At 62.5% G+C, this 57,069-nt stretch carries 55 protein-coding genes, 2 tRNA genes and 1 other RNA gene (2 of these 58 cut by a window edge); 25 read left to right on the top strand and 33 right to left on the bottom strand.

Annotated elements, in window-relative coordinates; all coding sequences use genetic code 11:
- The 3 genes from AC5RW2_RS03540 to AC5RW2_RS03530 form a co-directional block, all read left to right on the top strand.
- Window positions 1–1,481, top strand: the 3' portion of a protein-coding gene (locus AC5RW2_RS03540; protein WP_493962216.1) for a Stealth CR1 domain-containing protein. Its footprint begins 199 nt before the window's first position; 1,481 of the gene's 1,680 nt are visible here — the last part of the coding sequence; its start codon lies beyond the left edge, outside the window; its stop codon occupies window positions 1,479–1,481.
- 277 nt (window positions 1,482–1,758) lie between these two features.
- Window positions 1,759–2,202 carry a hypothetical protein gene (locus AC5RW2_RS03535; RefSeq protein ID WP_493962306.1) on the top strand — a complete coding sequence of 148 codons (444 nt, stop codon included), beginning with the start codon at window positions 1,759–1,761 and terminating at the stop codon, window positions 2,200–2,202.
- Entirely contained in the window at window positions 2,112–2,453 is a 342-nt protein-coding gene (locus AC5RW2_RS03530; protein WP_494073706.1) for a GT-D fold domain-containing glycosyltransferase, read from the top strand. Before AC5RW2_RS03535 ends, AC5RW2_RS03530 begins: the two co-directional genes overlap by 91 nt.
- Before the next feature lie 112 nt (window positions 2,454–2,565).
- Here AC5RW2_RS03530 and AC5RW2_RS03525 read toward each other — a convergent pair whose 3' ends face one another.
- Together AC5RW2_RS03525 and AC5RW2_RS03520 are read right to left on the bottom strand one after the other, a co-directional pair.
- Window positions 2,566–2,715: a transposase gene (locus AC5RW2_RS03525; RefSeq protein WP_493962217.1), complete on the bottom strand. Its 150-nt coding sequence runs from the start codon at window positions 2,713–2,715 to the stop codon at window positions 2,566–2,568.
- A 445-nt stretch (window positions 2,716–3,160) separates the two neighbouring features.
- Entirely contained in the window at window positions 3,161–5,869 is a 2,709-nt protein-coding gene (locus AC5RW2_RS03520; protein WP_493962218.1) for a bifunctional glycosyltransferase/CDP-glycerol:glycerophosphate glycerophosphotransferase, read from the bottom strand.
- A gap of 401 nt (window positions 5,870–6,270) precedes the next feature.
- Between AC5RW2_RS03520 and AC5RW2_RS03515 the strand changes: the two genes are divergently transcribed.
- A complete protein-coding gene (locus AC5RW2_RS03515; protein ID WP_493962219.1) occupies window positions 6,271–6,486 on the top strand; it encodes a hypothetical protein in 216 nt (71 codons plus the stop codon).
- Window positions 6,487–6,589: 103 nt separating this feature from the next.
- Here AC5RW2_RS03515 and AC5RW2_RS03510 read toward each other — a convergent pair whose 3' ends face one another.
- The 11 genes from AC5RW2_RS03510 to mptB all read right to left on the bottom strand — a co-directional run bounded on the left by AC5RW2_RS03510 (window position 6,590) and on the right by mptB (window position 17,653).
- On the bottom strand, window positions 6,590–7,051 hold the full coding sequence (locus AC5RW2_RS03510; protein WP_493962220.1) for an adenylyltransferase/cytidyltransferase family protein: 462 nt from the start codon (window positions 7,049–7,051) through the stop codon (window positions 6,590–6,592).
- A 177-nt stretch (window positions 7,052–7,228) separates the two neighbouring features.
- Window positions 7,229–9,079 carry a glycosyltransferase family protein gene (locus AC5RW2_RS03505; RefSeq protein WP_493962221.1) on the bottom strand — a complete coding sequence of 617 codons (1,851 nt, stop codon included), beginning with the start codon at window positions 9,077–9,079 and terminating at the stop codon, window positions 7,229–7,231.
- A gap of 5 nt (window positions 9,080–9,084) precedes the next feature.
- A complete protein-coding gene (locus AC5RW2_RS03500) occupies window positions 9,085–9,510 on the bottom strand; it encodes a GtrA family protein (RefSeq protein WP_493962298.1) in 426 nt (141 codons plus the stop codon).
- Window positions 9,510–10,487, bottom strand: coding sequence for a glycosyltransferase family 2 protein (locus AC5RW2_RS03495; protein WP_493962222.1), 978 nt, complete (start codon window positions 10,485–10,487; stop codon window positions 9,510–9,512). Before AC5RW2_RS03495 ends, AC5RW2_RS03500 begins: the two co-directional genes overlap by 1 nt.
- 628 nt (window positions 10,488–11,115) lie before the next feature.
- The gene (locus AC5RW2_RS03490) at window positions 11,116–12,045 is read right to left on the bottom strand and encodes a glycosyltransferase family 2 protein (RefSeq protein WP_493962223.1); all 930 of its coding nucleotides are present in this window, start codon (window positions 12,043–12,045) and stop codon (window positions 11,116–11,118) included.
- Window positions 12,042–12,866 carry a CDP-alcohol phosphatidyltransferase family protein gene (locus tag AC5RW2_RS03485; protein ID WP_493962224.1) on the bottom strand — a complete coding sequence of 275 codons (825 nt, stop codon included), beginning with the start codon at window positions 12,864–12,866 and terminating at the stop codon, window positions 12,042–12,044. Before AC5RW2_RS03485 ends, AC5RW2_RS03490 begins: the two co-directional genes overlap by 4 nt.
- Complete coding sequence (locus AC5RW2_RS03480) at window positions 12,863–13,936, bottom strand: glycosyltransferase family 2 protein (RefSeq protein ID WP_493962225.1); 1,074 nt, start codon at window positions 13,934–13,936, stop codon at window positions 12,863–12,865. The genes AC5RW2_RS03485 and AC5RW2_RS03480 overlap by 4 nt, the downstream gene beginning before the upstream one ends.
- On the bottom strand, window positions 13,936–14,727 hold the full coding sequence (locus AC5RW2_RS03475) for an ABC transporter ATP-binding protein (RefSeq protein ID WP_493962226.1): 792 nt from the start codon (window positions 14,725–14,727) through the stop codon (window positions 13,936–13,938). Before AC5RW2_RS03475 ends, AC5RW2_RS03480 begins: the two co-directional genes overlap by 1 nt.
- Complete coding sequence (locus AC5RW2_RS03470) at window positions 14,711–15,559, bottom strand: ABC transporter permease (protein ID WP_493962227.1); 849 nt, start codon at window positions 15,557–15,559, stop codon at window positions 14,711–14,713. Before AC5RW2_RS03470 ends, AC5RW2_RS03475 begins: the two co-directional genes overlap by 17 nt.
- 85 nt (window positions 15,560–15,644) lie before the next feature.
- Window positions 15,645–16,076, bottom strand: a complete 432-nt coding sequence (locus AC5RW2_RS03465) for a DUF3224 domain-containing protein (protein WP_493962228.1) — start codon at window positions 16,074–16,076, stop codon at window positions 15,645–15,647.
- A 44-nt stretch (window positions 16,077–16,120) separates the two neighbouring features.
- Complete coding sequence (gene mptB / locus AC5RW2_RS03460; RefSeq protein WP_493962299.1) at window positions 16,121–17,653, bottom strand: polyprenol phosphomannose-dependent alpha 1,6 mannosyltransferase MptB; 1,533 nt, start codon at window positions 17,651–17,653, stop codon at window positions 16,121–16,123.
- A gap of 211 nt (window positions 17,654–17,864) precedes the next feature.
- Here mptB and orn point away from each other — a divergent pair, with 211 nt between their 5' ends.
- The 3 genes from orn (at window position 17,865) to def (ending at window position 19,407) form a co-directional block, all read left to right on the top strand.
- A complete protein-coding gene (gene orn, locus AC5RW2_RS03455) occupies window positions 17,865–18,479 on the top strand; it encodes an oligoribonuclease (RefSeq protein ID WP_493962229.1) in 615 nt (204 codons plus the stop codon).
- Window positions 18,480–18,630: 151 nt separating this feature from the next.
- Window positions 18,631–18,703: transfer RNA gene (locus AC5RW2_RS03450), tRNA-His, on the top strand.
- A 131-nt stretch (window positions 18,704–18,834) separates the two neighbouring features.
- Entirely contained in the window at window positions 18,835–19,407 is a 573-nt protein-coding gene (gene def / locus AC5RW2_RS03445) for a peptide deformylase (protein ID WP_493962230.1), read from the top strand.
- A 29-nt stretch (window positions 19,408–19,436) separates the two neighbouring features.
- Here def and AC5RW2_RS03440 read toward each other — a convergent pair whose 3' ends face one another.
- From AC5RW2_RS03440 to rnpB, 5 genes are all read right to left on the bottom strand, one after another.
- On the bottom strand, window positions 19,437–19,637 hold the full coding sequence (locus tag AC5RW2_RS03440) for a hypothetical protein (protein ID WP_493952617.1): 201 nt from the start codon (window positions 19,635–19,637) through the stop codon (window positions 19,437–19,439).
- Between the two features lie 99 nt (window positions 19,638–19,736).
- On the bottom strand, window positions 19,737–21,197 hold the full coding sequence (locus AC5RW2_RS03435) for a glyceraldehyde-3-phosphate dehydrogenase (RefSeq protein WP_493962300.1): 1,461 nt from the start codon (window positions 21,195–21,197) through the stop codon (window positions 19,737–19,739).
- 265 nt (window positions 21,198–21,462) lie between these two features.
- Complete coding sequence (locus AC5RW2_RS03430; protein WP_493962231.1) at window positions 21,463–22,491, bottom strand: acyltransferase family protein; 1,029 nt, start codon at window positions 22,489–22,491, stop codon at window positions 21,463–21,465.
- A gap of 107 nt (window positions 22,492–22,598) precedes the next feature.
- Window positions 22,599–24,497 (bottom strand): L,D-transpeptidase family protein, encoded by a 1,899-nt coding sequence (locus AC5RW2_RS03425; protein WP_494073692.1) that lies wholly within the window; start codon window positions 24,495–24,497, stop codon window positions 22,599–22,601.
- A 348-nt stretch (window positions 24,498–24,845) separates the two neighbouring features.
- Window positions 24,846–25,238, bottom strand: an RNA gene (rnpB, locus tag AC5RW2_RS03420) — RNase P RNA component class A.
- 129 nt (window positions 25,239–25,367) lie between these two features.
- Between rnpB and AC5RW2_RS03415 the strand changes: the two genes are divergently transcribed.
- A complete protein-coding gene (locus tag AC5RW2_RS03415) occupies window positions 25,368–26,132 on the top strand; it encodes a YaaA family protein (RefSeq protein WP_493962233.1) in 765 nt (254 codons plus the stop codon).
- 90 nt (window positions 26,133–26,222) lie between these two features.
- Here AC5RW2_RS03415 and AC5RW2_RS03410 read toward each other — a convergent pair whose 3' ends face one another.
- Window positions 26,223–27,818 (bottom strand): LicD family protein, encoded by a 1,596-nt coding sequence (locus AC5RW2_RS03410; protein WP_493962234.1) that lies wholly within the window; start codon window positions 27,816–27,818, stop codon window positions 26,223–26,225.
- Window positions 27,819–28,092: 274 nt separating this feature from the next.
- Here AC5RW2_RS03410 and AC5RW2_RS03405 point away from each other — a divergent pair, with 274 nt between their 5' ends.
- A complete protein-coding gene (locus AC5RW2_RS03405) occupies window positions 28,093–29,862 on the top strand; it encodes a hypothetical protein (protein ID WP_493962235.1) in 1,770 nt (589 codons plus the stop codon).
- A 31-nt stretch (window positions 29,863–29,893) separates the two neighbouring features.
- Window positions 29,894–30,034: a hypothetical protein gene (locus tag AC5RW2_RS03400; protein ID WP_493962236.1), complete on the top strand. Its 141-nt coding sequence runs from the start codon at window positions 29,894–29,896 to the stop codon at window positions 30,032–30,034.
- Between the two features lie 44 nt (window positions 30,035–30,078).
- Here AC5RW2_RS03400 and AC5RW2_RS03395 read toward each other — a convergent pair whose 3' ends face one another.
- Complete coding sequence (locus AC5RW2_RS03395) at window positions 30,079–30,819, bottom strand: zinc ribbon domain-containing protein (protein ID WP_493962237.1); 741 nt, start codon at window positions 30,817–30,819, stop codon at window positions 30,079–30,081.
- 74 nt (window positions 30,820–30,893) lie between these two features.
- Window positions 30,894–31,904, bottom strand: coding sequence for a Nif3-like dinuclear metal center hexameric protein (locus AC5RW2_RS03390; protein WP_493962238.1), 1,011 nt, complete (start codon window positions 31,902–31,904; stop codon window positions 30,894–30,896).
- Window positions 31,905–32,006: 102 nt separating this feature from the next.
- On the opposite strand from AC5RW2_RS03390, the gene msrA reads away from it, so the two are divergent.
- From msrA to AC5RW2_RS03355, 7 genes are all read left to right on the top strand, one after another.
- Window positions 32,007–32,531 (top strand): peptide-methionine (S)-S-oxide reductase MsrA, encoded by a 525-nt coding sequence (msrA, locus tag AC5RW2_RS03385; RefSeq protein WP_493962239.1) that lies wholly within the window; start codon window positions 32,007–32,009, stop codon window positions 32,529–32,531.
- Between the two features lie 88 nt (window positions 32,532–32,619).
- The gene (cysK, locus tag AC5RW2_RS03380) at window positions 32,620–33,555 is read left to right on the top strand and encodes a cysteine synthase A (protein WP_493962240.1); all 936 of its coding nucleotides are present in this window, start codon (window positions 32,620–32,622) and stop codon (window positions 33,553–33,555) included.
- A gap of 84 nt (window positions 33,556–33,639) precedes the next feature.
- Complete coding sequence (gene epsC, locus AC5RW2_RS03375) at window positions 33,640–34,227, top strand: serine O-acetyltransferase EpsC (RefSeq protein WP_493950110.1); 588 nt, start codon at window positions 33,640–33,642, stop codon at window positions 34,225–34,227.
- 45 nt (window positions 34,228–34,272) lie between these two features.
- A complete protein-coding gene (locus AC5RW2_RS03370) occupies window positions 34,273–35,259 on the top strand; it encodes a diaminopimelate dehydrogenase (RefSeq protein WP_493962241.1) in 987 nt (328 codons plus the stop codon).
- A gap of 299 nt (window positions 35,260–35,558) precedes the next feature.
- Window positions 35,559–35,972 (top strand): DUF1360 domain-containing protein, encoded by a 414-nt coding sequence (locus tag AC5RW2_RS03365; RefSeq protein ID WP_493962242.1) that lies wholly within the window; start codon window positions 35,559–35,561, stop codon window positions 35,970–35,972.
- A 389-nt stretch (window positions 35,973–36,361) separates the two neighbouring features.
- Window positions 36,362–36,967: a DUF1326 domain-containing protein gene (locus tag AC5RW2_RS03360; RefSeq protein WP_493962243.1), complete on the top strand. Its 606-nt coding sequence runs from the start codon at window positions 36,362–36,364 to the stop codon at window positions 36,965–36,967.
- 1 nt (window position 36,968) lies between these two features.
- On the top strand, window positions 36,969–37,742 hold the full coding sequence (locus AC5RW2_RS03355) for a DUF2182 domain-containing protein (protein WP_493962244.1): 774 nt from the start codon (window positions 36,969–36,971) through the stop codon (window positions 37,740–37,742).
- A 167-nt stretch (window positions 37,743–37,909) separates the two neighbouring features.
- On the opposite strand, the gene gnd is transcribed toward AC5RW2_RS03355, so the two are convergent.
- Window positions 37,910–39,346 (bottom strand): NADP-dependent phosphogluconate dehydrogenase, encoded by a 1,437-nt coding sequence (gene gnd, locus AC5RW2_RS03350; RefSeq protein ID WP_493962245.1) that lies wholly within the window; start codon window positions 39,344–39,346, stop codon window positions 37,910–37,912.
- Window positions 39,347–39,474: 128 nt separating this feature from the next.
- A complete protein-coding gene (locus AC5RW2_RS03345; protein ID WP_493962246.1) occupies window positions 39,475–39,714 on the bottom strand; it encodes a hypothetical protein in 240 nt (79 codons plus the stop codon).
- 743 nt (window positions 39,715–40,457) lie between these two features.
- Here AC5RW2_RS03345 and AC5RW2_RS03340 point away from each other — a divergent pair.
- Complete coding sequence (locus AC5RW2_RS03340) at window positions 40,458–40,700, top strand: hypothetical protein (RefSeq protein ID WP_493962247.1); 243 nt, start codon at window positions 40,458–40,460, stop codon at window positions 40,698–40,700.
- Window positions 40,701–41,212: 512 nt separating this feature from the next.
- On the opposite strand, the gene AC5RW2_RS03335 is transcribed toward AC5RW2_RS03340, so the two are convergent.
- The 6 genes from AC5RW2_RS03335 to AC5RW2_RS03310 form a co-directional block, all read right to left on the bottom strand.
- Window positions 41,213–42,328: a tyrosine-type recombinase/integrase gene (locus AC5RW2_RS03335; RefSeq protein ID WP_493962248.1), complete on the bottom strand. Its 1,116-nt coding sequence runs from the start codon at window positions 42,326–42,328 to the stop codon at window positions 41,213–41,215.
- Window positions 42,315–42,779, bottom strand: coding sequence for a hypothetical protein (locus AC5RW2_RS03330; protein WP_493962249.1), 465 nt, complete (start codon window positions 42,777–42,779; stop codon window positions 42,315–42,317). The genes AC5RW2_RS03335 and AC5RW2_RS03330 overlap by 14 nt, the downstream gene beginning before the upstream one ends.
- A gap of 131 nt (window positions 42,780–42,910) precedes the next feature.
- Window positions 42,911–43,111: a hypothetical protein gene (locus tag AC5RW2_RS03325; RefSeq protein WP_493962250.1), complete on the bottom strand. Its 201-nt coding sequence runs from the start codon at window positions 43,109–43,111 to the stop codon at window positions 42,911–42,913.
- A gap of 84 nt (window positions 43,112–43,195) precedes the next feature.
- On the bottom strand, window positions 43,196–43,342 hold the full coding sequence (locus tag AC5RW2_RS03320) for a hypothetical protein (RefSeq protein WP_493962251.1): 147 nt from the start codon (window positions 43,340–43,342) through the stop codon (window positions 43,196–43,198).
- Window positions 43,339–44,013, bottom strand: coding sequence for a hypothetical protein (locus AC5RW2_RS03315; RefSeq protein WP_493962252.1), 675 nt, complete (start codon window positions 44,011–44,013; stop codon window positions 43,339–43,341). Before AC5RW2_RS03315 ends, AC5RW2_RS03320 begins: the two co-directional genes overlap by 4 nt.
- 173 nt (window positions 44,014–44,186) lie before the next feature.
- A complete protein-coding gene (locus AC5RW2_RS03310; RefSeq protein ID WP_493962253.1) occupies window positions 44,187–45,188 on the bottom strand; it encodes a DUF6602 domain-containing protein in 1,002 nt (333 codons plus the stop codon).
- A gap of 376 nt (window positions 45,189–45,564) precedes the next feature.
- Between AC5RW2_RS03310 and AC5RW2_RS03305 the strand changes: the two genes are divergently transcribed.
- Entirely contained in the window at window positions 45,565–46,440 is an 876-nt protein-coding gene (locus AC5RW2_RS03305) for a hypothetical protein (RefSeq protein ID WP_493962254.1), read from the top strand.
- A gap of 311 nt (window positions 46,441–46,751) precedes the next feature.
- On the opposite strand, the gene AC5RW2_RS03300 is transcribed toward AC5RW2_RS03305, so the two are convergent.
- The 4 genes from AC5RW2_RS03300 to AC5RW2_RS03285 all read right to left on the bottom strand — a co-directional run bounded on the left by AC5RW2_RS03300 (window position 46,752) and on the right by AC5RW2_RS03285 (window position 48,813).
- A tRNA-Val gene (locus AC5RW2_RS03300) sits at window positions 46,752–46,827 on the bottom strand.
- Window positions 46,828–47,090: 263 nt separating this feature from the next.
- Window positions 47,091–47,924, bottom strand: a complete 834-nt coding sequence (locus tag AC5RW2_RS03295; RefSeq protein ID WP_493962255.1) for an NAD-dependent protein deacetylase — start codon at window positions 47,922–47,924, stop codon at window positions 47,091–47,093.
- 5 nt (window positions 47,925–47,929) lie between these two features.
- Entirely contained in the window at window positions 47,930–48,394 is a 465-nt protein-coding gene (locus AC5RW2_RS03290) for a peroxiredoxin (protein WP_364650577.1), read from the bottom strand.
- Entirely contained in the window at window positions 48,391–48,813 is a 423-nt protein-coding gene (locus tag AC5RW2_RS03285) for a DUF3052 domain-containing protein (protein WP_364650574.1), read from the bottom strand. The genes AC5RW2_RS03290 and AC5RW2_RS03285 overlap by 4 nt, the downstream gene beginning before the upstream one ends.
- A gap of 417 nt (window positions 48,814–49,230) precedes the next feature.
- Here AC5RW2_RS03285 and aceE point away from each other — a divergent pair, with 417 nt between their 5' ends.
- The 6 genes from aceE to fabF form a co-directional block, all read left to right on the top strand.
- Window positions 49,231–51,972 carry a pyruvate dehydrogenase (acetyl-transferring), homodimeric type gene (aceE, locus tag AC5RW2_RS03280; protein ID WP_493962256.1) on the top strand — a complete coding sequence of 914 codons (2,742 nt, stop codon included), beginning with the start codon at window positions 49,231–49,233 and terminating at the stop codon, window positions 51,970–51,972.
- A gap of 127 nt (window positions 51,973–52,099) precedes the next feature.
- Window positions 52,100–53,557: a PucR family transcriptional regulator gene (locus tag AC5RW2_RS03275; protein WP_493962257.1), complete on the top strand. Its 1,458-nt coding sequence runs from the start codon at window positions 52,100–52,102 to the stop codon at window positions 53,555–53,557.
- A 106-nt stretch (window positions 53,558–53,663) separates the two neighbouring features.
- Window positions 53,664–54,629: an ACP S-malonyltransferase gene (locus tag AC5RW2_RS03270; protein WP_493962258.1), complete on the top strand. Its 966-nt coding sequence runs from the start codon at window positions 53,664–53,666 to the stop codon at window positions 54,627–54,629.
- Window positions 54,626–55,693: a beta-ketoacyl-ACP synthase III gene (locus AC5RW2_RS03265; protein ID WP_493950039.1), complete on the top strand. Its 1,068-nt coding sequence runs from the start codon at window positions 54,626–54,628 to the stop codon at window positions 55,691–55,693. The genes AC5RW2_RS03270 and AC5RW2_RS03265 overlap by 4 nt, the downstream gene beginning before the upstream one ends.
- A 111-nt stretch (window positions 55,694–55,804) precedes the next feature.
- On the top strand, window positions 55,805–56,050 hold the full coding sequence (locus tag AC5RW2_RS03260; protein WP_493950038.1) for an acyl carrier protein: 246 nt from the start codon (window positions 55,805–55,807) through the stop codon (window positions 56,048–56,050).
- Window positions 56,051–56,158: 108 nt separating this feature from the next.
- Window positions 56,159–57,069, top strand: partial view of a beta-ketoacyl-ACP synthase II gene (gene fabF / locus AC5RW2_RS03255; RefSeq protein ID WP_493962259.1) — the 5' portion only. It continues 325 nt past the right edge of the window; 911 of the gene's 1,236 nt are visible here — the first part of the coding sequence; its start codon is at window positions 56,159–56,161; the stop codon falls past the right edge of the window.

Here is a 57,069-nt window from a genome sequence, read left to right as displayed (position 1 = left end):
TCAGGCGGCCTCTCGGTTCCAGAATGCCTGATCACGTCCGAAAGCATCACCTCGATTTGGTATCAGGTGCACTTTCCTCTGCCGGCATTGAGTGGTCCGTGGTCAGGAACGATTCCCGCTCTAGGTACACGATTGCAGTGCAGGAGTCCGACCGCGTCAAGGTCATCGGTGCGCTCAGCCGTGGGCTGCGGGACCACGCTGTTTATGTTCAGGACACCAGCGAACTAGTGACTGACAGACGACTGCACTTGGCAGGAAGTCTCAGCCAGATCGACATGTCGCAGAGCGCCAAAGTTCTTAGATTCGCTTCCTTCTTTGAAGACCGCAAGTCGAAGTTCCGGACCGCTATGGGCTATGGCTGCGACGTCGAGTTTTGGGAACGAGACAGCTTGAATCCGGCGAATATGCTCACACCGCGACGAAACTCTGCGGCTCAGCTTATTACCGTCAACGAGCTCCGTCCGGAAACCGTAACGATCGGCGGCGATGACTACCCGACGTACTCGATCTTCAACCAGCGCATGCTCGACGACATCACATTTCCCATCGACGCGGTCTACACCTGGGTCGATGGTGATGATCCCGAGTGGGTCGAATCAAAACGGCGGCTGGAGGCGAAGCTGCAAGGGGTCGAGTATCATGAGGAGGCCAATCATGCGGCCCGTTTCCGATCCCGTGACGAGTTGAAGTACTCACTACGTTCACTCGAGATGTACGCTCCGTGGTTCAGGAAGGTTTTCCTCGTCACCAATGGACAGAAGCCGTCATGGCTCAACGTAGACCACCCCAACATCGAACTGGTCACGCATGACGACATTTACGACGACAAATCATGCCTGCCTACGTTTAATAGTAACTCGATTATCTCACGCCTGCATCACATCCCGGGCCTTAGCGAACACTACGTCTATATCAACGACGACGTCTTTTTCGGCCGGCCGGTCTCACCCGATCAGTTCTTCTTGCCTAGTGGGCTGGCTAAGGTATCTCCCGCTAACAATCGTCGGCCGTTTGGCGAACCAAACGTGCTGGATGAGCCACACATCAATCTGACACGCAACATGCGCACTCTCCTACAGAATGAATTCGGAATTACTGTGTCGAGAGCCATTAAGCACACTCCGCATCCGCAATTGAGAAGCGTCCATGTCGAAATGGAGAAGCGCTTCGAGAAGCAGTTTCGCCAAACGTGGGCGAGCCATTTTCGCCATCATGACGACATCGTGGCAGATCAACTTTTTCACTACTATGCACAAATTACTGGAAAAGCAGTGCCAGCGAGTCTGCGTTATCACTATATTAATGTGCTGGACGACTCGTACACTGCAGTCCTGCGATCCACGTTGACCTATCGCGATAGAGACACTTTTTGCATGAACGATGCGCCGGTCTTCGGCGCGAGTCCAATCAGTGACCATGACATAAATAAATTTTTGGACAATTATTTTCCCATAGCTAGTTCGTTTGAAGTTGAATCATAAAATGATATCAATGCAGATTCATTGGGAGGCAACATTTGGCACACCCTAGACGTCCATAAGGAGACCCTGGGTGCTTAGATATCAATGTGCGTTAGGTGACGGCTGCTTCGCTGTGTGATGCGGCTAATTCGGCCCTTCGCATTTAGGCATGGTTAGCAGGTCCGTTCGATAGGGGCGGTCGCCGCCGGCCGAGAGCAGCATACGGGCTCTTGGTGGTTGGTGGGGAATTGAGTTCGTGTTGTCAAAGACCAAGGGGCCCGTGGCCCTGCTGGGATGAGTGTGTCTAGCATTCAACCTGGAACAGGACCACGAGCCTACCGGGGTCGCAGCCGACGGTGCCACCATCCTCTTCAACCTGCCCAACTACCATGTCATCTCCACCACCGCGATCGATGCCCGGCCGCAGGTCATCGTCGAGACTTACGAACTGCCGGGCTACCCGAGCTGTGGGGTCATTTCCGCCCGGCGGAAGAAACGCCGGCTGCAGCGACTGAGGGAAATTTCAGTCGCTGAGCCGGTGGAGGTGTTCTGGTCGAAATACCGCTGGTACTGCAAGGAGACGGCGTGCGAGAGATTGTCGTTCTTCGAATCCCGCTGCAGGTCCCGCGCCGTGCCCGCTCCACGAGCCGCGTGGCGATCCGTGTGGTCAGAACACGATGCTCTACTCATTGCCGGGGAAGGATCTCGGTTCAGTATGGTCGACGACCTATCGGCTCTCTGAACAGCATCCAGCGCGTTGACGCTCCGCCGACAGACGCCTACACAGAGGGTGACCGAATCGAGCATGAAGTTTTTGAAGCAAATCCCGACCTAGTTCTGGCCGCTCTTGGGCCTGCCGGAACCGTTTTGGCTCATCGGCTAGCTAGGCGAGGTATTCAGACGCTCGATATTGGACATATATCCGCGGTGTGGGAGCAAGTTTTCAGAGGTGCGGTGTCTCCGGAACTTCGTCCTGTGGCATCCAGCTCCTAGCTGTCCTCTCCGGTCTGGTGCCGAGTCAGTCGACTAGCCCGGAAATTTCATCCAGGTTGGGGTGCAGGAGGCTCTTCGTGGCTCGTGGGGAAATGAATTCCCGGGATGAGCGTCATTCCGCTGTCCGGACGGCACTTCTCAAGAGGATAACGGATTTGTAGTTGGCCGGATTGCGGTAGCCGCGGGCTGTGCGCTTGATGTTTTTGATCGCGGTGTTGTCGGCCTCGACCTTGCCGGTCGTGGCGCCGGTAATGATCAACACCTCGATCTCTCTCCACCGTCGGCAGCAGTGCGGAAGAGCCTGTTTGTTTCCGGCCGTCCGGCTGCCTTGACCAGTTCCTCGAGTTCAGTCTTCGCTGCCTCAGCGTCTTGCAGTGAGCCTGTGCGGAGCAGGGCCATGAGTTGTTCCTTGACCTTCCAAACCGCCTGGAGCGGCCCGCTGGGCCGTCGAGGGAGAACACTTCATCCAGCCGGCAGGCCGCACGCCCGCTGAGCGTGTCACCGCCACGCAGGAGCAGCATCCGGTGCGCCTAGGGGGTCGCACATGGTCGACCCAGCGTCGATCTCGTTCAGTCTCTGGGCCATATTGTGCTGTCTACCGAGCGGCTCGCGGGTGGCCGCCGTATGCTGGTGGAACCTGTGGAACGGGAGGGACCGCGTCCGTCGTGAGCTGTGTTCTCCGCCAAGGTGCACACCCGCTTACTGCATCAGTTCGTGATGGCTCGGATCGCCTCCACCGTGCGCTCTGCATTGTTGCGGTCAAAGTGTGAGAAGTACTTTTCTGCCCGGGCGCCATACACATCTTCACGCGCGGCACCATTCTGCAGATAACCAATTATGAAGTCCACAGCAGCTTCCTCATCGTACGCAACCGGTCCAAAGGAATCGTGCTCAAAGTCAAAGTAGGTGGGAGCACCATGGGCGCGCCAGAATTCGTTGGCATCAAATGCGTAGTGCACCGTCGGAATGCCCATATAAGCTACATCGAACATGGTTGACGAGTAATCAGTTACGAAGACACTTGCCTTCCGCAAGCATTCCTGAAAGGAAACTTTACGCTGGTCGAGAAGCTTGATAAGCGGATCTTCATCCAGCGAATCCTTGAGTGCGTCCGCCATTTCGTAATGGGGTAGGAAGTTCAACTTGTAACCGGTGTTTGAGAGCGCATCGCGCAGTCGCTTGTTATTCAATATTCCAATGATTCGCCGGTAGTATTCAGTACGCTCCAAACCATGGTTTACAGTACTCATTGATCCCGTAATGTACGACGCTTTCACCAAATACGACCGCCAAGTAGGAGCAAACAGCACATTCTTATCAGCATGAATACGTTCTAGCGAATCAAATCGCGGGAATCCTGCATTCACTACAGCATGCCCGTAATCCAAATCGTTAGCGAAGTATTCTTCCTCGCGCGATGAAACAGTCACGATCATGTCGTATCCCTGCACCAGTCGATGAAGCCCCCGGGAGACATTGCGCCAGGATACACCGTGCTGCAGGAACACACGCTTGCCTCGCATCCGAGGCAAAAGATGTTCCAGGTACTCGGACTTGTTCCAATCCTTTGGTATGGAGTAAGTGTCTACATCGAAAGCGTTCGCTATCACGCGTGCGTGAGCGACTAGGAACTTATGCTTAGGCGAACCGTGCGCAACCACACGTCCGACGCTCTTCATCCGTCGGTACGCATCCGAGTCCTTGTCAACGACATAGTAGGACTTGATCTTCGGCTCGTTGGCAGCGAGGTGCAGAAAAAGCGCTGCCCCATTGTCTTGTGCGATGTCCCAGCGTTCCCCGATGAGCCAAATCGGCGCCTTCAAAAATGGACGGGTTAGCGACCTGATAAGGATCAGCCCACTGAACGGTTCCTGTCTCCGCCAGGCAGCGAAATCTTTCTGGAGTTGTCGAAGACTGACCCTATACTTAGACTGCCTCGCCCGCTTCGCAGCAGTGATCAGCACCTCATGATTTCTATTTACTGAGAACTCAAAGCACTTGTTTGCCAGCTGGAATCTGCGTGAGTTACGGAAAAGGGCAGCAGTTCTTAAGGCCTTGGTCCTGATTCTCCCCCGCTCGCTCTCAAGGGTAAATCTCAGCCGTCTTTGCCCCAAAGCCCATCGGCGGACCGGAATGTCAGCGCAGAAGCCCGACCAGAGCCCCTCTGCTGTTTCCTTGTCGCTTCGCTTGGTCCATTGTGCTTCGAAGTCGATGCCGCCGATTTTTACACTTAGCTGAACGTTTGGCTTTTGTTCAGCCTTCAGGCCTACGAAGTTAACCCGGCCCTCGATCCTGACGGCAGGGGATCCAGTAAGAGGACGAACGGATTCAATGTAGACCCGTGCTCCCCTGCCACCTCTGCGTAGGCTGTTTGTACCCCCGCCGAAAACATATCCAACATAGGCAGAACGGCCAACAATGGAGATCGGTCCGTCCACGTAGGCCTCCGCAGGATCACCGAGTTGATACTTGTCGATTAGGTTGGCGTAGGGAAGCCGATGTCGGAGATTACTGGTACTGCGTTGAATCGCGAAGGGGTCAACGTCGACGATTACGCTATGGGCCCTTTTGTAGAACTCCTCGAGCTCTTCGCCTTCGAGCATCTCGGGCGCCCTCAACAAAAATCCTTGAAACCCCCGTGCGATGAAGTTGTCGATCAGTAGCTGGTGGCTGATGGGCTTACCTAATTTCAGGTCGGCCATGTACTCAATCAGAGTTAGATAATCCCAATAATTATCGGACCGAGTAAAAAGCGAGTCCATGATGGAGCCGCCTTCATCACGCTTGCGGTACTCGTACACGGATTCATTAATCATACCGATCAGGGGACTGTGCAGCAGCATGGGGACAACAAAATACGCGTCCTCGAAGTGCACTCCTTCACGAAAACGCAGGTTAAGCTTTCGCACGGTGTCCATGCGGAAGACCTTGTTGCAAGGCCCTCCGGCGTGGATCATGTCCGGAATCTCCATGATGCCCTGCTCGCGCCGTGTGCCCGGCTCGAAATACTTTTCCCACAGATATCTGGTGGCCTTCGGGAAGGTCTCTTGGCGGCCAATGGCGACATGAACCTCAGGATCGTCGAAGAATCTCATGAGCGATTGATAGGCCGTGGGTGGGAGTCTGTCATCAGAATCCAGAAAGCCGACAAACGGGGCTCTGACCAGGTCCAAGGCGAGGTTGCGTGCTGCACCTGGGCCTGAGTTCTCCTGCCTTAACATGGTTACATTTGAATGCGCGGCTGCAAATCCTTCCGCGATGGCGTCACTGCCGTCCGTGCTCCCATCGTCTACAAGAAGCACCTGCATGGATTCGAAGATGGTCTGCCGCTGCACTGATTCCAGGCACTCGGCCAGATAATCTTTGACATTGTAAATCGGGACAATGACCGCGATTTTAGGCGTATGGTCCGACATGTTGCATCTGTCTTTCGTGTTTCACATGCGCTACTAAGGGATCTCGCCGGGCATATTTAGATGGTTTGCAAATGACGCAGCAGCCAAGGCCCATGTAGATCCCACATGCTGATATTTTTACTTGGCTGCTCAGCCTGAGCTGTTAGTGACCCCATATCGGCACGGTCCGGTTCCAGAGATCATAATCGTCTGGTAGCACGGACGCATTCCCAAACTCGAATGGCCCCAGGTGAGCCAACGGCGCCGGAACCAACGCGTTTCACCCCTGGTGCCGCTTGGTTCTTCTCTAAAGCGGCTGCGCAATACCATTGACGGAGCTGGACTGAGGATTGCAGGACGTTCATTGTCCGCACCCTGTCCGAAGACGCGACTCCGATAGCGGAGGGCTGGTTAGTCCGGCGGTGTACCACCCAGAACGCGATACCGGCTTCCTGGAGCAGATCCTTGACCAACTCAAAAGGGCGCTGTCGCTGTCCGGCAAACGCAGGGTTGGATCGATCCGCCAGATCACCGGGACCCTGCTGTGGGTCAGGACGCGGTGGTTCTCGTCGAGTTCGAAGCGACGGGCCTGCATGACGAAGGCCCTCGCCGAGATCTGCTTGGATGCCTCGGAATGAACCCCGCGCAGCACCCTCTGCACTGACTTCTTAACCATTGATAGCCCCTAAATAACTTGTCCGGCGCAGGTTTGAGCAGCCGGTCCTGCCTGCAGCACGTTGTTCAGCCCAGTTCTCTAACGATCTGGCTAATACTGTCCAAGGTTCGCTTCAACTCATCGACATGTCGTTGGTCGAAGGCGCTTAACACCCGCTTCAATTCCGTCGTAGAGACACCGTTGGTCCTCGGAAGGTAGACAACCTCAACCTTGTCTTCCAAATCGTCGAACTTGCCGCGCCAGTCTTCGCCAATACCAAAGACATCCACTCCATACTTGTCGATATCCTGGCGTTTCTGCTCCCAGTTCTCCTCAGGGATGGCCACATCAACGTAGCGGATGGCGCGGACGATCTCGATCCGCTGGCCGAATGGAACTATGGGCTTCTTGCCCTTGACCGCATTGAATCCGTCGGTCGAGACACCCACGATCAACCGGTCCCCGAGCTCGCTCAAGCGCCTGAGCACGTTGAGATGACCAAAGTGAAACAGGTCGAACGTCCCGTACGTGAGGACTGTCTTGCCCACGCCTACACCTCAAACCCTGAGTTAAACCTTAATTTGTCTGCTAGCAGTTTAGGCTATCGATTCAGTCACTCGTGACGGATAGCGCTTTAGCGTGGCCCAAATTACCCAGCACGTGCAGCCTCGAGCTTAAGGGGCATGGTCGGCACCGATCCAATAGTTGGGAGTATCCGAGGCTGCCTAGGCACCCTCGGCACGCTTTTGCATAGCCCCACTTTCCTCCAACCCAACTTCACGAGCTCTGGATATGCGAGTGACGGCCGAGTCAAACGCAAGCGAACCCAACAGGATGAAGAACGGAACGTAGAGATAGAGGTAGCGCGACCTGGCCTCGAACAGCAGGAGGAAGGCAAACAGCGCGAGCAGGGACAGCCTCATCACAGTGGCACCGGCGATCGAGCGTTTGGAGTCCCGGAAGATCACCGATACCGAGAGGAGCAGCAGAAGACAGAACCAGAAGGACTGCCAGATTCCGACCAGAAAGTCATAGTTTCTTTGGCCGAAGCCGTAGTAGCTCTGGATCTTCTTGCTAAGTTGGTCGGCGGCGATGAACGGCTCATCGCGTGATCCGCCCTCACCCCAGGCAAAGAAACTGCCATCCCCCATGAACCAGGTGGCCTTCGCGTTCAGGAAATTTAGGTACCCCAGCGGCCCCATCTCCGAAACACGCTCCGCGTAAACCCGAATCCCACTTGCGAACCGCTGCTTCGGGTCGTCAATACCGTGAGTGGCATTGACGTCGTCAGCGGAATAACCGCCATAAGCGACGCGATCTCCCGATGGCCTGGCCTGCGCACCCATTTTTAGAAAATGGGTAAACGAAAAAGCCTTACTGTTCTCTTGGAGGTCAAATGGAATCACTGTAGAACTCACCTGAAGCTGCTTGATCCCGTATCCTCCGGCGACAAACACTCCTGCCGAAAGGACTACACACACCAATGGGAAGGCCGCGCCTTTCAAGCCATGTTTCCACAGTGCGGGGATGAGGAGAGCCAAGCAGACGGCGATCAGAGCGAATACGACAGTCGGTTTGACGTTATATCCCAAGAGCGCGACTGCTCCCATTCCTGCCCAAAGGCCAACCTTCGTCCAGACGCGGCTCGCGTCGACCGACAGGAGGAACAGATAAAGGAGCAATATCGGAAAAACTAAGCCTATGGTGTCCGAATACGGGACGGCAATCCATGGAGACAGCACTATGAAAACAACGGAAAAGATCAGCGTCAGAAAAGCCGCAGCTTCACCTGCCAAACGCCTCGCCACCAGGTAGGTCAGCAGGATCCCCGTCAACAAGATGAAGGCATTGAGTATAACGGCGGCTAGAAGGAAGTCCGCCACGCCCACGACACCGAGAATCTGAAAATACATCAGAAAAAGAAACGCCAATGTGAGGTTGTTCGGATACATCGCAAAGTAGTTGTCCCAAAACACACTCGCTGATCCATTCGCCACGCCTGCGGCACTGTCATAGATAGCTTTAACGTCCCATCCCGGAGCGACGCGGACGGCGTATGCGATGCGGATCTGAACGACCAGGAAAACGACCATGACCAGGGCAATCACCAGCGCGCGCGAGACCCTGCCCAGGGAGGACAACCAACGAGCCATGCGTTGGCAACCGCTGAAAATCGCGGGTAGTACGACCAGAATGGCCAACGCTCCGAAGACGACACTAGGCATGTCGTATTTGTTGACCCCGTACTGAGGATCCAGCAGGACGTTGGCGAAAATCCAGATGATGAATATGTAAAACCCCATATTCGCAATGCGAAGCACGATGTTCTGCTTCTCCGGCTTGCCTCGCAACGCAGCCAAGGACATACGCCCCAGCCGACGGTAGAAATCCTGTATCTGCCGGAACCCAAGCACCAAGACCAAGGCATACATAGCGGCGAGAACCTGGAACATTCTATTCGGGATCAAGAATGGCGCACATGGGAAAGCAAGACTTGCGGCGAGAATAGCGGCACAGAGTCTGAGCTGGCGCGCTTGTCGGGCCGAAACGGGAATGATCTCGATGATGTTGCGCAATAAACCTACTCTTTTCCCACGGCCCGGAACACCCAGAGCCGCATCAGGACAAACGTTGAGACCGCAACTAATCCGATTGCAAAGAACTGCACCGGAATCTGCGGCAGGCCCAGAACATCAACACATACGATCAGCATGGCTAGGTTGAGCCCGTACCCCACGAGGTTCACTACGATAAAGCGCAGCACCGAATCGAAGAAGCCGCCCTGGTGCTGGAAAGTCCAGCGCCGGTTGGCGGTGAAGCTGATGAACATGCCCACGATGTAGGTCAGGGTCATCGAGGGGATAGCGGCCATTCCCAAAAGGGACATGACAATGAAGAGCCCGTAGGTGATCGCGTTGTTTGTCAGGCCCACCACAATGAACCTGCTGGCCGAACGTCCAACTGAGACGCTCTTCGCTAAACCCCGCTCAGTGGCCTGCGTCACCATCACGCGTTAATCCGCGAGGGAACTTGGCTGTAGACCTTCTTCACCCCGTACAGCGGACGCCCCTGCACTTCCTTGTAAATCCGACCGACGTAGCCGCCAAGGATGCCAAGCATGATCAACTGCAGGCCTCCCATAAACAGGATCGAGATGACAATGAAGGCCCAACCGGACACCACCATCTGGGGAACGAAAAGCTTCATGAACAAGGCATAGAGGACACCCAGAATGCTGAGGCCAGCGGCGGCGTAGCCGAGCCGCGAAATGATAGTGAGCGGCAGGGTGGAGAAGCCGAAGATGCCGTCCGAGGCCAGCTTGAGCATCTTCTTCAGCGGGTAGCCCGTTTCCCCGGCGAAGCGCTCATGCCGATCGAACTGAACCGCGGTCTGTTTAAAGCCGACATAGGAGACCATGCCACGCAGGAAGCGGTCGTGCTCGCGGTACTTGTTGACCTCGTCCACCACCTTGCGGTCCATCAGCCGGAAGTCGCCTGTATCCCTGGGGATGTCGATGTCGGCGACCTTCTGCAGGACCTTATAGAACGCCGAGGCGCTGGCTTTCTTGAAGAAGGTGTCCTTGCGCGTGCGGCGCTGGGCGTAGACGACGTCATAACCGGCTTCCCACTTCTCAATCAGCTCCAGACTGACCGACGGCGGATCCTGCATGTCGCTGTCCATAATGATCACCGCGTCGCCAGTAGCGGCATCCAACCCGGCAGTCACCGCTATCTGATGCCCGTAATTGCGGGCGAAGTCGATAACCACCACGCGCGGATCCTGCCGCTGCAGGGCCACAAGCAATTCCAGCGAGCCATCGACGCTGCCATCATTCACGAAGAGCAGTTCGATCTCGCAGTCCAGACCGCTGACGATCTCCGACATCGTGTCATAAAGGCGCGGAATGTTTCCCGCCTCGTTATAGATGGGAAATACATACGAGATCTTCTTGCCTGAATCTGGCACGCTAAAAACACCCTTCATAATGGCCGAGCCTCCAACGTGCCGGCATGGCTAAAGCGTCCTGAGGACGAACGCCCCACGAGGGACGGGTTGAGCTGAAATCCGCCTCGGAACCACTAAAACCGCGGCGAACCGCACCCAATAATACTGGATGGCACCACCAACAACACCGCCACCTCGTGCATCCCAACCAGAACACACGAAAATCGCCGCACTAATATTGTCTAAATCACAGAGAAACAGCCCGCCCCACCCTCCAGTCCAGCCTGATTAGGAGAAACTCCGCCGGGAAGGACCCTGAGGGGTTAGGTCACGGAAGACCCTCTGTCCGAGGCCAAAACCGTTATTCCCCTCGCTGTGCTGGTCGTCGGTAGTGGAGGCGATCACACTGTATGTGCGGTCTCGTGCACGTGGGAAGCAACTGGCGGATCCGCTGCCGCTCCGGCGGAGAGGTGCTTCGGCACTGCCTCGCTTTCATCCAGACAGACTTCACCCGCCTTGTGAAAACGGGAGACGGCCGAGTCAAACGCAAGCGAACCCAACAGGACGAAGAATGAACGTAGAGATAGAGGTAGCGCGACCTGGCCTCGAACATGAACCGACTCAGTGTATCGTCTACATTCCTAGATTATCGATAGATATCCATGATCTAGATCACAGGCCATCGGCCGTAAAAACCCATTCGAATCACCGTGGACCACTTCAGTTTCTTCCGACTTTCCCCAGGGCCCCACGGGTCCTGCTGCCAGCCAGCACGCCAGCCGGCGAACCAGGGCTTGAGCTGTCCTAAATCTCCCCGCGAGCGCAGCATTTGGACCACCGTCCAAGAGCCTACATAGGCCCAACTGAAGGGCCATGGCAAGTTGCGCCGGGCAAGCCATACTCGGTTGCGGGCGTTGAGCCGAAAGAATTCCTCGTGCCTGCGAGGATCGATCACGGGGTGCCCGGCGCGAAGGTCCCCGGCATACCAGGTGCGGTAACCGGTGTCCCAAACCCGCCAGGCGAATTCGATCCCCTCGTGGGCGTACCAGAAGGTCGACGGCCAGCCGCCGGTGCGATCGAACACGTCGCGGCGCATGGCGATGGCCATCTCGACAACGGAAAACACGTTGCTGGATGCATGGGCGCTGCCCTTCCGCAGCCTGGGGATCCAGCGCTGCGGCGCATCAATGTCCTCCGGGTCCTCGATCCGAGGCTGAATCATGCCTAGGTCCGGACGGTCGCGGAACAACCGCGCGCAGGACAGCAGGAAGTCCTCGTCCGGCAGCCAGGCGTCGTCGTCCAAGAAGAAGAGGTACTCCCCTGCGACCTGTGAAACGCCCGCGTTACGCCCGGCCGGAATACCCAGGTTCTCCTCCAGATGCAGGGTCTTGAAGCCTGTGGGCACGCCTTCGGGCTTCCAGCCGTTGCCGACCACAACCACATCCAGGCTGACATCACGTTGGGATTGGAGGGAGGCGAAGCCTCGCTGCAGATCGTACGGCCGCGTGCCCTGCGTCAGGATAACGACACCAAAGGTTGGCACCGCAGCGAAGTCGCGGGGCGCCGTCGAACTTTTGTCAGGCACCGTGGCGCTCACTTCCGCAGCCTCGGGGAGGCCATGATGGCCACGAAGTGGCCGATGTTGACCAGCAGCACGGCCGGCACCATCACGTAGAGCAGCCAGCGCTCCCCCAGCACCGGCACGCCGGCAATCAGGGAAACCACCGAGGCGGCCAGGATCAGCAGGCTCATTTCCACCGAGTGCAACACCCGGTGGAAGGGCAGGAAGCGGGCCAACCGGCGCAGCCGTCCGACCAGCGTCGCGGACGGGACTGCTTTGGCAGCGGCGGTGTCCGGCAGCTTGTCCAGTCCGGCCAGCGCCCGGGAAGCGTGAACCATTTCGTTCTGGGCTTTGTTCAGCACGATCAGGAACGCCAGCACCGCACCGAGGAAGAGCAGGAAGTACGCCTGTCCCGGATCGCTGCCCAGTAAGCCAAAGTCCCCGAGGCAACGCAGACCCAGTGCGATGGGAATCAGGCCCTCAGTGGTGTAGTGGCCGATCTTATCCAGGAAGATTCCCTTGGGGCTTTGCGTTCCGCGCCAACGCGCCACTTCCCCGTCACTGCAGTCGAAATAGAGCTGGAGCTGGGAAAAAAACACTGCCAGCAGCGGGCCCCAGATGCCTGGGATGAGCAGGCAGGCGGAGATGGCCCAGCCGGACAGGATCATCAGCCCGGTCACACCGTTGGCGCTGATCGGGGTTCGCACCAGCACGCTGGTCAGGTAGATGGAGAGGTGCCGCAGGTACAGCTCGGCGGTCCAGTGCTCGGCGTTCTTGCGGCTGCGCACCTCCGGCGGCTGGGCCACGGCGCGCAGCTGCTCGAGCGTGGGACGGGCCGGGCGGGTGGTGCCGGTCATGATTTCCTCCGGCTGGTGTCAACTGTGCCAGCGGCGCCGAATAGCCGTCCGCGAAGGTAGCCCAGCCCCCAGCTGATATGAATGCTGGGCAACACGGCAAGGAGTCGCGCGCGCTCCGGCTTGCCGAGATCGCCTGCCATGCTCGCAGAAGCGTAAGCCACGCCCGCCGCGTACACGGCAGGGATGGCTGCCGCTGCACCCGCCAAAGCCCTTAGGCTTGCGGGCCATCTCGTTGCAGAACCTGAGGCCAAGATCCCGGAAGCTGCCGTGCCAACGCCTAAGCCGGCGACCAGCAGCGGCGGCAGGAAGTGCCGGACTGACTTGCCTTCCTTGTGCCGGTTGGCCAGCTCCGCCCGCCAAATGCCGGCCGCGTAGAACTGCCGGACAAGCTTGCTGAAGCTCGCGCGAGGCCAGTACGTGACCTTCAGCTCAGGGTCGAACCACACGTCGTAGCCGGCCTGACGCAGCCGAAGGCACATGTCCCAGTCCTGACCACGCCACAGGGTCTCCTCGAAGAGCCCAACTGCATCGAAGGCCTCTCGCCGGAAAACGCCAAGGTAGGCAGACTCGGCTGGTCCTTCCGGTGCGCCGCTATGGTACGCGGCGCCGCCCAGTCCCAGAGGGGAGACGTATGCCGCGGCCACGGCCCGCTGAAATGCTGTCTTGCCCTGGGCCTTCATGAGGCCCCCGACGTCGGCGGCACCAGTGCGCCGTAACGTTTCTACAGCACGGGCAGTGTAATGCGGTTCCAGTTCGGTGTGCGCATCCACCCTGACAATCACTGGATGACGCGAGGCCTGAAGAGCAAGGTTAAGTCCGGCCGGTGTCCGGCCGGTCGGGCTGATGACACTGCGCAGCCGCGGCTCCCTGGCCTGCAGTTCGGCAACGATCCGGTTGGTGCCATCCGTCGAGGGCCCCAAGGCCAGCACCACTTCTTTGGGCCCCTCGTACTCCTGGCCGAGGATGCTGAGGACCGCGTCCTCGATGTGCGCTTCCTCATTCAGGACCGGCATGATGTAGGACACGCCGGGACACTCCTCCAACGGAGGCAAGACGGATGTAGAAGACATTATTTTTTGGACTCCTTGTAGGCGTCCACTACTTCCTTAGGGTCGCCATCCATCTCCAACACGCCCTTGTTGATCCAAATGACGCGACTGCAGGTATCGAGAATGGACTTCATCGAATGGGACACCAGAAAGACAGTTCCGGCGTTCTCTCGGATTTCGCGGATCCGCGCTTCACTGCGTGCACGGAAGCGCTGGTCACCCACGGCTAGGGCTTCGTCCACGATCAGAATCTCGTGCTGTTTCGAAGCGGCTATGGCGAACTTCAACCGCGCCTGCATGCCCGACGAATACGTCCGCATGGGGAGGTCAATGAATTCCTCCAACTCGGCAAACTCGACGATTTCATCCCTGAGTTTGCTGATCTCCTGCTTTGAGAAGCCGAGAGCAAGACCGCCCAACTGGATGTTCTTTTCGCCGGAGAGGTCAGGAATTAGAGCCGCTCCTACGCCCAGCATGTTTGGACGAGAGGAGGCGTAAACGGCTCCCTGCGCGGGCGGCGTCAGCCCAACGAGGGTACGCATCAACGTGGACTTACCGGAACCGTTCGACCCGATGACCCCGATGGACTCGTTCTCGTAGGCAGTGAAGGAGATTCCCTTCAAGGCATGAACAGTCCGGACCCTGCCAGCGGCTCGCTGCAACAGTGACCGACCGGTACCTTTCACCGGCTTGCCGCCCGCGTGGACGTGGTACTTCACATGGAGGTCGTCGACAACAACCACGGGCTTGCGGCCCTCAGCTGCCGCATCTATGCCGGTCAACTCTTCTCCTGTCTTAGTCAACTCGGCCATAACGCTCCTCCGCTACCCAAAAGAACAGGACTCCGGCTAGGAAGACCACCACCGACCAGGCGGAAAAGTAGAGCCAGTAAATCGGATCGTAGTCCATCCCCGGCATGAGGATCCCTCGGGCAATGGAGAGGATTTCATGCAGTGGATGGAAGTCGAAAAACCGGACAGCCCAAGGATGGTTTTTCAGGATGCGGTCAATCGCAAAAAGTACGCCGGAGGTGTAGAACAAGATCCGCGTCACGAGCGGGAGTAGCTGGGTCAGGTCTCTGACATGGACCGTCAGCCGTGCGGCGATAAGTGCTACGCCCAAGTTGAAGACAGTGAAGATAGCAACCAACGGGATGATCAACAGCCATTCCACACTGATCGGTGCGCCTAGGATCAGGATGTAGATGAACATCACCGCGAGCATGGGCACGAGCGTCATCAAGTTCTGGATCACCGTAGAGACTGGCAGCGTAATCCGCGGGAAGGCCAGTGACTGAACCAGGGCGCCGTTTCCGGTGATCGACCTGGCGCCGTTATTCATGGAGGTGGCGAAGAACTCGAAGAGGAAAACGCCGATCACCACGTACATCGGGAAGTTCTCGGGCCTGTTGGCACCCTGCAGGATGCCGAAGATCGCACCATACATCAGTGCGTTCAGCGTTGGCTTGATGAAGATCCAGAGCATGCCAAGCCGGTTGCGCTGGTTGGAGGCCTCGATCTTGCCCCTCGCCATGGCGATGGCGAAGTCGCGACGGGCCCAAGCTTCCGAAAGGTACCGGAAAAGGGAGGGCCGGGCGCCGACTCGATGGAGGCGGTTCTCGCTCGCATATTCGGCAAGGCTCATGCCAGGTAGTTTCCCTTACTTACGCGTGGATGGCAGCGTCGCCATCCCGTAGGGGCCGGCGGTGCACCTACCGAGTTTAGTTGATTCAACTCCGAACCGTGGATTCGTCCTCGCGGAAGAACACTCGCAGTTCAAGGCTGTGCTGCCCTGCTGCATCCTGGACGTAGATGGCTTTCCCCACGATTCCTTCGAGTGCGCCCGTTCCAGAACCCGGGATGATGTGGCCGTCGCTGGCCGCGGCTTCGCCCTCGGCGAGGCCCCAGTGTTGGATCACCATGGTGCCTTCACGGCCGTCCACAGCTCCGGTGAAGACCTCGGACGCGACGTAACCGGCACCGGTTGCATTGCCAGCCATGAGCAACTCGGCCCGGCTGGTTCCTGTGAGCAAACCGTCAAAAACCTTGGTCACGAGCACGCGGCTCAGATCGGAGTTGGTCCCTTCGACTTCGTACGGTTCGGGAACCCAGTCAGTGACGTCAAAGTCTGCGGCGATGATGTGTTCGGCGTCGTTGGTCATTGGCCTACGGTCTCCTAGGTAGCTGCCACATGCAGTTCAGCACTTCAGAAAAGGCGCTGGTCGTCTGCATCGGCGTATTTCTTGCGGAAGAGTTTGCGGGTTTTCGGATCCAAGAACACCAGATACAAGGCGAAGGCGACCGCCACAATGCAGGCCAGAAGGCGGGCTGTGTCAAGGTCGAACTCGATGTACGGGAAGATGTCCAGCTGGTCCGTGATCGCGTAGATCATGAGGAACGACGTCACCGCGTAGACCGTGCGAACCTGCCAGTCATTCCGGATACCGGTGGCGGCGAAGAGCGGCAGCAGCCAGACGATGTACCACGGCTGGATCATCGGCCCGAGCAACACCACTGCGGCCAGTGCCAGCGCCAACCGCCGGACGATTCGGTCGTAGCTTCCGCGGAACATGGTGTAGAGCACTATCAGCACAGCCGCGACTTTCCCGGCCGTGTAGACGGCGGACTGCACAGCAGCGCCATCGAACCCCAGTCCGCCGGAGACCAGTCCAAGGAAGATCCCCAGCAGGCCCACCGGCGCGTACCAAATCATCAGGCCGGCGCCTTGCTGGCTGAGCGCTCCGACCCAGCCGAAGCCCAGACCGTTGATGGCGCCCAGTACCGCTAGGATTCCAAACGAAAGGCCAGCGGTCAGCGCCCAGTAGCCGAACTTGCGCGGCCAACTGGCGCCCTTGCCCGCCCACAGCAGCCCGATGAACGGCAGGAAGATCAGCGTGATCGGCTTAATGCCTATGGACAGCGTCACCAGCAGGATGCCCAGCAGCACCCGCCGGGTCGCCGCGTAGTAGAGGCCCGCCAGCGCCAACCCGAGCATCAGGGCATCATTGTGGATGCTGGCAATGAAGGTGGTCAGGAACAGCGGGTTGGCGCAGGCCAGCCAGAGCGCACGGTTCGGATTGATCCCGTGCAGTTCCGCGAGTTTGGGTCCGTAGTAGACGCACATCGCGGCGCCGGCGATGGCGAGGATCCGAAACATCACGATGGAGTATTCCGGGTGCCCGCCGCTGAGCCAGACGATGAACTCTTCCATCCACAGGAAGATCGGGCCGTAGGGAGTTGGGCTTCGTGCCCAGAGATCGTCGGCGCCGGTCTGCAGGTAATTCTGCAACTGGTCATACCCATCCACATAGGGATTGAGGTTGTTGACCATGACTTTGCCCTGGGCGATGTAGGCGTAAACATCGCGGCTGAACAGCGGGATGCTCAACGCCAACGGTGCACCCCAGGCGACGATCGCGGTCAGCGTGGCGCGGCGTGCCTCGGCACCCCAGACGGTGAACTGCTGCCCCAGCCGCAGCCACGCACGGACCAGGATCATGCCGCCCAAGGCCAGCAGGACCACCGAGAGGATAACGCCGACCAGTTCCACGCGCAGGAAGATCAGCAGCGGCCAGCGGCGCAGTTCGGACACCGAGGCCAGCCAACCGACCCCGAGGGAGCCAAGGAACATCATGAAGGAACCGACGGCACCCTCGACGATGCTCAGGGTGGACCGCTCCTTAACGTCGCTGCCGCCCCGAGGGACGGAGGGCTCGGCCGTAGGTCTTTGCGCGGTCATCGTCTCGGCGGTCCAATCACTCCGGGGTCGGTACACCTGGTCCGGTGCGGTCATCGTCTCGGCGGTGGTCCGCACGCCTCAGAACGGTCAGGCGGACGCAACGTCAGCAGGCAGCTGCTGATGGTGCTTTCTGCATGTTAGCACCGGGCCAGTCGCCGGCCCCTGCGAAACCGTCCCCCGGGGCGAGACCTGGACGCGATACATTTGACGGGTGCCAATCTCTAACGAACACATTGTCTGGATCGACTGCGAAATGACCGGGCTGGACCTCGAGGCGGATGCGCTCATCGAGGTTGCCGTGCTGGTCACCGACTCGGAACTCAACGTTTTGGGCGAGGGAGTCGATGTTGTCATCAAGCCGAGCGCTGAGGCCCTGGCCCAGATGAACGACTTCGTCCGCACCATGCACACTACGTCCAAGCTGCTGGACGAACTCCCGCACGGCATGGCCATGGCGGAAGCCGAGGACAAGGTGATGGAATACATCACGCAGTGGGTTCCGGAGCCGCGCAAGGCACAGCTGGCCGGCAACTCAGTCGGCACGGACCGGACGTTCCTGGCCCGGGACATGCCGCGCGTCATCGACCACCTGCACTACCGGATCATTGACGTCTCCACCATTAAGGAGCTGTCCCGCCGCTGGTTCACGCGCGCCTATTTCCAGTCCCCGGCCAAGAGCGGCGGACACCGCGCGCTGGGAGACATCAAAGATTCCATCAACGAACTCCGCTACTACCGCCAAGCAATCTTCGTGCCCTCCCCGGGCCCGGACTCCGCCACCGCCAAGAAGATCGCAGCCAGCATCAGTGCCACCCCGGCGGACTAGATTGTTAGGTGCGCCACTTTCCCGTCGGGAATGGTCTAAAGTGGCAAAAGCCAGATGAAAAGCATGTAAACTGGTCTGCGTTGCCTTACTGGTTGGAGACCGGCAGGAACCGCTTGAGCGGGGCCCGTCGGGAGGAACAAGTTGGCACATGGTGGGTATAGCTCAGCTGGCAGAGCGCCTGGTTGTGGTCCAGGAGGTCGCGGGTTCAATCCCCGTTACTCACCCCGAAGGTCCCGGCAGCAGCCGGCAGGTAAAGAGCCGTTCCGCACGTCGGGACGGCTCTTTGCATGTCCCGCTGTAGCGCACAGCACCGTCGAGGCCGCCGCAGAAGCTTCATCCTGAGTGAAGGAGAAAAATGACTGTCCGCCCCGTCACCGTCACCGGAGAACCGGTGCTGCACCGCCGCGCCGTCGAGGTGGAGACGTTCGACGACGAACTCCGGGCCTTAATAGCGGACATGTTCGAGACGATGGACGAAGCACACGGGGTGGGCCTGGCTGCTCCTCAAGTGGGGGTTGGCCTGCGGATCTTCACCTACGAGTTTGCCAACGACGACGACGTCCCGGCCCGGGGCGTGCTGGTCAACCCAACGCTGGTGCTCGGCAAGGTCTCCGGCGCGGAACCGGACCCCGACGAGGAAAACGAGGGCTGCTTGTCCGTACCGGGCCACAGCTACCCGCTGAAGCGGGCAGAGTGGGCGCGGGTCCGCGGTTTCGACGCGGACGGCGCTCCGGTGGACTTCGAGGCAACGGGTTGGTTCGCCCGCGTGATGCAGCATGAATACGACCATCTGGACGGCAAGCTGTACATCGACCGGCTCAACGACCGGTGGAGCAAGCGGGCCCGCAAGAACATTCGGAAAGAAGGCTGGGGTGTCCCCGGCAACACCTGGCTGCCCGGCGTCGATCCCGACCCGTTCGGCCACTGACCCCTGAGCCTGGCTGCAGGCGCGGCAGGTCAGCTGTCGGTGAGGCCGGACCTGTGGTCCTTCTCGCAGCGGTGCAAGTCCTCCAGCGCAATGTCGCGCAGCCGTTTGAGCTCGCCTACGCGCTTCTCGGGCACATCGCCGCGGGCGTAAGCATCCTGCGCCGCATTCAGCAGCCGCTGGGCCTCCTTGTGGTTGGCTTGCGCCTGTTCCCATCGCGTCATCTCTACCATGCCGCCATTGTAGGAACGCCGTCCGGCTTAAGCCATAGCGGAGGCCGGCGGCATTCGCTGCCGCCGGCCTCCGCCGTCGTTAGTGCTGAATACGCCCGGTTAGACGGTTTCCGCCACCTGCTCCATCACGGCAGGGAAGATCTTCGGGTTGACCCCGGCGATCTCCTCCAGCACGCGGACCACCTGGCAGCTGTAGCCGAACTCGTTGTCGTACCAGACATAGAGCACGGCGTTCTTGCCGTTGGCGATGGTCGCCAGGCCGTCCACCACACCGGCGCGGCGCGAGCCGACGAAGTCGGTGGAGACGATTTCCGGCGAGTTGACGTAGTCAATCTGCTTGCGCAGATCCGAGTTCAGCGACATGCCGCGCAGGTACTCGTTCAGGTCTTCCTTGGTGGCGTCCTGCTCCAGGTTCAGGTTTAGGATGGCCATCGACACGTCCGGGGTGGGGACGCGGATGGCGTTGCCGGTCAGCTTGCCTTCAAGCTCCGGCAGGGCCTTGGCCACGGCCTTGGCGGCGCCGGTCTCGGTCAGCACCATGTTCAGCGCCGCCGAACGGCCGCGCCGCGTGCCCTTGTGGAAGTTATCGATCAGGTTCTGGTCGTTCGTGTAGGAGTGGACCGTCTCCACGTGGCCATGCGCGATGCCGTACTTGTCGTTGAGGGCCTTGAGTACCGGCGTAATGGCGTTGGTGGTACAGGAAGCCGCGGAAACGATCTTGTCTTCGTCCGTGATGTCCGAGTGGTTCACGCCGTGCACGATGTTCTTCAGGCCACCCTTGCCGGGTGCGGTCAGCACCACGCGCGAGACGCCCGGGCACTGCAGGTGCTGGGACAGCCCGGCTTCATCGCGCCACTTACCGGTGTTGTCCACCACGATGGCGTCCTTGATGCCGTACTGGGTGTAGTCCACCGAGGCCGGGTCGTTGGAGTAGATGAACTGGATCAGCGTGCCATTCGCCTGAATGGTCTTGTTCTCTTCGTCCACGGAGATGGTGCCGTCGAACGGACCGTGCACCGAATCGCGGCGCAGCAGACTGGCGCGCTTGATCAGGTCGTCGTCGCTGCCCTTGCGGACCACCACGGCGCGCAGGCGCAGTCCATGGCCGCCACCCGCGTGGCCCACCAGGATGCGGGCCAGCAGGCGGCCGATGCGGCCGAAGCCGTAAAGCACCACATCGGTGCTGGTGCGCTCGTCCGCGCCGCGCTTGCCGACGATGTCCGCCAGCTCAGCACGGACAAAGTCCTTCAGATCGGCGCCAGCGGCCTCGCTCTTGAACTTCGCCAGCAGGCGGGCCAGGTCAACAGAGCCGGCGCCGAGTTCCAGCTCGCTCAGCGCCTCAACCACCGGGAAGGTTTCTTCCAGCGGCAGTTCGGCGTCGTCGATTTGGCGGGCGAAGCGGTGCGCTTTGAGGATGCCCACCACTGATTGGTTAATCAGGCTGCGCCCGTGGATGGAGGTGACCACGTTGTTCTCTCGGTACAACCGGCCGATCATCGGGATCATCGCTTCGGCAAGGGCCTGGCGGTTGCTCCATGCATCTAGGGCCGACTCTGACATCTGGTTCACAGAATTACCTTCCTACATCAGCCGGGTTCTCCCTCGAGCCCGGTTGTCAACCGCCGTGGATTTTCACGACGACGCCGCTTTCGCCAGACAATACTGTCCGTTTCGACGGCACGCCACCGCCAACTGCCGGCGGGAAGCTGAGAGGTCTGCGCAGCTTGGCCGCTTGTCCCCAAGCGGCGTCGGACACACCTACCTGCTAACCATTCTAGGGACTGCTGGCAGCATCGGCGTACGCCTACACGTGAACTGCCTCACGTTAGCGGGCATCGAGCCGTTCGCCGCTCGACTCTGCGACCGCCGCCGAGTAGCTCCTGACAATATGGCTCGAGGCACGCCGAATGCTGTTCTCGAAGACCGGCAGAGCCAACAGCAGTGTGGTGACCGCAGCCAGCGCTAGCCCCAGCGCGAGGACTCCTGCGCTCCCCCACAGCTCCTGGATGGGAGGCAACACCTCCGCCGCGGCAAGGACAACAAACCCGTGAAGGACGTAGACCGCCAGGCTGTGCCGACCGAGGTGGGCAACGAACCCCTGCCGGCTAGGTGCAATGCAGAGCAGCGCACTGATCGCTACCGCTGCAATCAGGAGCAGCGCCGCTCTAGTGCCCAGACCCAAGACATCTGGAACGTCAAGCCTGTCGAAACTGAAGGAGCCATACAGCCACTGGTGCGGAATGTCCTGGCTATAGACCAGCAGCCAGCCAGCCAATGCAGCAACAAGAGCAGTCACTTTCCACACCCATGTCGCCTCCCCCACCGCACGAACAATACGCTTCCCATAAGTGGCACCCAGCACAAAAAACGGCAGGAAAACCAAAGCCCGCGAGAGCGACAACGTATAGCCGACCGAGTCCAAGGCGCCGACGACCAGGGCGATAACTACGGACAGCGCAATAGCCGCCTTGGGAAACCTCGTAACGACCGGGAGCAGCAAGAGCCACCAAATCATCCCGAGCAGGAACCAGAGAATCCAGAACGGCCTCTCGATGGAAAAGTTCCGGTCGATGCCCAGCACGTTGACGAAGACAAAGTACAAGGTCTGAAACGCCACCAGAATCACAGCAAACGTTCCTATGCGCTGGCCCAGCCGGCTTGTCTTGGCGGTCACTCCGGCCAGGAACACAAATGCAGGCATGTGGAACATGTAAATGCCCGTGAGCGCCAGCCTAGTGCCGTCCGCCTTCCAAAAGCCGATCTCTTCGAGGAAGTGGCCAAGCACCACTGCGAAGATCAGCAGTCCCTTGGCCGTATCAAGTCGAAGGTCTCGCTGCGACGCTTGGGAAGTCATGCCAATACGTTACAAGACCATAACGGCAGGCCCGCTTTCCCATTCCTTGATGGCCGTCGGGCGGACGGCGTTCCCATCGGGGAAGCACCGCCCGCCGCCCGCAAGCGTCAAGCTATGAAGATGTCTTGGCGGACACCCATGATGATTCGGTCGCCGGGGTCCGCCGTCTTCAAGTAGCGGATGACGTTTTTCAGGTCCAGTGCGATGCAGCCGGCGGTCGGGACGGGGTTGGCATGCAGGAAGATGGCGAATCCTGCCCCCTGCTTGATCTTCTGTCCCGGTCCCCGGTTGTAGTCGATGACGGCGCCTTGCCGATAGTCCCCAGTGGGAAGCCGCATGTAGAACCACATGTTTTCGTCCGGCCAGCGCTCGTATCCGACGGAGCTGGCTTCGTAGTATTTGTTGTAGGAGGATCCGACGGTGCCGGACCACCTGGAATTCTTCTTCAGCTTTTTGTACTTGAGATCGGTACCGGGGTTGCCCTCGCCGAATGCTTCGTGAACCGTGAAATTGCCTTGCGGGGACCAACGGTACTGGGTGTGGCCGGATGCTACGCCGGGGCGTTTGAACCCCTTGAGGCCAACGGTGGCCTTGCCCGTCTTCCACTCCTGCTTGTAAACGGATCCGACCCTCAGGCAATTGATGAAGCTGGCCTTAGAAGTTTCGTACTTTTCCGCGATGGTGAACGAGATGCGGTTCGCCCACTTGTGGTCATAGCGGGTCTTGTTGGCACCGATCGCCCAGCATTCATTCTTGGGGTACATCACGGCGCCCACCCGGGCCGCAACAAGGGATCCGCCTTGGAAGACCTGTGTGGTCTTGCCGCTGCGTTTCACTGCGTCCTGCATCGGGTAACCCAGCTTGCCGTTCTGGCTGCCGCGGGCCTTCCAGCTGTAGTTCATCTGTGCCGTCAGGGTCCGCGCGCTTGTCGAGGGCGAGTAGGCAATGGTTCCTTGCTGGAACTTTTGGACACACCCCTTCGCTTTGAGGCCGCACTCCATGTCCGAGGTCGGATAGCCCATCGTCCCGCGCTCGAATCCAGTTGCCTTGAACTTCTTGTAAATCTGGTGTTGAAGGTCCATGCTGCGCGCCCCGGATTTGGCGGTCCAATAGATGGCGACGCGCTTAGCGCTCTTGGCCGACGGTGCATAGGTACGGACGCAGCCGTTACCCACCAGTCGGCAGTTGAGATCATTGACTGCAACCAGGTTCAGCCTTTTCGCCTTCGCGTCGATGGCCTTCTTGCCAGCAACAATGTGCGCAGGTGTGTAACTGATGGTCCCGCCTTGGAAGCGTTGCGTGGCGCTCTTGTCGGAGCGGACCGTCATGTCCGCGACGGGATATCCGTATTTGCCGTTTTCAAACTTTGCGTCCCGATAGGTCTTGTAGATGGAGTGATTGAGATCCACCGTGTGCGCAGCCGTGGCAGCAGTCCAGTAAATCGCGATCTTCGCCTTGCCGGCCGCATCGGTGTAGGTGCGAACGCAGCCATTGTCCTTGAGCGTGCAGCGGAAATCGTTCACGGAGGTGAGCTTCAGCGCGGTAGCCTTTTTGCTGATCGCCGCTTGTCCCGCTGCCACATGCGCAGGTTCCGGCGTCGGGCTGCTCGTCTCCGGCGAATCCTCCGTGGCACTTTTCCGCATGGAGGTAGAACCCTTTTCATCCGAAACGTCTTTTGCGGCCTCTGATGGGAAGGACGGCTCCTGCCGCACTGGGGCCGGAGGCGTTCCCGTCTCCTCTGACGCTGGGTTGGACGACTCTGCAGGAGTCGAAGGCGCAGGGCTCACATCCTCCGGCGTCGACTGAGGTCCAGGAGTTTCAGCGACAAGCGTCTCGGTGGGGACAGAGCTCTCACCGGTGATCCCAACGCTGTCCGGCATGGCATCTATCGGTGCGGGTGTTGCAGTCGGCTGGTTGCTCTGCATGGGGTGGTCGGAAGCCACTGCCGGGAGTCCAGAGGCCAGCAAGGCTGTCAGCGCAACAGACGTCAGGCCGACGCGCATCATGCGGCGCAAAGATGAGGTCGAAGGGCAATTCATTTGTTCCCCCGGGGAAAGATAGGGGCTGGTGGCGGAACCAGCGGAGACTGTACCCGCCACTGTCGTCCTCGACCTCCGCAATGTTAGATATGCCGCCGGCGCACAGCGTGCTGTGTGGCGTACCTATTTACCCGACTAACTTTGGGGATACCTACGGCTATGAAGGACTGCGAGACTGTGCAGTGGCGAGCTCCGCCGCAACCCCCCCTACATTGCCGCGGAGTTCCGCAGTCGAAGCGGTCCCGGCGGCCACCCCAACCCGGCGGGGCTGCTTCCTCGCACGGGTACGCCTCCCCCCCGAAATAAGGAAAGTGTGGGACGGGTTGGCCTATGAGCCGGGTTCTGTCACCTGCGGCAGTTGCCCGCCGCTGGGTGGCGATCATCCATCTAGGAGCACCGTTGCCGGTGCCCTCAAGCGGCCTACCCGGACACTCGGGCGAGCAGCCCTCGATCGTGCCCTGTCTGGCCTTGCTCCGGGTGGGGTTTACCTAGCCGCCCCGGTCGCCCGGCGCGCTGGTGGTCTCTTACACCGCCGTTTCACCCTTACCAGGTGCTGCACGAGGCAGCCCTGGCGGTCTATTTTCTGTGGCACTAGCCTGCGGGTTTCCCCGAGTGGGCGTTACCCACCACCCTGCCCTGCGGAGCCCGGACTTTCCTCGGCAGACGAATCTTCACAGACCCGTCCGACGCGATCGCCCAGCCAACCCGTCCCGCCTTCAGGATACGGCCTGCTCCCCCGCCATCAGTAATCTGGCGGCTTCCGTCGGTTTCCCAGCATGACGACGGCGGTGCTACCGCCTTTCGTGCGGGGATGCAGTCCGACGGTAGGCTGCTACGGTGCTGATTCTGCTTCCGCCTTCCGAAGGAAAGACCGCTGCCGCCAAGGGACATCCCTTCAGACTGCAGGACCTGCAGTTCCCGGAGCTAAATCCGGCACGGGAAGAAGTGCTGGCCGCCCTCGCCCACATCAGCCAAAGTCCGGACGCGCTGGCGCAGCTTTGCGTCGGCGCGTCGTTGGCTGCGGAGGTGGAGCGCAATACCCGGCTGCACGACGAACCGTCCGCGCCGGCACACACTGTCTACTCCGGTGTGCTGTACGACGCGCTCGGTTACCGCACCATGACGACCACGCAGAAGCGCAAGGCGGACGCCGCCGTCGTCGTCATCTCAGCGCTCTGGGGTGCCATAGGTTTCGCGGACAGCATTCCGGCCTACCGGCTGTCCATGTCCGTGGGGTTGCCGGAAACCGGGAAGCTGGCCTCGTACTGGAAGAAGCGGCTGCCGAAAGCGTTGGACGCGCACGCCGAGGGGCACCTGATGGTCGACTGCCGCTCCAGCACCTACGCCGCGGCCTGGACGCCGGAGCCGACCCGCACGGTGGTAGTCAACGTGTTCCAGGAACGCGACGGCAAGCGCACGGTCGTCTCGCACTTTGCCAAACACACCCGCGGCGAACTAGCCCGGCACCTGCTGACCCGCCGCGGCAAGGCGCCCGAGACCCCGGCCGCGCTGTTGAAGGCGGCGCTGGAAGTCTGGCAGGCCGAGCTCGTGGATGGAACGGCCCGCAAGGCGCACGCGCTGAACATCATTCTGGAGCCGTAAGCCTTCGCCTGCTCTCTTGGCCGCGGCCGAATTCCACGGAAGCTCCCGACATCCGGCGTGCGCCCAAGAACCTGACGGTGTCGGGGATTCCTAGAGCTTGCGAGCCAGGATTCTTACTACCTCCGGGTCTTCACGTTCGAACTTGGCCAGTCCTGTCCCGGACTGCTGGTCTAGTATTTCGAATCCGAGTCCTTGCAGCAGCTTCAGCGTGTCAGCCGCGGGGATGAACCGGCGGAAGGACCGGAACCGAGCCTTCTTGAGCGGGGCGTCCAGATCTGTCCGGTGTTCCAATGCGACGAAGTCTCCGGGTACCGTTGCGTCACCCAGCTCTTCAAAGAACCGCTGCTCTTCGCTATCTGTCAGGCCATTCAGCAAGAACCGTGCATAGAACAGGACGGCGCCATCCTGTACTCGGTTGCGGAGGGCAGCGAGCCTGCCGTGTTCCAGCACGTCCCCCTCGACAACGTCAATCCCCTGCCTGCCACCGACAAGGGCATGCGCTGCGGCGGCCGCATAGCTGCTGGAATCGACAGCGGTGACTGACAGGCCCCTGTCGGCAAAGTGAACGGCGTCGCGGCCGTTCCCACAGCCGAGATCGATGACGGCCGCAACGTCCGCGCCGGCCGCCGCAGTCCACTGTGCGAAGGCGGACGGTGACGTGATGGCGTCGTGGGCGTAGAAATCATCCATAGCCAGACGGGTCCTGTCCGTGTAGCTCAGGAGCGCCTGGGCATCTCGGCGCCGTCGGGCGTCCTTCCACCGGAAATCGGGGTTGGGGATGCGCCAGTCGTCACCGTACACATGGGCCACGATTCGTTCAGGGTGGCTCGGCACGTTTACCGGATAGCCGCTCAGGGTTGATTCCTGTACGGGAAGGAAGTCCTCGGCGGGAACCTCTTCCACGCCGACCGTACCAAAGGGAAAGCCGACGAATCCGTTCGGCTTCAGAAACAGATGGGCAATATCGACCATGTCCCGTGAGCCGTGCCTGTCACGAACAGCGATGCACGACGCCTTCGGAGTCACCTGGTAGCCAGCGGTGATCAGCGCTTCGCCTACCTTCACGAACTCCGCACGCGCTTCTTGTGCCGTGGCCGTCTGGCTCAGATAAGCGCAGTCCATATCCTTATCGTGCGGAATGAACCCGTTCTCGCGCACGTAGCCCAACAGGGTGCCGCTGTAAAGGAACGCTTGGCTACCAGTGACCGCTTGTATCACCTTCGCTACCTCCCCGTACAAGCTCAGCACACCGTCCTGCCAAGCCTTATCCTCATTCTTGGGGAGAGACCTGATCTTGCCTTCGTTATCGAAGGCCTGTCCCTGCGCGAACCTACGTTTCAGTGCGTCAAAGTCTTCTTTGCCGTTCCGTAGGGACGGATGAGACAGCTTGCCATTAGGCATTCGCAATGCCTGGTCGCCGTACCGAACGGAAAGGACGTCGGTCTTCTGCGCGAATCGCCAGACATCATAGACACCAAACTCGAAGTTTCCCCGACCGTTGGCTCTGGCCTGCACCGCGGCGGTCATCACAGGGAGGTCATTGATGAAGAGCGTGACTTGCTCGTCCGAAGAGGGCTCTCTTCCGGTAGGAACCTCTCCGGCGATGCCGTCGATGGCGAATTTGGTCACCTCTCCCGCGTTCGAGTTGATGACCTGCCGGTACAACTTCTTCATACGCTCAATCACCGGACGAGTATACGTTACGAAATCGTGCCCTGCGCGCTCCGAGTCGTACATCTAGGAGCCCGCTGCCGGCCCTCTCAAGGGCTCCTGCAAACCGGGAAGCTAGCCTCCTACCGGAAGAAGCGCCTGCCCACGGAATAGGACGTTCAAGCCAAGAACGAGATTTTGTCTACAGCGGCGTGTAGGTGGCGTGATGCCTGCGCCGGCTACCTAGGCTCCACGCCGCCGTCGGCGGGTGTTTCCCAAGCGTTCACCGGGGTGCCGTAGTTTCGCTCGCATGCCCCAACCCGAACAGGACTTTTTGCACAACGGCGTCCTGGTGGAATACAAAACGCGCGAAGCCAAGCAGGACCGGCGCCACTTGATCGTCGTGTTCACAGGGCTGCGCCACCGGGACACCTACGACTTCGACGGTCAGTCCACGCAGGAGAACCAAGCCAACTGGCTGTGGATCAAGGATAAGTTCGGGCCGCATCCCACCTACATGCTGTGCCGGGGCATGGACTTCGCAGTCGAGGAGGCTGTGATGGCGCTGATCGATGCGGAGCTGCTGCGGCTTGGCCTTGGCCGGAACGAATGCACGCTGGCGGGCATCTCTAAGGGCGGTTTTCCCGCGTTGTACTACGGCATCAAGTACAACTTCGGCAATATCATTGCCTGCGCTCCCCAGATCTATGTCGGGACGCATACCCGCCGGAACCGACCCAAAACCTTCGCGCACATGACCGGGGACGGCGGAGACTATGAGCACGAAGTGCTCGACGCGCTGATACCGGACGCCGTGGCCGCAGACCAGGGCACGGAAAAGAACATCTACCTTTTCAGCTCCCTGCAGGACCAGTCCCATGCTACGCAGACCGGCCCGGCGTTGCCGCTGTTCGACAGGTACCCGAACTTCAACTACATCGAGACGGACTCGGACCTGGTCTGGGACCATTCCGGGGTAATACGCTACAACCTGCCGCTAATGCTCTCCATCATGGCCGCTGTGGCCGACAATACTCCGCCGCGGTTCGGCGCGGTGCGCAACGGCAATCGGATGGACGCGCGGCTGCGTGCAGACTTGTTGTCGCGGCAGCAGAAGGACGGCGCCGCGGTCGCCAGTTTCACTGGTGTGCGTCTGAAAGGTTCCACCTTCTTCCCAGAAGGCGTGGGGTTCCTGCGCGGCCACGCCATCAAAAACCTCTCGTCGCTGGCCGTCACGCTTGTTCTGTCCGGCAATGGGATTCGACATGAGTTCGTGCTGGCCGGGGACAGCGACCCGGCCATCCCCTTCAGGTACTACGAGGAAGCCGCCTGCGACTACAAACGGGCGAAGTTTACTTCTCCAAACAAACGCGGCATCGACTTGGCCGGGTTGCCTGCGGGCACCTACGATCTGCGCCTACGGCTGGCGGTCCCGGGCCGTGACGCCGAGCTGCCACTGACCTCGGGTACACCGCTGTACACCGAATCACAGCTGGACGGACGGCTGTACCGCTTCCGCACACAACCTGGCGCCGCTGTGCTGGATGTGCGGCCGGTCCTCGGCACCGCGCCGCAGGAGGCCTACTTCCGCCTGCGCACCAGCTGGGCCCAGGGGCCACGGGTCCATCTGGACGGGGACTTCGCCGTCCGCGGCGTGGAAATCCCCGACAGCAAGGCCGCCCGCTACTACCTGGTGCTCCACGGACCCTCAGGCAGCCACGCCTTCACCCTGGCCACCGGCGGATTCCGCGGCGACCCGAACGTCTTCGGCGACACACTCAGCGACTACTCCGGCGCGCACTTCGGCACCCGCAAAGGCGCCGGCGTCGACATCTCAGCACTGCCGCCGGGTACGTACTATGCCTCCGTCAGCCTCAGCTGCGCCGGCGGGCTATACACCCTCCCCACCGGCAAAACCGTCCACATCCGCCCCCACGACGCTGACGGTGGCGTCGCGGCCACCATGCACGACACGGCACCGCTCGGGCGGCGGGGTTTGGGGTCGGTCCGGCCGAGGGAACTGCAGCGGAAAATTCGACGAAAGATCAGACGGCGACTGTCCCGCCTGGTGCTGGGGTGACCAACCTCGCCTGGCTACATCGGAGGACCTGATGGAACAGGCCAGGGGCAACAAGCCGCCCAGTCTCTCCAGCAACAGCGCGCACCTGAATGCGGCGGGATATGCGGTCCTGCGGGGCGTTATCGAGGACAAGCTCGGAAACCTGGGCTGGCTCCCGCGACCACACGAATAGTTCGGCAGAGCGGCCTCCGTGCGAGACCGGACCGAAGATGACCGCTAGCTGCCCCACTCCTCCGAGCGGATAAGGATGCAGCCGGAGTCGGGGCAAAAGACGATGTCGTCCGGGGCGGCTTTGCGGATGTCGGCCAGGTCGCCGGCGCTGAGCTGCATGCCGGAACCCTCGGACTTGCCGTGGAACAGGCGTGCGGCGCCGATGCCGCGGTGGGCCAGGGTCTTTTCGTACACGGCCAGCAGGGCAGGTTCGAAGCCGGCCGCCAGTTCCTTGCGGTCCGCCGACACCGTGCCGCGTTCGTTTTCAATCGCGGCAAGTTCATCGTCGCGGGTACGTTCCAGGCCGGACAGTTCTTCGCGCAACTGGTCGTTGGCCTGCTGGTGCTCAGTGTGCCGGGTCCGGAGCGTCTCCAGCCGCTCCATAACTTCCAGCTCCACGTCTTCCAGATCGCTGCGGCGCTTGTTCAGCGACACCAGTTCATGCTGCAGCGCGGTGAGGTCTTTGGGCGTGCCCGATCCGCTGTCCAGCCGCTTCTGGTCGCGTTCAATCCGCGACTGGACGGTCTCCACGTCCGCTTCGGCGCGCTTCAGCTCACGCTCGGTGTCCGCGATCTCGGTGTTAAGGGCGACCAGCGAGGAGTCGGCAGCGGCCAGCTTCTCCGCCAGCGCGTCGATCTCGGCGTTCTTGGCAGTGGCTGCAGCGCGGCGGCTCAGCTGGGTGAGCTTGCCATCGAGTGCCTGCAGGTCGAGCAACCTCAGTTGCTCGGAAGCCGGTGCCTTCGCCATGTACGTCCTTTCAACACGCTGCGGAACCGTTGCGGTTCAGCCTCGTCCTAGCCTACCGTCCGGACGCGGCGCTGTTAGCCCGGGGTGAGGACGAAATCCCACGGATCGGTGTTGGTATGACTGACCTTGACCTCCACGGTGTAGCCCTGGTCGGTCAGGACGTTGTCCAGCGCCGCCGACGCCGGGGTCAGCCAGAGCCATTCGCTGCCGAAATGCGAGACGTCGATCAGGTACGGCCGGCCGTCCACAGTTCCTTCGCGCGCCTCGGAAGCCGGATGGTGGCGCAGATCTGCCGTGACATAAACGTCAGCCCGGGATGCCCGGACGTGGTCGAAGAGAGAGTCGCCGGCACCTCCGCAGACGGCCACGCTGCGGATGATTCCGTTGCGGTCGCCGGCCACCTTCACTCCCCCGGCGACGGCCGGCAGGATGCTGAACACTTGCTCTGCGAACTCGCCCAGGGTCCTGGCTTCCGCCAGCTCACCGACCCGGCCAATGCCTTCCTCCGGCAGACCGTTGTCGGCCGGAGACAGCGGCCGCACGTCCTGCAGACCGAGGGCATCTGCCAGCACGTCGGAGACGCCGCCCACGGCGCTGTCCCCGTTGGTATGCACGGTGACCAAGGCGCAGCCGTTCTCGATCAGCCGGTGCACGGCGTCGCCCTTGAAGCTGGAGGTGGCCACCGAATTGACCGGCTTCAGCAGCAGCGGGTGGTGCGTGACCAGCAGGTCGGCGCCCCACTCGATGGCTTCGGTGATCACGTCTGCGGTGGGATCCACGGCGAACAGGATCTTCCGCACGTCGGCCGACGGCCGCCCGACGACGGGGCCGACTGCGTCCCACTGCTCCGCCAGCGATTCGGGCCACAGTTCCTCGATGGCCAGCAGCACGTCGCCAAGAACCGGCGTCTTCGGCTGCTCTTCGACCGGAACGCCGGCTTCAGTGCCCGCCGGGGCTTCGGTACCCGTCGGGTGTTCGGTACCCGCCGGAGTTTCAGCGCCCGCCGGAGATTCAGTTTCCGTTGGAGTTGTGGATCCCGCGGGGGCTTTGGTGTCCCCGGTGCGGAGCTGTTCGTCGTCGACCATAAGTCCTTTTCTACCCCATCCGTTGCGGGCCCGCCCACACGCCGTGAGCTTAACACTTCACGCCCCGGGAACATTCGAGGGCTCCGTGACATTGTTTAACCCATGAGAACTTTTGTGCTTGGCGGTGGCTGCTTCTGGTGCCTGGACGCGGTCTACAACATGACCCGCGGCGTCACGGAGGTGGTCTCCGGCTACACCGGCGGCTCGGTGAAGAACCCGTCCTACGAGGCGGTCTGCGCCGGAATCACCGGACATGCCGAGGTTGTCGCCGTCACTTTCGACGAGGCGGTGGTCCCCGAGCAGGTCATCCTCGGCTTGTTCTTCGCCTCGCACAACCCCACCACGCTGAACCGCCAGGGGTACGACGTCGGCACGCAGTACCGCTCCTCGATGTTCTACATCGACGACGAGCAGAAGCAGACCTTCGTTTCGGCGATTGAGCGCGCACAGGCGGACTGGCAGGACCCGATCGTCACCGAAGTGGTCCGGCTGCCGGAGTTCTACCCGGCGGAGGAATACCACCAGAACTTCTACGCCAAGCATCCGCAGGTCGGCTACTGCCAGGTGATCATCAATCCCAAGCTGGCCAAGGCCCGAAAATATTACGCCGAATGGCTCACCGCATAACAGGCGGTTCAACGCCCTGACTAGGCTTGAAGAAGTTTTGTTACTCCCATCTCTGTAGCGGCCTCCGGGCCAGAAGGCAGGAACACCCATGGCACAGATTTACGACGACGTCACCCAGGTTGTGGGACGCACTCCGCTGGTGCGCCTGAACCGGCTCACCGAAGGCCTGCCGGCCCAGGTGGCCGTGAAGCTGGAGTTCTACAACCCGGCCAACTCGGTGAAGGACCGGATCGGCGTGGCCATCGTTGACGCCGCCGAGAAGGCCGGAGCGCTGAAGCCGGGCGGCACCATCGTGGAGGGCACGTCCGGCAACACCGGCATCGCACTGGCCATGGTCGGCGCTGCCCGCGGCTACAAGGTCATCCTGACCATGCCGGAGACCATGTCCACCGAACGCCGCGTGATGCTGCGCGCCTTCGGTGCCGAGATCGTGCTGACCCCGGGCTCCGAGGGCATGCGCGGCGCGGTGGAGAAGGCCAAGGAAATCGTGGCCCACACCGAAAACTCCATCTGGGCGCAGCAGTTCGCCAACGAGGCCAACCCGCTGATCCACCGCACCACCACCGGCGAGGAAATCTGGGCCGACACCGACGGCAAGGTGGACATCCTGGTAGCCGGCATCGGCACCGGCGGCACCATCACCGGCGCCGGCGGCCTGCTCAAAGAGCGCAAGCCCGGCGTGCAGATCATCGCCGTCGAACCGGAAGACTCCGCCATCCTCACCGGCGGCAATCCCGGCCCGCACAAGATCCAGGGCCTCGGCGCGAACTTCATCCCTGAGGTGCTGGACACCAGCGTCTACGACGAAGTGCTGGATGCACCGACGTCGGCCTCGGTCGCCGTCGCCCGCGATCTGGGCATCAAGGAAGGCATCCTCGGCGGCATCTCCTCGGGTGCGGCGGTCTGGGCCGCCCTGGAAGTGGCCAAGCGCCCGGAGAACGCCGGTAAGCTGATCGTGGCCGTGGTGCCCGACTTCGGTGAGCGCTACATTTCCACGCTCCTGTACGACGACATCCGCGGCTAACCAGCTTCCCTGCGCCAAGCGGGCTGCGGCCGGGCCTAGTGTCCGGCCCGCCTGCCCGGCGCGATGTCCGATCAGAAAGAGCACATGGGTTTCCTAGCGCGACTGCGTGAAGACCTCGAGGCCGCCCGGTCGCACGACCCGGCGGCCCGGGGCCGCGTGGAGAATTTCCTGGCCTACTCCGGATTGCATGCCATCTGGATCCACCGGCTGACCCACAAGTTGTGGGCCAATCCGTCGCTGCGGCTGCCGGCCCGGCTGATTTCGCAGGCCGGCCGTTTCCTGACCGGCATCGAGATCCACCCCGGCGCGACCATCGGCCGCCGGTTCTTCATCGACCACGGCATGGGCGTGGTGATCGGCGAAACCGCCGAAATCGGCGAGGACGTGATGATCTACCACGGCGTCACCCTCGGCGGCCGCTCGCTGGCCAAGGTCAAGCGTCACCCCACCATCGGCGACCGCGTGGTGATCGGCGCCGGCGCCAAGGTGCTGGGACCCGTGGTCATCGGCGCGGACAGCGCCATCGGAGCCAACGCCGTCGTCGTGAAGGACGCCCCGCCGGAATCCATCATCACCGGCATTCCGGCCACCTTCCGGCACCGGGACCCGCAGCGCGAGACCAAGCCTGCCGTGGACCCGGCCGAATACATCGATCCGGCGATGTGGATCTAACACCCACTGCCTGACAACCGTTGAACCTGACGAGAGGACAGACCCTTGGGTGAATCGATTCGAATTGGCATTGCCGGCTACGGAAACCTGGGCCGCGGCGTGGAGGCCGCGGTAGCCAAAAACCCTGACATGAAGCTGGAGGGGGTCTTCACCCGCCGGCACCCGGCGGAGGTGGCCACGCTGCGCGCCGAGACCTCTGTGTACGTGATGGATGACCTCGCCGAGTACGAGGACCGCATCGACGTGCTGATTCTGTGCGGCGGCTCCAAGGAAGACCTGCCGCAGCAGGGGCCGGTTATGGCGGCCCGTTTTAACACGGTGGACAGCTTCGACACGCATGCCCGCATCCCGGAGTACTTCGAAACCGTCGACGCCCCGGCGCGTGCTGCTCGGAAAACCGCGCTCATTTCGGCCGGCTGGGACCCCGGCATGTTCTCGATCAACCGGGTCTACGGCGAAGCCCTGCTGCCCGACGGCGACACCTACACGTTCTGGGGCCGCGGCCTGAGCCAGGGCCACTCCGACGCCATCCGCCGGGTTCCCGGTGTAGCCGCCGGCGTCCAGTACACGCTGCCGTCGGAGCCTGCCATCGAGCAGGTCCGCAACGGCAGCCGCCCGCAACTGGAAACCCGGCAGAAGCACGCCCGCGAATGCTTCGTGGTGCTGGCCGACGGCGCCGACCCCGCGTCGATCCGCGAAGCCATCGTGACCATGCCGCACTACTTTGACCAGTACGACACCGAAGTCCACTTCATCACCGCCGAGGAACTGGCCCGCGACCACAGCGCCATGCCGCACGGCGGCATGACCATCCGCAGCGGCAACACCAGCGGCGACCACGCGCAGGTCATCGAATACGGCCTCACGCTGGAGAGCAACCCGGAATTTACCGCCAGCGTCCTGGTGGCCTACGCCCGAGCAGTTCATCGACTGAACCAGCAAGGCCAGTTCGGCGCCGTGACCGTCTTCGACGTCCCGCCCGGCCTGCTCTCCCCCAAGTCCCCCGCTCAACTACGCGCCGAACTGCTGTAGCCCTCGACCCAGCAATCCAGCGAGCGAAAATCGGCACCTCCTCAACTTTCCGGGGAGGGGCCGATTTCTGCTTAACCGCGCGGACTTTGCCCGACGGTCACGCATTTTCTGCGGTGTCCCGCCCTGTTGCCGGGCCCGGGGCGTGGATACACTCGCCGCAGGCACCAATTCGGAAGGCAAGCACCGCATGGATCAGGAAAACGCTAAGGGATTACGGGCACTGCTGCGGCGAGAGAAGGACGAATACACCCACGGAGAGCACAGGCCGCTGGGCTCATTCTTGTTGTTGATGGGCGTCCATGGCACAGGCCTCGCATTGGGGACAGCAGCCGTCCGTCGCTCCGGCCGCACCCTGCCGGGCACACCCCGGGTGGAGCGATCTGGCGCTTATTTCCGTTGCCACCCACAAGCTCTCCCGTCTGCTGACCAAGGCCCCGGTGACCAGCCCGCTGCGGGCTCCCTTTACCACCTTCGAAGGGCAAAGCGGAGCAGCCGAGCTGGCTGAAGACGTACGCCGCTCCGGACCACGGAAGGCCATTGGCGAACTGCTGACGTGCCCATTCTGTCTGGGCCAATGGGTGGCCAGCGGCTTTATCTTCGGCCTGCTGCTGGCTCCCAAACCGACCCGGTGGACCGCGGCCCTGTTCACCGCCGAATTCGGCTCCGACCTCCTGCAGTTCCTCTACTCCAAAGTGCAAAAGTCTGCGTCATAACGATCGACTGCAGGCAAGGCTGGGTCTGGGAGCCGTCGGCGAGATCGACAGCGCGCACGGGGTCAGCAACGAGCGGGCCAAGACGAGCGCAGTGCAAGGCCGCGGCAGTCCGCGAGGCCCTTGAGAACATGCCGCACCACTTTGACCAGTAAGACACCGAAGTCTGCTTCATCACTGCGGAACGCAGAACGCGTCCGCAGCGAATCCGGCGGCGGCCATGCCGGCCCTCCTCTACCAGGACCGCCGCGAGAGATGAAGCCGGTCGTGGATCCGCCTGCCGAGTACATCAGCCCGGCTATGTGAATCTGATCGCCTTTGCCGGCTTATTGACCGGGTTTTTGCAGCGGAGGACAATTCGAGGAGGGGTGTCTCTTTGAAGGGAGCCTCGAATGTCCTGGCACATCGAAGGTACATACTTCGAAAACTGCAATTGCGACATGATCTGCCCGTGTACGACTTCGGGCATGACTGCGCCTGCGGATAACGAGCGCTGCAAGGTCGCGTTGGCCTTCCACGTCGATACCGGCGACGTTGACGGCCTTGACGTCTCCGGCCTGACCGTCTGCATCGTTGCCGATACTCCGGCCGTGATGAGCGAAGGAGGCTGGAAGGTCGGGGTTCTGATGGACGCCTCCGCCTCCGCAGAACAGGCCCAGGCGCTCGGCGCCGTCTTCAGCGGACAGCGGGGCGGACCCATGGCGGGCGCGGCTCCGCTGATTGGCGAAATGGCCGGCATGGACCAGGTTGACATGAACTACTCCGACGATGGACACCGGCACCAGGTCCGGGCCGGCGGCGGGGTTGACATCGCCGTCGAGGACTTCGTGACGCATCTGGACCCGACCGGGCAAGGCGTCAAGGTCAGCGGCGTGGGCTTCCCATCCGACCCGTTGACCGCCGGTACGGCAACGGCCTCGCGCGTCGATGTATTCGGGATGACTTGGGACAACGTGGGTAAGAACTCCTTCTCAGCCCCCTTCGCCTGGTCATCCTAGGATGCCAAGCCGCGTCTTTCCTGCCGTACGCGTCCGTCCGGGTCTGCTCGCTCTCATTGGCTGCGCCCTGATTGCCTGGTTCCTCACGGTGCAACTCGCGGCCGGGATGCCGCCCGGACCGGGCACCATGGGGTTGGGCTTGGCCGGTTTCCTCGCTGGCTGGGCGCTGATGATGACCGCGATGATGCTGCCGTCGCTGGCCCCGCTGCTCTCCGTGTACCTGCGGTCCATCCGCGCGGAGCGCAGCCGCCGGGTCCGTGCCGTCCGGACCGCCGCCCTGCTGGCCGGATACCTGCTCTCCTGGACCGGTTTCGGCATTCTGGCGTACGCCATGTCCCTGCTGGGCAGCAAACTGGCCGCCACCGCACCGGTGGCAGCGGCTTGGGTCGGAGCCGGGCTGCTGGTGGCCGCGGGCATCTACCAGATGACGCCGCTGAAGAACTTCTGTCTGCGGCATTGCCGCTCGCCGGTGGCCTTTCTGCTGCATGTGTCTGGCTACAAGGGGCCGTTCCGCGACGTGCGGGTAGGCCTATACCACGGGCTGTACTGCGTGGGATGCTGCTGGGGGCTGATGCTGGTTCTGATCACCGTAGGCGTCATGAACCTGGCGTGGATGGCCGCCATTGCGGCCGCAGTCCTGCTGGAAAAGACTTGGCGCCACGGGATCGGGTTCAGCCGGGCGACCGGCGCCGCATTGATTGCCTTCGCCTGCTTCGTGCCGGCCTATCCCTGGCTGCTGCCAGGGCTGTATATGGCCCCGGACATGATGATGTAGCCTGCGCGCGGCCGCCGAAAAACCGGGCAGGTATGGACCTTGCCCAAATCGCGAATGCCCCGCAACTGCATGAGCAACTGCGGGGCATTCGGTGCTGAGGATCTCCACGCGGTTGCAGAGCAACCTTGGTCGATCACCGGGGGCAACCTCAGTGAGTCACCGCACGGTTAGTGGGTGTCGACGGCGGGGACTTCGGACTTGTCGCCGCTCCAGAGGGTGTGGAAGGTGCCTTCGGAGTCGGTGCGGCCGTAGGTGTGGGCGCCGAAGAGGTCGCGCAGGCCCTGGGTCAGCGCGGCGGGCAGGCGCTTGCGGCGCAAGCCGTCGTAGTAGGCCAGCGAGGACGAGAACACCGGCACGGGGATGCCCAACTGGACGGCGGTGGCCACCACGCGGCGCCACGCCGGCACGGCAGCACCGATGGCTTCGGCGAACGCCGGGGCGAAGAGCAGGTTCTCCGGCTTAGAGTCGCCGGCATAGGCCTTCATGATGTCGTCCAGCAGTTCGGCGCGGATGATGCAGCCGGCGCGCCAGAGCGAGGCGATCTCGTCCAGCTTCAGGTCCCAGCCGTACTCGCCGGCGGCTGAGCCGAGCATGTCGGTGCCTTGGGCGTAGCTGACCAGCTTGGAGGCGAACAGCGCCTGACGCACGTCCTCGACGAAGCTCTGCGGCACCTCGACGGCCTCTTCGTGCCCGGTCAGGACGTCCTGGGCGATGGCGCGCTGGCCGCGCTGCGAGGACAGGCCGCGGGCGAAGACGGACTCGGCGATGCCGGAGACGGGCGAGCCCAGCTCCAGAGCGGAGACGACGGTCCAGCGGCCGGTGCCCTTTTGGCCGGCGGAGTCCACGACGACGTCGACGAACGGCTTTCCGGTCTTGGCGTCGGTGTGAGCCAGGACCTCTGCGGTGATTTCGATCAGGAAGGAAGAGAGCTCGGTCTTGTTCCAGGCGGTGAAGATCTCGGCCTGCTGCTGCGGCTCCAGGCCTGCGCCGGTGCGGAGCAGATCGTAGGCCTCGCCGATCACCTGCATGTCCGCGTATTCGATGCCGTTGTGCACCATCTTCACAAAGTGGCCCGCGCCGTCGGTGCCGATCCAGCGGCAGCAGGGCTCGCCGTCGTACTTGGCAGAGATCTTCTCCAGCATGGGGCCGAGCGAGTCATAGGACTGGCGGGAGCCGCCGGGCATGATGGACGGGCCGAGCAGTGCGCCCTCCTCGCCGCCGGAGACGCCGATGCCCACGAAGTGCAGGCCCTTCTCGGCCAGCGACGCTTCGCGGCGGCGGGTGTCCTCGTAGTGCGAGTTCCCGGCATCGATGACGATGTCGCCTTCTTCCAGCAGCGGGACCAGCTGCTCGATCACCGAATCCACCGGCTTGCCGGCCTTGACCATGATGAGCACGCGCCGCGGCTTCTGCAGGCTGTCCACCAGCTCCGGCAGCGTTTCGGTGCGGATGAACTCGCCCTCGTCGCCATGCGCCTGCAGCAGTGCGTCTGTCTTTGCCACCGAGCGGTTGTGCAGGGCGACCGTGTAGCCGTTGCGGGCAAAGTTCCGTGCCAGGTTGGCACCCATGACGGCCAGACCTGTCACACCGATGTGTGCGCTCATTGAATCTCCAAGTGTGGGCGGTCCCCGCGGGCAGGGACGTCAGCGAACAGCCCGAGCGGGCCGAGGTTCCTCAACAAGCCTAGTCGCGACCGGCGGCACCGGCTAAGCGGGCCGGCGTTAGCTTCGGCTCATTCGCCCGATGCCGTGGAGGGGCGGAAGCGCAGCCAGTCATCGATCACGTCGTCGACGGACTCGTCTTCGCCGGATGAGCCTAGGTCGGCATCATCGTGGCCGGCGGGGTCAGTGCCTGCTGTGTCCCCCGACGCATAGAGGTCGAACGGCACAGCGACTGGAGCGATTGGGTTGAGGCGCTCCTGCTGGATGGGCGCGCGCAGTCCGTTTTCCTCCAGCAGATCAAGCCGCGTCATCTGGCCCGCATCCTGCTCGGACCACAGCCATCGGATGGTCCCGCAATAGGTGCAGCGGCTCGACGAGACGGTGCGCGTGCGGATGTAGGTGTGACCTGCTCTCCGGCAGAACTTGTCCAATAGTGCCCCCAACTAAAACCAGCATGATCGGTACAGCCTTACAGACTGGGAGGAGGTTGTGGAGGGATCACAAGCGACGTTGCTTAACCGTTATTGCATGACGCAGCGGCGCCCTAATCTTGGCTCAGGGTACGCGCAAGACGAACGCTCCGGCGGCTTCGCTGGAGCCCATCCGGCCCTTCCCCATCCCGTCTTTGGCCGCGAAAGTGCGCGCTCAGGGCAACACGATGGGAGGATCAATGATTGTGGTTGAGAAATGCCCATCTCCGTGGCAGACTGACCCGAGGCGGTTGCCTTTGAACGCCTTGGAGCCCCCATCTCCAAGTGCTGCACCGCCGATCCCCTGGCAGTTCCGTTGATCCCCCATCTAACGGCTGCCCGAAAGGCCCTGTCCCTCCCTGGGACAGGGTCTTTCCCTTTTAATCATTCGGCCGCCAATGCTGCCACAGGGTCAGCCGGCGGCGAGTGGCAAGAAGGGTTTCGGCTACCCCGTTCGCCGGCCAGCCGCATGGAGGCCCTCCGGACGCGGGTCCAGGGGCCGTTGCCCCGAAATAACGTCCCGGAAATGTCACTGCAACATCGTGCTTGCACGATGGAGAAGAGCGACTTAGCAAGGGGGCGTCATGCCAAAGAAGCACCAGCGAGACGAGGATCTTGACGGCCGCCCCGTGTGGCTGGCCGATCTTTCCCAGTTCCGTCGGGGTGACCAAGTGGAAGCCGGGCAAAACAACGTGGTCTACTACCGGGGACGCGTCGAGGGTACGGCCCCGGGCCTCGGCGTTGTCTGGATTCGCGAGAACAGGCTCAGCAGGCGCCGGATGCTGCACGCGGACGAATACTTCATCAGGCACAGCCCACAGCCTTGAGGAACGGTCCCGCCCCTCCCCCACAGAGGGCGGGGCCGCTACCTCATCAATCCGGCTTCCCTACCCCCATGTAGTCGTCGCCGGGAGACTCACGTTACACCGGAACCGGGAGGCTGCAGCCAAAGATCTGCTCAGGATTAAACCATCCGGCATCGACCTCCGAGGTGGTGGAACGGCGAGGCGGCAGGAAATAAAAGAAAACCCCGTGCTTTACAGCCCGGTTTGGTGAGGAAACTCGGGGGGCGAACGTCGGTATCCGCCCTCGAATCAGCCTCTTTTCTGGCCCAACCCTAGCTTAACCGTTTCATCGCTGGCAGACTGATTCAGGTGCCTATCCCCATAGTGCCTCGGCGGTTTCCCCAGCCGGCCGGTATGGCACAGGGCACCGTGATGGTGGGAACAGCCCCGTCGAATCCCCCAAGCAGCGGGGCTGTTCCCTTTCGTCCGGTGAGCCGTGTACCTCAAGGAGACCCCGCGCCGGGGACCTCACCTGTATCGGCGGGACGCACGCCTTACATGGCTGTGGAGTTCCGCTCGTGCCGTGGTGCGCCAGCGCGCTCGGGGACCAAGCCTTCCAGCCAGGAACAAGAAAACCGCGCCTTTTCGGTATCTAGGGTCATCGCCGCGGTGGCATGACCGAGCATCCTCTGCACCGATTTCACGCTGGCGCCCGACTGGACCGCCCACGATGCTGCCGTGTGCCGGAGGTCGTGCACCCAGAGGTCCAACGGCAGGCCGGCCCGCTCGACGGCCTGGTCGTAGTCGCGGCGTTTGAAGTTGTTCGCCCGGATCTGCTGGCCTCGTGCGGTGGTGAACAGCAGGTCCTCTCGGCCCCTCCCCTTGAGCATCGGCCGCAGCCGGTCCAGCATGAACTGCGTGAGCGGGACGGTCCGGGTCTTGCCGTTCTTCGGCGGACCGATGACCAGCCGCCCGCCGGCCTCGGTAACCGACCTCGCGACCGTGATGCGCTTCCGCCGCAGATCGACGTCCTTGGACCGCAGCTCGCACGCTTCGCCCATCCGGAGGCCGGTGGTGGCCAGCAGCCATATCAGGTCCGCATAGCGGCCGCCGATGGCGTGGGCGAGGGCCGCGACTTCGTCGACGGTGAGGAAGATGTGCTCGCGCTTGCTGCCTCGCGGCAGGTTGACTCCAGTGGCGGGGTTCGTGCGGACCCGCTGCTCGTCGACGCACCACTTCAGGAAGCTGTTGAACCGGCCGTAGATCGTCCCGACCGTGCGTGGGGCCTTGCCCATTCCCGAGACCCAGGCTTGGACGTCTGCGCGAGTGATGTCCGCCACGATCCGGTCACCCCAATGCGGGAGGATCGTCGCGTCGATATCGTAGCGGGTGGTCGACAGCGTGGAAGGCTTCAGGTGTACCAGGGTGTTCAGCCACTTCGGGAGCAGGTCTCGGACGAAGACCCGGCCCCGGTCGCTGGAGACGTATGTGCCGGGGAGTTGGTGATGCTCCACCCAAGTGATGTGCGCGAGGGCGGCGTCCTTATTCGTGAACGCTTTCTTCCGCTCCTTGCCGCCTTCGGTCCAGACAGCCTGCCAGCGTGACCCTTTGCCGTACATCGGCGTGCGCGTCCGGTCTTTCTTCAGCCACCGGTCGTCAACGCGGCCCACGGTTGCCCCACTCGAGTCTTGCTTTGATGCGCTCCCGGTCCTTGTTCGGGCGGAATCTGTCCGGCGGCCAATGTTCCACCCATGCCTGCAGGACGGTGGCGGACTCCCCGTGCCGGCCGAGCTTCCGGTAGACGACGGCGGTACGTTCGAACCAGTACGGGTCCGGCTCGCGTGTGTCGTACTGCGCCAGGGACACTGCAGCGGCCCGAAGCCCGGCCATGATGTCGAGCGCTTCATCATATCGGCGGGACCGGATGAGGTCGTCCACGGGCAGCAGCCAGCGTTCCATGTCCCAGCCGGCAACCACCCTGCGTCGGAACATCTCGTCCCGGTTCGCGGCGATGATGAGGTGCTCGGCGGCCGAGAGCTTGGGGTAGGACACTACCAGCTCGCCGTCCACGACGGCGGAGACTTCCTCCCAGCCTTTATCCGGCAGACCCGGATCGGTCATCCGCCACACAGCGCGCCTTTCAGCCCCCAAGAAGCCGATCCTATCCGGGTCGGCGGCAGCACTGCCAATGGTCGATGCTGGGCATCAGGCAACGATCCCCAGCACTCGTGCCGCGGCGCGCTCCGCGTCGGTCAGCGAGTTGAGCAGGTTCGGGAGATGATGTACGTCAGGTTGCAGACCAACCTGACGTTGCCGCTCACGGGGTCCTGGTGCCGGGTCTCGCGGACGTACTCCTTCAGGACCGTCAGGGCGAAGGGCATCCTCCGCCGGTTGAGCAGGAGCGTGGTTGCGATGCCTTGGAGCTGGGTGTTGTGCGGGTTGTTCAGGTCCATGGTGGGCCTTCCGGTCGGGCGGTTACGGACAGAGAACCGGGGCTCTCGACCTTCCTCTATGCCCAGACTCGCCGCACGGCGCGTTCAGCCCTCCCGGGAGCCCTCCAGCATCCGCTCCACAGCGGTCACCGTCCGACCCATCCGACGGGCCACCTCCTCCACTGTGAGGCCGAGGGACAGTAGGTAGCGGGTGTCCCCGACCGTGGTCGCGTAACTCCTTCGTCCATTCATCGCAAGGCAGCCTTGGACTCCTCAGACAGTCGCTCTTCAAAGATGTCCCGCAGAGCATCAACATTCGCCTTGAGATTCTTCATCTTCTCGGGTCGCTTGCCTTCGACCATCTGCCATTCAGTGAGGTTGCCGATCCAATTACCCACAACATCACCAAGCGGCTCAATGATGAACTTGAGCTGCTCAGCTGTGATCTCTTGGGCACTGAAAGCACGTGTAAGGATCAGCGCATATTGGGTCACGCTCTGATAGAGCGAAAGATGCTCCTGGGTCAAGTCGTAGAGATCATCGTGCTCCCCTTTGAGATACATGCCCCAGATGGCCCAGTTCATCGATACCTCGTGGGTGCCCTGAACGAAGTCGTAATCCGCGTCGCGTACACCGACCAACACGGAGCGCATGGAATTCAAGTAAGTGGCGAGTGCTTCCACCTGGTGTTCTTCCCGCATGAGCCGCACGTTCAGTTCGAAATTGGTCTGTGCCTGCGTCTCTGCAGCGTCCAGCTGTTTCTCCAGCGCAGTCTCTCTGGCCTCGCTGTCTTCTTTCATTGCCTTCAGCGTGCGCCTCGATATATGCCAAGCCGCGAAAGCAAACCCGGCCAGCACCAGGGTCCCAATAGCGGTTAGCCACGCAGCCCAGGCGTTCCAATCGACCGTGCAGAGCTGTTCCATGCCCGAGTGTTCCCCCTCAACGTGATTTGTAATCCGTCTTGTATCCTACGGTCGCAGTGGTTGCCGGTTTTGTGTTGCTTTACTTGCGGCGTTCCCCGAACGCTTCATCGCAGAACCCTGTAGCAGGGGCGAATGAACCGAGCGATGGGAGGACCACAATCGACGTTGTGGCTTTACCATGGTGAATGCATCCCGAAAAAACGCGAATTTTCCCGGTTCGGCAAGGCAGTTGGATTCATTTCAAGGGTGCGTTTGACCCCTTCTGACAAGACTTCGTCTACTGCCCAGTCCCGTCGAATTCCGCGACCCTGCGTGCCGGTCCCCGTAAGGACAAAACCTTGAGTGATCTCTCTCAATGCTGGATCGGAGATCGATAGGAGTGCGTAGAGTTCTGTGAGGAAAATTGCTACGGGGGGTACGGCACCCGTGTTGGATGAATCGATGTGCGTTGTTATCAATTGCTCAGGGTGTGTGAAAACCTGGCCATCCGCTTCGAAATGGAAGCCGGGCATATAATTGGTTAGCTTGCTCCAAGTGCCGAGATCCGCGATGCAGACGAGGTCAAGGCTTTCCTTGGGATGCTTGGCGATTTCGCAGTCTCGGCGTTGAAGCTCCTTCTCAACGTTAGCCGCTGGCGCGGATGCCGGCTTCTTCCAATCATGGGAATGGGCCAACAGGCCGTATGGGAAGGGCCGCATGAGCTCGCGTCGGGATGTTCCGTCTCTGTGAGCCAAGGAACGCTGGAGTGCTGCGCATTCTTCCACAGCTTCACGGATCGAGTCGGGTCGCAGGGTAAGTTTCACTGAGAACGCGGCCGCAACCCCAGAAGCGAGTATCTGCGTCTTCTTGCGCAAGTTCTTGGGGTAGCCAGGTCGAAAAATGATGACGTCCGTTTCTTGACGTCGTGCGTCGGGTTCGGCTTCCCCGACAATGTATTTCCTCTTCGCCACTTCGTAGTGAGGAGGAAGCCACTCCGACAGAAACTCAACCCACAGGTCTTCCGCCTCGTGGCCGCCTTCCTGGATCTCCGACTTCGACTGCGAAATCTTGCTGAAGATTCTCTTATAGTCAGTATTCATATCTTCAGTGGCTCGCATCAACCACTCGTGATGTAGGTGCCCCGGCGCTGGGTTGTCTCCCAAGACTCCGTAGGTGTAGTACTGCTGCTCGTCCATGTTCGGATCGTAGCCGCCGGCCCCGTTCGGGAGAAAAACGGTTTCGGCCCTATTTCCGGTTTGAGACAATTCAATGCCTGCCGAAGAGATCAGAGCCCCTGTATGGAGCCGATCATTGGTCGGCCTCCGGGTCTGCCTTTCCCAGGAACTTGCGTTCACCCGCGGTCAGTGGGCGCACGTTCTCAGGTGTCTCGGTCAGCAACCTTTTCCGTTTCTGCTGCCTTATCCGGTATCGACATTCCCCAACCCAACTGCCGCTCTTTGGCGGCTACTAATCGTGCACGTGAACGCATCGTTGCATCACGCGCACAGTTAGTCCTCGAAATAAGCCGAACTCTGAGCGAAAGCTAAGCAGGGGCTGAGACAAGCTACAGCAATGCACAATGAGTGGGACGAGCGACACGAAGCTCCTATCTTCCGGTGGTCCAAGACTGAAGAAATTGAATTGCAGGAAGCGGACCGTGAGAGGCACACTGTCGAGCCGGACCCGGCAAAAGGTGAAGAGCTCCCGCTAGAGGCGTTGTTCCTCCCCCGCGATTCTTCCGACCTGATCGTCGTCCTGCATGGAGCGTTCGCCCGGGCAGAGATAATCCCGCCGCGTTTCGAATGGCTACGCACCCTGTCGGCAATACGCCGTGAGAACCTCCTCTTCCGTGCCGACACCACTCTCAATTTGGACGAAAAACTAGGCCTCGCCTGGTACATCGGAAATCAGCGCGACAACCTGACGGCGCGGCTGGCGGAATACATCCGTAAGATCGCCGAACTGCGAAACATCAAGCGGGTCGTCCTCTTGGGCAGTTCAGGTGGTGGCTTCGCAGCATTGGCCATGGGGCATCGCATCCCCGGTTCTCTTGCCGTGGCAGTGTCTCCCCAGTCAACGGTGCGCGAGTACCTTCCCTGGTCATTCGAGCACCTGCAACGTGTTGTGTTCCCAGAATTCCCATCCTTCCAAGAGGTGGAGGCAGCCGACCCCTCAAGGTTCGACCTTGTGGAGCTATACCGGAAGCCGGCAGCGGAAGGTGCCCGGTTCTGGTACATCCAGAACAAGGGCGACACCTACCACGTCGACCGGCATTACCTCCCGTTCGTGCAAGCGCACGGGGTGGCCGAAGGTGGCGGGATCACTGCCGATGGCACCGGACGCTTCACGGTCGATGACTGGGGCCCGGGACACCGGGGCCCGGAGAGCCCCCTCCTTCGAGCCATGCTAGACGAAGCGTTCTCAGGCTCTTTCGAACTCAACATGTAACCCCAGCCTATAGCGCGCAGCGAAGGTCCCCATCAAACGGTGGGGCCTTTCGCGTTAGCAACCCGCATCACGCCCGGCGCAGCATCGGCCCGCTGTCGCGTACAGATGGCTGCGCCGACGCATGCCCCGCGCCGCCGTCGGGCCAGCACCAATCTGTGGCTCTGCGGGAGAACCTTGGGAGGATTTTGGGAGGAACGGTTCCCAGGCGATCCCGATAAACCCCGACAATTCGCGGAAGCTGTGGAACAAGCCGGAAACAAGAAAACCGCGCCGTTCGGGGGAAGAATCCCTTGAACTGACGCGGTTTTGGGTGGTGGGTCCTACCGGGATCGAACCGATGACATCCACGGTGTAAACGTGGCGCTCTACCAGCTGAGCTAAAGACCCGTTGTAATGTCGAAAGCGGGACCGCGGAGCGTTATCCGCCGCAACATCACGAGGATTTACTCTACCGGATAAATGGGCATGAACGCCAACCAAACTTCAGTGGCAACAAACACGATGGATCCATAAACCTGATCGACCGCTCAGGTGGGCTGGGGCACAGTCAGGAGGCTCCGCCGTCGTCAGTTCCAAGAGCAGTTCGGGGAAGCTGCGGGAGCAGTTCAGGCAGGCTTGCGGGGGCAGTTCAGCGGGCTTGCTGTAGCAGTTCAGGCGGGCTGCTGGAGCAGGCCGGGCAACTCCACGGCCAGGTAGCCCAGCGCCTCGGAGACGCCTGCCTCCAGCTTCACGTCGGCCAGGTTGTCGCCGCGGGTGGCACCACGGTTGATGATGACCACCGGCTTGCCCTGTTTGGCGGCGTGCCGGACAAAGCGCAGGCCGCTCATCACGGTCAGCGATGAACCAGCCACCAGCAGCGCCTCGCCGTCGTCCACCATGGCGTAGGCGGCCGTGACCCGGTCTTTGGGCACGTTCTCGCCGAAATAGACGAAGTCGGGCTTGAGCATGCCGCCGCAAACCAGGCAGTCCGCCACCACGAAGTGGGCGGTGTGGGCGACGTCGGCGTCGGCATCCGGGGCCACGTCACCAGCATCCCCGGTAGCAGCATAGGCCGGGTTGAGTTCCTCCAGCCGGGCAGCCAACGAGGAGCGGGTGGTCACGTCGCCGCAGTTCAGGCAGATGACCTGGTCAAAGCGGCCGTGCAAATCGATCACGTTCACGCTGCCAGCGTCTTCGTGCAGCCGGTCCACGTTCTGCGTAATCAGGCCGGCCACCACGCCGTTGGTCTCCATCGCGGCCAGCGCGTAGTGACCGGGGTTGGGTGCGGCGTGGTGCATGTGCCGCCAGCCCACGTGGTTGCGGGCCCAATAGCGGCGGCGGAGTTCCTCGTCGCCGACGAACTGCTGGTACGTCATTGGGGTGCGCGGCACCGAGGTGGGGCCACGGTAGTCCGGGATACCGGAATCGGTGCTGAGGCCGGCGCCGGTCAAGACGGCCAGACGGCGTCCGGCCAGGATCTCGAGCGCCGGCGCCAGCAGCTCCATGGCGGCTAGAGCTCTTTCAGCACGCGGTGGTATTCCTGGATGTCGCGGGCCTGGCCACGCGGGTTGCGGATCTCGTGCCGCAGGATGCCCTCCGCGTCGATGATGAAGGTGCCGCGCAAGGCCATGCCGGATTCTTCGTCGAACACGCCGTAGGCCTTGGCTACCTCGCCGTGCGGCCAGAAGTCGGCCAGCAGGTCGAACTCGTAGCCTTCCTGCTCGGCGAAGGCACGCAGCGCGAACTTGTGGTCCACGGAGACGGCGACGACGCGGGCGTTTTCACTGCGGAAGGCGGCAAGGTCGTCGCGCAGCTCGCACAGCTCGCCGGTGCAGATGCCGGAGAACGCAAACGGGTAGAACACCACCACCACGTTCCCGCCGCGCAGCGCAGACAGCCGGATGGGTTCGCCGAACTGGTTGACCAGCTCGAAATCGGGCGCGGGAAGGCCCACTTGCGGTGCAGCCGCGCTCACTTGTTGGTCCGCTTGCTGACCAGCCGATTTGCGGACCAGTCGCTGGACACACCGGCGGACGTGGTCACGTGCAGGCCGGCGGTCGGCGCCGCTTCCTGCACATCGGATGCCGGCACGTAACCGTCGCGGCCCGACTTCGGCGTCAGCAACCACACCACGCCACCGGGGGCGAGCGTGGTCTGCGCATCGACCAGCGTGTCCACCAGGTCCCCGTCGCCGTCGCGCCACCACAGGATCGCCGCGTCAACCACGTCGTGGTCGTCCTCGGTGAGCAGCTCGGAGCCGGTGAGGTCCTCGATGTCGTCGCGCAGATCGAAGTCCACGTCCTCGTCATAGCCGAATTCCTGGATTAGGTCTCCGTCTTTGAAACCCAAATTGCCTGCCACATTCTCTACTGCGGCGGCTTCGGCCTCGCCCACTGTGCTCCTCCTGTATGGAACGTATTGATCCGCCCACCGGAAAAAGTGAGCGTGTTGCTAGTTACAAGCCAACACCCTAATCGCCATCGCTTCAAGCCACCCGCAAGATGGGGCGGAATTTTGTCATGGCGCGTCCCTCTTTTGCGGGGCACCAGACACCGACGACGGCGGTGCGCGCGGCCTTGGTGGGTTGGGCCGGGGTACGGCGCTAGCGGCTTAAAGAAGCCTGCGGTGGAGGCGGTCGACGGCGGTGCCCGCGCGCCGTCGTCGTAATAACTGGCATGCGGGGCTTCGGCTGCGCTGTAATGCGGTGAACAGTTAGAGTGGCAGTGAAGAATATCCTCCCGGCCGGACCTTGCGCCGGGTCGCTATGCCACGTAAAGCGCAGACACAATCTGCACGTATGAGAGGTTGGACGTGAGCGCAGGAGAAGATACCTCGCACATCCTGAGCGGGCTGACAAGCCAGCTGTCGGATCGCGATCCCGAAGAAACCGCCGAATGGATCGAATCCTTCGACGGCCTGGTGGATTCCCGGGGCACTGAACGTGCCCAATACATTGTCCGCTCCCTCCTGCAGCGTGCAGGTGCGCAGAGCGTTGGCGTGCCGATGGTGACCACCACCGACTACGTGAATACCATTCCGGTGGACCAAGAACCGGAGTTCCCCGGCGACGAAGAAATCGAGCGCCGCTACCGCGCGTGGATGCGCTGGAATGCGGCCATGCTGGTGCACCGGGCCCAGCGCCCGGACATTGGCGTCGGCGGGCACATCTCCACCTACGCCGGCGCAGCCACTCTCTACGAAGTGGGCTTCAACCACTTCTTCCGCGGCAAGGACCACCCCGGCGGCGGCGACCACGTCTTTTTCCAGGGCCACGCCTCCCCCGGCATGTACGCACGCGCGTTCATGGAAGGCCGGCTCACCGAGGAAGACCTTGACGGCTTCCGGCAGGAAAAGTCCCGCGAGGGCCACGCCTTGCCGTCCTACCCTCACCCGCGGTCCATGCCCGAGTTCTGGGAGTTCCCGACCGTTTCGATGGGCATCGGCCCGGCCAACGCCATTTACCAGGCGCAGCTGAACCGCTACGTGCACAACCGCGGCATCAAGGACACCTCCGATCAGCACGTCTGGGCGTTCCTGGGCGACGGCGAGATGGACGAGCCGGAGTCGCGCGGCTTCCTGCAGCTGGCTGCCAACGAAAAGCTGGACAACCTCACCTTCGTGATCAACTGCAACCTGCAGCGCCTGGACGGACCGGTGCGCGGCAACGGCAAGATCATGCAGGAGCTTGAGGCCTTCTTCCGCGGTGCCGGCTGGCACGTCATCAAGGTGACCTGGGGCCGCGAGTGGGACGAGCTGCTGGACAAGGACCGCGACGGCGCGCTGGTGGACATCATGAACTCCACCCTCGACGGCGACTACCAGACGTACAAGGCCGAGTCGGGCGGGTTCGTCCGCGAGCACTTCTTCGGCAAGACCCCGCAGACCAAGGAAATGGTCGCGGACATGACCGACGAGCAGATCTGGAACCTCAAGCGCGGCGGCCACGATTACCACAAGGTCTTCGCGGCGTACGATGCGGCGACCAAGTTCAAGGGCAAGCCGACAGTGGTGCTGGCCCAGACGGTCAAGGGCTACGGCCTGGGCACGCACTTCGAGGGCCGCAATGCGACCCACCAGATGAAGAAGCTGACCCTGCAGGATCTGAAGGACTTCCGCGACCACCTGCGGATCCCGATCAGCGACGAACAGCTCGAAGCCGATCCGTACCGTCCGCCGTACTACCACCCGGGACCCGACGCCCCGGAGATCAAGTACATGATGGAACGCCGCGCCGCACTGGGCGGGGCGGTGCCGGAACGCCGGACCGAGCACAAGCCGATGCACCTGCCGGAGGACAAGGCCTACGAAGTGGCCAAGCGCGGGTCCGGCAAGCAGCAGGCCGCCACCACCATGGCGTTCGTCCGGCTGCTGAAGGACCTGATGCGGGACAAGGAGTTCGGGGCCCGCGTGGTGCCGATCATTCCGGACGAGGCGCGGACCTTCGGCATGGACTCGTTCTTCCCGACGGCCAAGATCTACAACCCCAAGGGCCAGAACTACCTGTCCGTGGACCGCGATCTGGTGCTGGCGTACAAGGAGTCCCCGCAGGGCCAGATCCTGCATACCGGCATCAACGAGGCCGGCTCCACCGCCGCCTTCACCGCCGTGGGCACCTCCTACGCCACCCACGCCGAGCCGTTGGTGCCGATCTACATCTTCTACTCGATGTTCGGCTTCCAGCGCACCGGCGACTTCTTCTGGGCCGCCGCCGACCAGATGGCACGGGGCTTCGTGATCGGCGCGACCGCCGGACGCACTACCCTGACCGGCGAAGGACTGCAGCACGCCGACGGGCAGTCCCCGATCTTGGCCTCGACGAATCCGGCCGTGGTCACCTACGACCCGGCCTACGGCTACGAAATCGGCCACATCATGCGCTCCGGCCTGGAGCGCATGTACGGCGGGAACCATCCGGATCCCAACGTGATGTACTACCTGACCGTGTACAACGAGCCGATCGTCCAGCCCGCGGAACCCGAGGAACTGGACGTTGAGGGACTGGTCAAGGGCATCTACCTGCTGGCTCCGGCCAAGATCGACGGACCGCGCACCCAGCTGCTGGCCTCCGGCGTGGCCGTGCCGTGGGCACTGGAAGCCCAGCAGCTGCTCGCCGATGACTGGGGCGTTTCCGCCGATGTCTGGTCGGTGACCAGCTGGAACGAGCTGCGCCGCGACGGCCTGGCCGCCGAGGAAGAAGCCTTCCTGAACCCCGGTTCGGAGCCGCGCAAGCCCTTCGTCGCGCAGCAGCTCGAAGGCGCCACCGGCCCGATCGTGGCCGTCAGCGACTACATGGCTGCCGTGCCGGACCAGATCCGGCAGTACCTGCCGAACGAGTTCGCCACGCTCGGCGCCGACGGCTTCGGGTTCTCCGACACCCGTGCCGCTGCCCGGCGGTTCTTCAAGATTGACAGCCACTCGATTGTGGTCCGTGCGCTGCAGATGCTGGCCCGGCGCGGCGAAGTGGATGCGAACGTGCCCAAGGAGGCGTTCGAGAAGTACCGGCTGATGGACGTCAACGCCGGCACCTCGGGCAACGCCGGAGGCGAGTCCTAACCCGGCAACAGCGCCATTGTCCAAGCGGCGGACCCAGGCTTCCACGGCCGGGTCCGCCGCTTGTTTTAGTAGGAACCACACAAAAGACCGAATGGAGCTTGCACCGCCGAGTGCGTATGCTCTTTGCATGCCCCAAGCCCGGACCGAGACCGCCAAAGCTGCTGAGCAGCCGGCCACCCAGCATACGTCGGCGGCCCCGGCATCCGCGGACACTGCGCAGCCGACCTCGGCAGCCCCGGCCGCCGGGGCTGCCTCAAATACTGCGCAGCAGACCGCAGACGAGTCCCCTGCGGCTAAGCCGGCCGGGAAGCCTGCCCAGAAGCCCGCCGAGACCAAGCCGACGTCGGCAACATCCCCCACCCGCCGCCGCGCCGGCACAGGGCGGAAGGCCGACCGCGCGGCCACCGGCAACCCGGAGACGCTGGACCGGCTGCGGTCCAAAATCGGCGCCTTGGCCACGGCCACGTTGAAGCGGCTGGACTCGGACCTGCCTTGGTACCGCGGGCTGCGCCCGGACGAACGGTCCGCGCTGGGCCTGGTGGCGCAGAAGGGCATCGCCTCCTTTGTCACCTGGTACGAACGCCCCACCTCCCCCGCGTGGGTGATGAACGACGTCTTCGGCACCGCTCCCACCGAGCTGACCCGCTCCATCAGCCTGCAGCGGGCCCTGCAGCTGATCCGCGTGGTGGTCGAAGCGGTGGAGGACGAAGTCGCGGATCTGGCCGGCGGCAGCGACGAAGCCCAGCTGCGCGAAGCCGTGCTGCGCTACTCCCGTGAAGTGGCCTTCGCCGCCGCGGATGTCTATGCCCGCGCGGCCGAGACCCGCGGCTCGTGGGACACCCGGCTCGAGGCGCTGGTGGTGGATGCGATCCTGCGCGGCGAAAGCTCCGATGCGTTGCGCTCCCGGATTGCCGCGGTCGGCTGGAAGACCACCGGCCCGATCACGGTGATGGTGGGCGGCTCCCCCGGTGAACCAGGCCCGAGCTTCGTGACCGAGCTGCGCCGCGCCAGCTCCCGCTACGCCGCCGACACCTTGGTGGGTATCCAGGGCGACCGGCTGATCCTGGTGCTGGGCGGCGTGACCGACCAGGACACCGCGTTCGTCCGTCTGGCCGACCTCTTCGGCCCCGGCCCCGTGGTCTACGGGCCCGAGGCCCGCTCGCTGGTGGACGCCAGCACTTCGGCGCAGGCCGCGTTCGCCGGGCTCAGCGCCGCGAAGGCCTGGCCGGCGGCACCGCGGCCGGTGGCGGCCAACGACCTGTGGCCCGAGCGGGTGATGTCCGGCGACGATATTGCCCGCCGGGACCTCTACAAGTACATCTACGTTCCGCTGGTCAACGCCGGCAATGGGCTGGTCGAAACACTCTCCAGCTACCTGTCCCTGGGGCACTCACTGGAAGCCACGGCGCGCGAACTGTTCGTCCACGCCAACACGGTGCGCTACCGGCTGCGCCGGGTCTGCGACGTGACCGGCTGGGACCCGCTGCTGCCGCGCGAAGCCTTCGTGCTCCAGACCGCGCTCGGCGTGGGCCGGCTGATTGCTCCGGCGCGGAGCCCGAAGGACCGCCAGCCCACCCGGCAATAGCCTGCGACAATAGGCACTACCTTGTAGACTTCCTACAAAGCGGTCCGGCGAGCTTCGTGTGCCGAAACACCGTGGAAACCATCTCCTCTTTGGAAAGCTTGAATACGTGCTTGCAATAGTCTGCCCAGGCCAGGGCTCCCAGACGCCCGGATTCCTCAGCCCCTGGCTGGAGGTACCCGGCGTGGCCGAACACCTCGGGCTGCTCAGCGACATCGCGCAGCTTGACCTGCTCTCCCACGGGACCGTGTCCGATGAGGAGACCATCAAGGACACCGCCGTCGCCCAGCCGCTGATCGTCGCCGCTGGCCTGCTGGCCGCCCGCGCCCTCACCGCGGACGAGGCGCTGGATCTGTCCACCGTCGTCGCGGGCCATTCGGTCGGGGAAATCACCGCCTCCGCCGTCTCCGGCGCGCTGACCGAGAACGATGCGATGAACTTTGTGCGCGAGCGGGCCAACGCGATGGCCCGTGCCGCCGCGCAGACTCCCACCGGCATGAGCGCCGTGCTCGGCGGCGATCCGGACGAAGTGCTGGCCGCCATCGAGGCCGCCGGCCTGACCCCGGCCAACGCCAACGGCGGCGGCCAGACGGTTGCCGCCGGCACCTTGGAGCAGCTGCAGGCGTTCGCCGCGAACCCGCCGGCCAAGGCCCGGGTCATCCCGCTGAAGGTGGCCGGCGCCTTCCACACCGAGCACATGGCTCCCGCGGTCAGCGCTTTGGAGAATCTGCGCCCGCAGCTGAAGCCGGCGATGCCGTCACTGACCCTGCTCTCCAATTACGACGGCGAACCCGTCGTCGGCGGCGAGGAGAATCTGGACAGCCTGATCGCCCAGGTCTCGCGTCCGGTGCGCTGGGACAAGTGCATGGAGAAGATGCTGTCCGTCGGCATCACCGGGCTGCTGGAGCTGCCGCCGGCCGGAACCTTGGCCGGGCTGGCCAAACGCGGCATGAAGGGCGTGGCCACCATGTCGCTGAAGTCGCCGGACGATCTGGATGCAGCTAAAGCCTTCATCGCCGAACACACCGAACAGACCCCCGTCCTGAACAGCATGTCTGGAGAATCCGAGAAGTGAGCACCCCCGTCATTCAGCAGACCCCGCTCCGCGACTTCTCTCGCGTGCTGGGAATCGGCGCCTACCGCCCCGACGTCATCGTCACCAACGACGATGTCTGCCAGTGGATCGATTCCTCCGACGAATGGATCCGTCAGCGGACCGGAATCGTCACCCGCCACCGGGCCAACGCCAACACCTCCGTCCTGGACATGGCCGAAGGCGCTGCCAAGGAAGCGATGGGTCAGGCCGGCATCACCGGCGACCAGCTCGGAGCCGTGATCGTCTCCACCGTGTCGCACCCGTACGCCACGCCGTCGGCCGCTGCCGCCTTGGCCGATCGGGTAGGGGCCACGCCGGCCCCCGCCTATGACATCTCCGCCGCCTGCGCGGGTTACTGCTACGGCATCGCCCAGGCCGACGCGCTGGTCCGTTCCGGCACCGCCGATTATGTGCTGGTGGTCGGCGCGGAGAAGCTTTCCGATGTCATCGACAACACCGAGCGGACAATCTCCTTCCTGCTGGGCGACGGCGCGGGCGCCGTCGTCGTGGGTCCCTCTGACATCCCGGGCATCAGCAAGCCGGTGTGGGGCTCGGACGGGAGCAAGTGGGACACCATCAGCATGACCCACTCGCTCAATTCAGTGCGCGAGCTGTCGCTGGCCGCCGAGGCCGCCGGCTCACTGTCCGCCGTCTCGGACACCTTTGACGAAAAGGACACCAAGCTCTGGCCGACGTTGCGCCAGGACGGGCCATCCGTGTTCCGCTGGGCCGTGTGGGAAATGGCCAAGGTGGCCAAGCAGGCGCTGGCGGCCGCCGGGCTGCAGCCGGAAGACCTCGCCGCCTTCGTTCCGCACCAGGCGAACATGCGCATCATCGACGAGATGGTCAAGCAGCTGAAGCTGCCCGAGAGCGTGGTGGTGGCCCGCGACATCGCCGACGCCGGCAACACCTCGGCCGCCTCGATCCCGCTGGCGACGCACCGCCTGCTGCAGGAGAACCCCGCGCTCTCCGGCGGACTGGCCCTGCAAATCGGCTTCGGCGCCGGCCTGGTGTTCGGCGCGCAGGTCATCGTCCTGCCGTAGACTGCCTTGCGGTAGTCGGGCCTCCCCTACATTCCAACCAGAACCAGGCCGCAGAACGCGGTTTGAAACCCCGTCCGGACACCGTCCGGCAGCACAAGAAAAGGAGCCACCATGGCTAGCAACGAAGAAATCCTGGCCGGTCTGGCCGAGATCGTCAACGAAGAAACCGGTCTGGCCCCGGAGGCTGTCGAGATGGACAAGTCCTTCACCGATGACCTGGACATCGACTCCATCTCGATGATGACCATTGTGGTCAACGCCGAGGAGAAGTTCGGCGTGCGCATCCCGGACGAAGAGGTCAAGAACCTCAAAACCGTCGGCGACGCCGTCAGCTTCATCGTCAACGCCCAGGCCTAGTTCCGCGTTGCCCGGGCCCGCCCGGGACTCGGCGGCCGGCGGGTGATCCCCCCCAGTCCGGCCGCCGCACCAGATTTATCGCCCAATCACTATTGAGAGACTGAATCAATGGCACGCAAAGTAGTCATCACCGGCCTCGGCGCCACCACCCCGATTGGCGGCGACGTCCCCACGATGTGGCGCAATGCCCTCAAGGGCGTTTCCGGGGCCCATACCCTCGAAGATGATTGGGTGGCCAAGTACGAGCTGCCGGTGACGTTCGCCGCCAAGGCCAGCAACCGGCCCGACGAAGTACTCACCCGGGTCGAAGCCAAGCGGATGGATCCCTCCACCCAGTTCGCCGTCGTCGCGTCGCGCGAAGCCTGGAAGGATTCCGGCATCGATGACGTGGACCACGACCGGCTGGCCGTGGCATTCGCTACCGGCATCGGCGGCGTGTGGACGCTGCTGGACGCCTGGGACACGCTGCGTGACCGCGGTCCGCGCCGCGTGCTGCCGATGACCGTTCCCATGCTGATGCCCAACGGACCTGCTGCCGCTGTCAGCATGGACTTGGGCGCCCGCGCCGGCGCGCACACCCCCGTCTCCGCCTGTGCTTCCGGCACCGAGGCCATGTCCATGGGCATCGAACTGATCCGCGCAGGCAAGGCCGACGTGGTGATGACCGGCGGCGCCGAAGCCGCGATCCACCCGATGCCGATCGCCGCCTTCAGCGCCATGCAGGCGCTGTCCAAGCGCAACGACGATCCCGAGCATGCTTCGCGCCCCTATGACCTGGACCGCGACGGCTTTGTCATGGGCGAAGGCGCCGGCGCACTGGTGCTGGAGGCCGAGGAACATGCCTTGGCCCGCGGTGCACGCATCTACGCCGAACTTGCCGGCTCCGGCGTCACCGCCGATGCCTACCACATCACGGCGCCGGACCCCGAGGGACTGGGCGCCACCCGGGCGCTGAAGGCTGCCCTGTTCGACGCTCGGGCGCAGGCAACCGACGTGGTGCACGTCAACGCCCACGCTAC

The organism is Arthrobacter sp. B0316-1-20, assembly GCF_059091865.1.
Note: the sequence above shows the minus strand (reverse complement) of the source record. Positions and strands in the feature narration are given on the sequence as shown.

Bases quoted from the DNA above. Each gene is read 5' to 3' on its own strand.
- AC5RW2_RS03480 (WP_493962225.1), bottom strand. From the start codon at position 13,936: ATGTCTTCTACATCCGTCTTGCCTCCGTTGGAGGAGTGTCCCGGCGTG.
- AC5RW2_RS03470 (WP_493962227.1), bottom strand. From the start codon at position 15,559: ATGAGCCTTGCCGAATATGCGAGCGAGAACCGCCTCCATCGAGTCGGC.
- AC5RW2_RS03340 (WP_493962247.1), top strand. From the start codon at position 40,458: ATGCCAAAGAAGCACCAGCGAGACGAGGATCTTGACGGCCGCCCCGTG.
- AC5RW2_RS03325 (WP_493962250.1), bottom strand. From the start codon at position 43,111: ATGGACCTGAACAACCCGCACAACACCCAGCTCCAAGGCATCGCAACC.
- cysK (WP_493962240.1), top strand. From the start codon at position 32,620: ATGGCACAGATTTACGACGACGTCACCCAGGTTGTGGGACGCACTCCG.
- AC5RW2_RS03330 (WP_493962249.1), bottom strand. From the start codon at position 42,779: ATGACCGATCCGGGTCTGCCGGATAAAGGCTGGGAGGAAGTCTCCGCC.
- AC5RW2_RS03305 (WP_493962254.1), top strand. From the start codon at position 45,565: ATGCACAATGAGTGGGACGAGCGACACGAAGCTCCTATCTTCCGGTGG.
- AC5RW2_RS03435 (WP_493962300.1), bottom strand. From the start codon at position 21,197: ATGTCAGAGTCGGCCCTAGATGCATGGAGCAACCGCCAGGCCCTTGCC.
- AC5RW2_RS03360 (WP_493962243.1), top strand. From the start codon at position 36,362: ATGTCCTGGCACATCGAAGGTACATACTTCGAAAACTGCAATTGCGAC.
- AC5RW2_RS03345 (WP_493962246.1), bottom strand. From the start codon at position 39,714: ATGACGCGGCTTGATCTGCTGGAGGAAAACGGACTGCGCGCGCCCATC.
- AC5RW2_RS03275 (WP_493962257.1), top strand. From the start codon at position 52,100: ATGCCCCAAGCCCGGACCGAGACCGCCAAAGCTGCTGAGCAGCCGGCC.
- AC5RW2_RS03400 (WP_493962236.1), top strand. From the start codon at position 29,894: ATGGAACAGGCCAGGGGCAACAAGCCGCCCAGTCTCTCCAGCAACAGC.
- AC5RW2_RS03495 (WP_493962222.1), bottom strand. From the start codon at position 10,487: ATGAAGGGTGTTTTTAGCGTGCCAGATTCAGGCAAGAAGATCTCGTAT.
- AC5RW2_RS03430 (WP_493962231.1), bottom strand. From the start codon at position 22,491: ATGACTTCCCAAGCGTCGCAGCGAGACCTTCGACTTGATACGGCCAAG.
- AC5RW2_RS03465 (WP_493962228.1), bottom strand. From the start codon at position 16,076: ATGACCAACGACGCCGAACACATCATCGCCGCAGACTTTGACGTCACT.
- AC5RW2_RS03355 (WP_493962244.1), top strand. From the start codon at position 36,969: ATGCCAAGCCGCGTCTTTCCTGCCGTACGCGTCCGTCCGGGTCTGCTC.
- AC5RW2_RS03365 (WP_493962242.1), top strand. From the start codon at position 35,559: ATGGCACAGGCCTCGCATTGGGGACAGCAGCCGTCCGTCGCTCCGGCC.
- AC5RW2_RS03390 (WP_493962238.1), bottom strand. From the start codon at position 31,904: ATGGTCGACGACGAACAGCTCCGCACCGGGGACACCAAAGCCCCCGCG.
- epsC (WP_493950110.1), top strand. From the start codon at position 33,640: ATGGGTTTCCTAGCGCGACTGCGTGAAGACCTCGAGGCCGCCCGGTCG.
- AC5RW2_RS03320 (WP_493962251.1), bottom strand. From the start codon at position 43,342: ATGAATGGACGAAGGAGTTACGCGACCACGGTCGGGGACACCCGCTAC.
- AC5RW2_RS03260 (WP_493950038.1), top strand. From the start codon at position 55,805: ATGGCTAGCAACGAAGAAATCCTGGCCGGTCTGGCCGAGATCGTCAAC.
- msrA (WP_493962239.1), top strand. From the start codon at position 32,007: ATGAGAACTTTTGTGCTTGGCGGTGGCTGCTTCTGGTGCCTGGACGCG.
- def (WP_493962230.1), top strand. From the start codon at position 18,835: ATGACTGTCCGCCCCGTCACCGTCACCGGAGAACCGGTGCTGCACCGC.
- AC5RW2_RS03295 (WP_493962255.1), bottom strand. From the start codon at position 47,924: ATGGAGCTGCTGGCGCCGGCGCTCGAGATCCTGGCCGGACGCCGTCTG.
- AC5RW2_RS03395 (WP_493962237.1), bottom strand. From the start codon at position 30,819: ATGGCGAAGGCACCGGCTTCCGAGCAACTGAGGTTGCTCGACCTGCAG.
- AC5RW2_RS03315 (WP_493962252.1), bottom strand. From the start codon at position 44,013: ATGGAACAGCTCTGCACGGTCGATTGGAACGCCTGGGCTGCGTGGCTA.
- AC5RW2_RS03405 (WP_493962235.1), top strand. From the start codon at position 28,093: ATGCCCCAACCCGAACAGGACTTTTTGCACAACGGCGTCCTGGTGGAA.
- AC5RW2_RS03500 (WP_493962298.1), bottom strand. From the start codon at position 9,510: ATGGTGACGCAGGCCACTGAGCGGGGTTTAGCGAAGAGCGTCTCAGTT.
- mptB (WP_493962299.1), bottom strand. From the start codon at position 17,653: ATGACCGCGCAAAGACCTACGGCCGAGCCCTCCGTCCCTCGGGGCGGC.
- AC5RW2_RS03310 (WP_493962253.1), bottom strand. From the start codon at position 45,188: ATGGACGAGCAGCAGTACTACACCTACGGAGTCTTGGGAGACAACCCA.
- AC5RW2_RS03475 (WP_493962226.1), bottom strand. From the start codon at position 14,727: ATGGCCGAGTTGACTAAGACAGGAGAAGAGTTGACCGGCATAGATGCG.
- AC5RW2_RS03440 (WP_493952617.1), bottom strand. From the start codon at position 19,637: ATGGTAGAGATGACGCGATGGGAACAGGCGCAAGCCAACCACAAGGAG.
- AC5RW2_RS03425 (WP_494073692.1), bottom strand. From the start codon at position 24,497: ATGATGCGCGTCGGCCTGACGTCTGTTGCGCTGACAGCCTTGCTGGCC.
- AC5RW2_RS03485 (WP_493962224.1), bottom strand. From the start codon at position 12,866: ATGACCGGCACCACCCGCCCGGCCCGTCCCACGCTCGAGCAGCTGCGC.
- gnd (WP_493962245.1), bottom strand. From the start codon at position 39,346: ATGAGCGCACACATCGGTGTGACAGGTCTGGCCGTCATGGGTGCCAAC.
- AC5RW2_RS03520 (WP_493962218.1), bottom strand. From the start codon at position 5,869: ATGTCGGACCATACGCCTAAAATCGCGGTCATTGTCCCGATTTACAAT.